41 protein-coding genes (2 of these 41 only partly in view) are annotated in these 57,671 nt (G+C 63.3%); 26 read left to right on the plus strand and 15 right to left on the minus strand.

Annotated features, from left to right (window positions below; translation table 11 throughout):
- Positions 1-4,252, minus strand: the 5' portion of a protein-coding gene (locus tag ACN0X7_RS10840; protein ID WP_417517035.1) for a calcium-binding protein. Its footprint begins 1,277 nt before the window's first position; only the first 4,252 of its 5,529 coding nucleotides appear in the window; its start codon is at positions 4,250-4,252; the stop codon falls past the left edge of the window.
- A gap of 395 nt (positions 4,253-4,647) precedes the next feature.
- Between ACN0X7_RS10840 and ACN0X7_RS10845 the strand changes: the two genes are divergently transcribed.
- A complete protein-coding gene (locus ACN0X7_RS10845; RefSeq protein WP_417517037.1) occupies positions 4,648-5,640 on the plus strand; it encodes a phosphotransferase family protein in 993 nt (330 codons plus the stop codon).
- Positions 5,633-6,073 carry an MmcB family DNA repair protein gene (locus tag ACN0X7_RS10850; RefSeq protein ID WP_417517039.1) on the plus strand — a complete coding sequence of 147 codons (441 nt, stop codon included), beginning with the start codon at positions 5,633-5,635 and terminating at the stop codon, positions 6,071-6,073. The genes ACN0X7_RS10845 and ACN0X7_RS10850 overlap by 8 nt, the downstream gene beginning before the upstream one ends.
- Before the next feature lie 5 nt (positions 6,074-6,078).
- On the opposite strand, the gene metH is transcribed toward ACN0X7_RS10850, so the two are convergent.
- The 3 genes from metH to ACN0X7_RS10865 are packed head-to-tail and all read right to left on the minus strand — an operon-like array spanning position 6,079 to position 11,463.
- On the minus strand, positions 6,079-9,561 hold the full coding sequence (gene metH / locus ACN0X7_RS10855; protein WP_417517041.1) for a methionine synthase: 3,483 nt from the start codon (positions 9,559-9,561) through the stop codon (positions 6,079-6,081).
- A 19-nt stretch (positions 9,562-9,580) separates the two neighbouring features.
- Positions 9,581-10,489, minus strand: a complete 909-nt coding sequence (locus tag ACN0X7_RS10860; RefSeq protein ID WP_417517043.1) for a methylenetetrahydrofolate reductase — start codon at positions 10,487-10,489, stop codon at positions 9,581-9,583.
- Between the two features lie 2 nt (positions 10,490-10,491).
- On the minus strand, positions 10,492-11,463 hold the full coding sequence (locus ACN0X7_RS10865) for an ArsR/SmtB family transcription factor (RefSeq protein ID WP_417517045.1): 972 nt from the start codon (positions 11,461-11,463) through the stop codon (positions 10,492-10,494).
- Positions 11,464-11,651: 188 nt separating this feature from the next.
- Here ACN0X7_RS10865 and ACN0X7_RS10870 point away from each other — a divergent pair, with 188 nt between their 5' ends.
- Genes ACN0X7_RS10870 through ACN0X7_RS10885 form a run of 4 tightly spaced genes read left to right on the plus strand, consistent with a single transcriptional unit; the run spans position 11,652 to position 14,287 of the window.
- A complete protein-coding gene (locus tag ACN0X7_RS10870) occupies positions 11,652-12,401 on the plus strand; it encodes a VacJ family lipoprotein (RefSeq protein ID WP_417517047.1) in 750 nt (249 codons plus the stop codon).
- Positions 12,402-12,445: 44 nt separating this feature from the next.
- Positions 12,446-13,045 carry an MlaC/ttg2D family ABC transporter substrate-binding protein gene (locus ACN0X7_RS10875; RefSeq protein WP_417517050.1) on the plus strand — a complete coding sequence of 200 codons (600 nt, stop codon included), beginning with the start codon at positions 12,446-12,448 and terminating at the stop codon, positions 13,043-13,045.
- Positions 13,045-13,812, plus strand: a complete 768-nt coding sequence (locus ACN0X7_RS10880) for an SIR2 family NAD-dependent protein deacylase (RefSeq protein WP_417517052.1) — start codon at positions 13,045-13,047, stop codon at positions 13,810-13,812. The genes ACN0X7_RS10875 and ACN0X7_RS10880 overlap by 1 nt, the downstream gene beginning before the upstream one ends.
- Before the next feature lie 7 nt (positions 13,813-13,819).
- Positions 13,820-14,287, plus strand: coding sequence for a GNAT family acetyltransferase (locus ACN0X7_RS10885; RefSeq protein ID WP_417517054.1), 468 nt, complete (start codon positions 13,820-13,822; stop codon positions 14,285-14,287).
- Here ACN0X7_RS10885 and phoB read toward each other — a convergent pair.
- The 7 genes from phoB to ACN0X7_RS10920 form a co-directional block, all read right to left on the minus strand.
- Positions 14,247-14,939: a phosphate regulon transcriptional regulator PhoB gene (gene phoB, locus ACN0X7_RS10890; RefSeq protein ID WP_417517056.1), complete on the minus strand. Its 693-nt coding sequence runs from the start codon at positions 14,937-14,939 to the stop codon at positions 14,247-14,249. The genes ACN0X7_RS10885 and phoB overlap by 41 nt on opposite strands.
- The gene (gene phoU, locus ACN0X7_RS10895) at positions 14,939-15,685 is read right to left on the minus strand and encodes a phosphate signaling complex protein PhoU (protein ID WP_417517058.1); all 747 of its coding nucleotides are present in this window, start codon (positions 15,683-15,685) and stop codon (positions 14,939-14,941) included. Before phoU ends, phoB begins: the two co-directional genes overlap by 1 nt.
- A gap of 35 nt (positions 15,686-15,720) precedes the next feature.
- Positions 15,721-16,518, minus strand: coding sequence for a phosphate ABC transporter ATP-binding protein PstB (gene pstB, locus ACN0X7_RS10900; RefSeq protein ID WP_417517060.1), 798 nt, complete (start codon positions 16,516-16,518; stop codon positions 15,721-15,723).
- Positions 16,519-16,530: 12 nt separating this feature from the next.
- A complete protein-coding gene (gene pstA / locus ACN0X7_RS10905; protein ID WP_417517062.1) occupies positions 16,531-17,844 on the minus strand; it encodes a phosphate ABC transporter permease PstA in 1,314 nt (437 codons plus the stop codon).
- A 1-nt stretch (position 17,845) separates the two neighbouring features.
- Positions 17,846-19,222, minus strand: a complete 1,377-nt coding sequence (pstC, locus tag ACN0X7_RS10910) for a phosphate ABC transporter permease subunit PstC (protein WP_417517064.1) — start codon at positions 19,220-19,222, stop codon at positions 17,846-17,848.
- 130 nt (positions 19,223-19,352) lie between these two features.
- Entirely contained in the window at positions 19,353-20,381 is a 1,029-nt protein-coding gene (locus ACN0X7_RS10915) for a PstS family phosphate ABC transporter substrate-binding protein (RefSeq protein WP_417517066.1), read from the minus strand.
- A gap of 104 nt (positions 20,382-20,485) precedes the next feature.
- Entirely contained in the window at positions 20,486-21,793 is a 1,308-nt protein-coding gene (locus tag ACN0X7_RS10920; RefSeq protein WP_417517068.1) for an ATP-binding protein, read from the minus strand.
- A gap of 134 nt (positions 21,794-21,927) precedes the next feature.
- Between ACN0X7_RS10920 and ACN0X7_RS10925 the strand changes: the two genes are divergently transcribed.
- The 4 genes from ACN0X7_RS10925 (at position 21,928) to ACN0X7_RS10940 (ending at position 28,348) form a co-directional block, all read left to right on the plus strand.
- Positions 21,928-22,734 carry an enoyl-CoA hydratase/isomerase family protein gene (locus ACN0X7_RS10925; protein ID WP_417517070.1) on the plus strand — a complete coding sequence of 269 codons (807 nt, stop codon included), beginning with the start codon at positions 21,928-21,930 and terminating at the stop codon, positions 22,732-22,734.
- Positions 22,735-22,736: 2 nt separating this feature from the next.
- A complete protein-coding gene (locus ACN0X7_RS10930) occupies positions 22,737-23,903 on the plus strand; it encodes an iron-containing alcohol dehydrogenase (protein WP_417517072.1) in 1,167 nt (388 codons plus the stop codon).
- Positions 23,897-24,739: a class I SAM-dependent methyltransferase gene (locus tag ACN0X7_RS10935; RefSeq protein ID WP_417517074.1), complete on the plus strand. Its 843-nt coding sequence runs from the start codon at positions 23,897-23,899 to the stop codon at positions 24,737-24,739. The genes ACN0X7_RS10930 and ACN0X7_RS10935 overlap by 7 nt, the downstream gene beginning before the upstream one ends.
- 93 nt (positions 24,740-24,832) lie before the next feature.
- Positions 24,833-28,348, plus strand: coding sequence for an indolepyruvate ferredoxin oxidoreductase family protein (locus tag ACN0X7_RS10940; protein WP_417517076.1), 3,516 nt, complete (start codon positions 24,833-24,835; stop codon positions 28,346-28,348).
- A gap of 230 nt (positions 28,349-28,578) precedes the next feature.
- Here ACN0X7_RS10940 and clpA read toward each other — a convergent pair whose 3' ends face one another.
- Entirely contained in the window at positions 28,579-30,945 is a 2,367-nt protein-coding gene (clpA, locus tag ACN0X7_RS10945; RefSeq protein ID WP_417517078.1) for an ATP-dependent Clp protease ATP-binding subunit ClpA, read from the minus strand.
- 8 nt (positions 30,946-30,953) lie between these two features.
- Positions 30,954-31,277, minus strand: coding sequence for an ATP-dependent Clp protease adapter ClpS (gene clpS, locus ACN0X7_RS10950; protein ID WP_417517080.1), 324 nt, complete (start codon positions 31,275-31,277; stop codon positions 30,954-30,956).
- Between the two features lie 213 nt (positions 31,278-31,490).
- Here clpS and ACN0X7_RS10955 point away from each other — a divergent pair, with 213 nt between their 5' ends.
- The 6 genes from ACN0X7_RS10955 (at position 31,491) to truA (ending at position 37,326) form a co-directional block, all read left to right on the plus strand.
- The gene (locus tag ACN0X7_RS10955; RefSeq protein ID WP_417517216.1) at positions 31,491-32,717 is read left to right on the plus strand and encodes a serine hydrolase; all 1,227 of its coding nucleotides are present in this window, start codon (positions 31,491-31,493) and stop codon (positions 32,715-32,717) included.
- A gap of 296 nt (positions 32,718-33,013) precedes the next feature.
- Positions 33,014-34,279, plus strand: a complete 1,266-nt coding sequence (locus ACN0X7_RS10960; protein ID WP_417517082.1) for an MFS transporter — start codon at positions 33,014-33,016, stop codon at positions 34,277-34,279.
- A complete protein-coding gene (locus ACN0X7_RS10965; protein WP_417517084.1) occupies positions 34,272-35,060 on the plus strand; it encodes an SDR family NAD(P)-dependent oxidoreductase in 789 nt (262 codons plus the stop codon). Before ACN0X7_RS10960 ends, ACN0X7_RS10965 begins: the two co-directional genes overlap by 8 nt.
- Positions 35,061-35,141: 81 nt before the next feature.
- Complete coding sequence (gene def / locus ACN0X7_RS10970; RefSeq protein WP_417517086.1) at positions 35,142-35,660, plus strand: peptide deformylase; 519 nt, start codon at positions 35,142-35,144, stop codon at positions 35,658-35,660.
- A 23-nt stretch (positions 35,661-35,683) separates the two neighbouring features.
- Positions 35,684-36,586, plus strand: coding sequence for a methionyl-tRNA formyltransferase (fmt, locus tag ACN0X7_RS10975; protein ID WP_417517218.1), 903 nt, complete (start codon positions 35,684-35,686; stop codon positions 36,584-36,586).
- Entirely contained in the window at positions 36,586-37,326 is a 741-nt protein-coding gene (gene truA / locus ACN0X7_RS10980; protein WP_417517088.1) for a tRNA pseudouridine(38-40) synthase TruA, read from the plus strand. Before fmt ends, truA begins: the two co-directional genes overlap by 1 nt.
- A gap of 46 nt (positions 37,327-37,372) precedes the next feature.
- Here the strand turns inward: truA and ACN0X7_RS10985 are convergent, their stop codons facing one another.
- Entirely contained in the window at positions 37,373-38,896 is a 1,524-nt protein-coding gene (locus ACN0X7_RS10985) for a UxaA family hydrolase (RefSeq protein WP_417517090.1), read from the minus strand.
- A gap of 171 nt (positions 38,897-39,067) precedes the next feature.
- Here ACN0X7_RS10985 and ACN0X7_RS10990 point away from each other — a divergent pair, with 171 nt between their 5' ends.
- A complete protein-coding gene (locus tag ACN0X7_RS10990; protein ID WP_417517220.1) occupies positions 39,068-39,283 on the plus strand; it encodes a helix-turn-helix transcriptional regulator in 216 nt (71 codons plus the stop codon).
- A 289-nt stretch (positions 39,284-39,572) separates the two neighbouring features.
- Positions 39,573-40,778 (plus strand): acyl-CoA dehydrogenase family protein, encoded by a 1,206-nt coding sequence (locus ACN0X7_RS10995; RefSeq protein WP_417517092.1) that lies wholly within the window; start codon positions 39,573-39,575, stop codon positions 40,776-40,778.
- A gap of 72 nt (positions 40,779-40,850) precedes the next feature.
- On the opposite strand, the gene ACN0X7_RS11000 is transcribed toward ACN0X7_RS10995, so the two are convergent.
- Positions 40,851-46,502: a hypothetical protein gene (locus tag ACN0X7_RS11000; protein ID WP_417517094.1), complete on the minus strand. Its 5,652-nt coding sequence runs from the start codon at positions 46,500-46,502 to the stop codon at positions 40,851-40,853.
- Between the two features lie 369 nt (positions 46,503-46,871).
- On the opposite strand from ACN0X7_RS11000, the gene lspA reads away from it, so the two are divergent.
- The 8 genes from lspA to ACN0X7_RS11040 all read left to right on the plus strand — a co-directional run.
- Entirely contained in the window at positions 46,872-47,450 is a 579-nt protein-coding gene (gene lspA, locus ACN0X7_RS11005; protein WP_417517096.1) for a signal peptidase II, read from the plus strand.
- The gene (locus ACN0X7_RS11010) at positions 47,447-47,968 is read left to right on the plus strand and encodes a DUF3035 domain-containing protein (RefSeq protein WP_417517098.1); all 522 of its coding nucleotides are present in this window, start codon (positions 47,447-47,449) and stop codon (positions 47,966-47,968) included. The genes lspA and ACN0X7_RS11010 overlap by 4 nt, the downstream gene beginning before the upstream one ends.
- 129 nt (positions 47,969-48,097) lie before the next feature.
- Positions 48,098-49,438: a M16 family metallopeptidase gene (locus ACN0X7_RS11015; RefSeq protein WP_417517100.1), complete on the plus strand. Its 1,341-nt coding sequence runs from the start codon at positions 48,098-48,100 to the stop codon at positions 49,436-49,438.
- Positions 49,435-50,793 (plus strand): M16 family metallopeptidase, encoded by a 1,359-nt coding sequence (locus ACN0X7_RS11020; protein ID WP_417517102.1) that lies wholly within the window; start codon positions 49,435-49,437, stop codon positions 50,791-50,793. Before ACN0X7_RS11015 ends, ACN0X7_RS11020 begins: the two co-directional genes overlap by 4 nt.
- Positions 50,794-50,869: 76 nt before the next feature.
- Complete coding sequence (locus ACN0X7_RS11025) at positions 50,870-52,156, plus strand: glucose-6-phosphate isomerase (RefSeq protein WP_417517104.1); 1,287 nt, start codon at positions 50,870-50,872, stop codon at positions 52,154-52,156.
- Complete coding sequence (mutL, locus tag ACN0X7_RS11030; RefSeq protein ID WP_417517106.1) at positions 52,153-53,964, plus strand: DNA mismatch repair endonuclease MutL; 1,812 nt, start codon at positions 52,153-52,155, stop codon at positions 53,962-53,964. The genes ACN0X7_RS11025 and mutL overlap by 4 nt, the downstream gene beginning before the upstream one ends.
- A gap of 387 nt (positions 53,965-54,351) precedes the next feature.
- Positions 54,352-57,015: a beta strand repeat-containing protein gene (locus ACN0X7_RS11035; RefSeq protein WP_417517108.1), complete on the plus strand. Its 2,664-nt coding sequence runs from the start codon at positions 54,352-54,354 to the stop codon at positions 57,013-57,015.
- Positions 57,016-57,116: 101 nt separating this feature from the next.
- On the plus strand, positions 57,117-57,671 hold the 5' portion of the coding sequence (locus ACN0X7_RS11040) for an alpha/beta hydrolase (protein WP_417517110.1). The gene runs 552 nt beyond the window's last position; the window shows 555 of its 1,107 coding nt (coding positions 1-555); it begins with the start codon at positions 57,117-57,119; its stop codon lies off the right edge, out of view.

Genomic DNA, 57,671 nt, shown 5'->3' on the forward strand with positions numbered 1-57,671 from the left:
CGCCTTCGACCGTGTCATTGCCGGCATCGCCCTTGACCACATCGTTGTCTTCGCCGCCGAACAGGGCGTCGGAACCTTCACCGCCGCGCAGGGTATCAACGCCCGATCCGCCGATCAGCGTGTCATCGCCCGCGTCACCGGACAGGAAGTCGTTGCCGTCATCGCCGGCTACGATGTCATTGCCATCGCCGCCCTTCAGCGTGTCACGACCGTCACCGCCGAACAGGGTGTCGTCACCGTCCTCACCCAGCAGCGAGTCGTTGCCGTTGCCGCCGAACATGAAGTCGTTGCCCTGGTTGCCGCGCAGGCTGTCGTCACCGTCCTCGCCTTCGACAAGGTCATTGCCCTCGCCGCCTTCCATCGAGTCGTTGCCGACGCCGCCATAGGCCGTGTCGTCACCCGCCCCGCCGTTGACGGTGTCGTTGCCTTCGCCGCCGAACAGCAGATCCTCGCCGTCGTTGCCCGCGACGCGGTCATTGCCCTGATCGCCGTGGACGGTGTCATTGCCCGCGTTGCCTTCAACGAAGTCGTCGCCCCAGCCGCCAAACACCGTGTCGTCATCATCGAACGCGCAGACCGTATCATTGTCCGCGCCGCCGAACAGCAGGTCGTAGCCGTCGCCGCCGAAGACCGTGTCGCTTCCGACGCCGCCGAACTGGGTGTCGTCGCCCGCACCGCCGCCCAGGAAATCATCGTTGGTCAGCCCGTCACCGATGAACACCGGCAGCCCGGCGAAAATCACCGCGCCGTTGTAGACGTTGCCGCCGTTCGGACGATCGCCGCCCTCGTTGTTGATTTCCTTCTTGATGTCCTGAACCGCAAAGTTCGCGGCACCGCTCTGGTATCCCAGGAACCGGGCCGGATCGAAGGTCAGTTCCCCTTCCGAGGCATCGGTCACGGCACCGCCGAACTCGATCGATTCGACGAACAGGTTGCGGTCTTCATCATATGCCGGACCGAAGGAATTCTCCGGGGTAACGCCGTCCCATGCATCATTCAGGAAATCGATGCGCACCTCGCCTGCGCGCTGTGCGTCGGTGAGCCCGGATACATCGAAGCTGTAGGCCGTCAGCGACTGCGTAACGGTGGCTGTGCCGACAACCACGCCGCCGACCGAGACCTGCATCTCGGGGAAGACACCGTCCAGCGGCGAACCGTGCGCATTGACGATCAGCGTGTCTGCGCCGCCATAGCCCGCGGCCGTGCCGTCGCCGAACAGCAGATCGTTGCCGTCGAGTCCGCGGACGTCGTCGTTTCCGCCGCCGCCGACCAGCGTGTTGTCAGCCTCGTTACCGGTGATTTCATCATCGAAGTCCGACCCGAACACGGCCTGGAAACCATCCAGCGACATTTCGTTGCCGTCCGCATCCACACCACGGTCGTTCTGAAGCGCCGCGACGATCCCGCCGCCAGCGCTCTGGAAGCTGATGGTGTTGGTGCCGCCGCCGCCGTTCAGCGTATCGGCCCCGCCGAACCCGTCTATCGTGTCGTCGCCGTCGCCGCCGTTGATGACATTCGCATTCGCGTCGCCCAGCAGGACATCCGCGTGAGCAGAACCCAGCAGGTTCTCGATATTCGAGAGCGCATCGATCCCACCATCACCGTCCTTTTCGGCGATGCCGTCATTCAGGCTGACCAGTACCGTGCCCTGGGCGTCGGAATAGTCGGCTGTATCGTTGCCCGCGCCACCGTCCAGCACATCCGCGCCGCGACCGCCGCTCAGAATGTCGTCGCCGTCGCCGCCCTGGACCGTGTCGCAACCGTCCTCACCATGCAGTTCGTCGTCGCCCTGTTCGCCGTCGATCTGGTCATCGCCGCCGCCGCCATTGATGGTGTCGTCGAAAGTCTTCGGTGCCAGCGTGGTGATGTCGATCTGCCAGTTGACGTCGTCGAAATCATGGTCGCCGCCGTTTTCCAGATCTTCCCAGTTGGAATTCCCCTTGAAGGCATTGTCGGTCTCGTGATCGACACCGTCGCCATTCAGGTCCTGGCCCGAGAAGAAGACCGGACCGTGGGGCGACTGCGCCAGGATCGGGTTGCCGTCCGCCAGTGCCTGCAGTTCGCCATTGCCGTCGTCGGCAAAGGTCACGACGGCGCCGTCGACCAGATCCGGGTTCAGGCTGCCGCCGTTCGGTACCAGGAAGAAGCCGAGTTGAGCCGCGCCCGCGAGGGCGGCGCTGTCCAGCGAAAAGGAAATGACATCGACGCCTTCACCGGCATCCGACGTCTTCACGTTGGCCTTGACGATTTCACCCGAGATCGGGTTGCCGTTGGCATCGGCCAGGTAGAAGCCGAAGCTGCTGTTGAAGTTCGCTTCGCCGCCGAGGAAATCCATCGTGACGTTGATGCTGTCGAGCCCCACAACGTCATAGGTGCCGTTCGCACCCTGAACCACGGCCGTCTCGACGACACCCGGCTGCACGCCGCCGTCGCCTGAAATCGTGTCGTTGCCCGCGCCACCTTCCAGCAGGTCATTGCCGAAGCCGCCGTCAACCAGGTCATTGCCCAGACCGCCGAAGACCTCATCGTCCCCGCCGCCGGCTGCGATGTCGTCATCGCCTTCGCCGCCGATGATCGTGTCGTTGTGGCCCGGCTCGCAGTTCTCGTCGGCGACCGGCTGGCCCTTGATCTTGTAGAGATAATAATCGCTGGAATCCGGGGATCCGTCCGGCGTGCCGTTCGTGTAGGGCAGCGCCGAAAATTCGATCGCGGAGAAGGCACCGATGCCTTCGATGGTGAAGATGCCGACACCGGGCACGTTGCCCAGATCATGGTCGGTGGTCACAATATCGGAATTGAATGTGCCGGAGCCGACCTCGTTGCCGTTCGCATCAAGTGCGCGCCACTGGCCGACCTCGCCGCCCGCTTCATTCGGGATCAGCCGGGTGACCGTGATCTCGGCGCTTTCGATGGGCGCATCAAATTCGGCCAACAGCTTCTCGGACGATCCGGATTCATTGTGGTTGATCTGACCGGACACGGGCGAACTGCCGCTGACGCCAATGCCATCAGCATCTTCCGAAACCGTCGCGGGCGAGCCGTCCAGCGCCGTCGCCGTCAGGGTCACACCGTTGTCGTTGAAGTTCTGCACGGTCGCTTCGGCACAGAATTCTTCGGCCGGCACGTGACGCGCATTGTCGTCACCGTCAATCGTGTCGTTGCCCGCACCGCCGTCGATCAGATCGTCGCCCGCGCCGCCTGCGATCACGTCGTCGCCGGGGATATCATCAACCACGACGGTGGCCGGACCCACCAGCGAAACGCTGTCAATGAAGATGGCATGTTCGTCGTAGGTGTGAATCCTGAATTCCAGCCGGTCGGAGCCGTCTCCCTGGCCCCCTTCGACGGTGAAGTTGTATTCTTCGTAAGTGTTGTGAAGCTGCTCGATGACCGCGACCTCTTCGCCGCCGAAATAGACCTTCACGATATCACCCGGATCGCATTCGCGGTTCAGCAGGTGGAAGGTCAGTTCGTAGTCTTCGCCGTCCAGCAAGCCGTCGACGTCCTGGCGGATGTTCGCGTTGTTGAAGAACGGATCGGTGCCGCCGCCGTCGATCTCCAGCTTGAAGTTGCCGTCATGCGCTGCGCCAGAGTTCGAGATTCCGGTCTTGTCGCCATGGATCTCGATATTGTCTCCGTCGGTCTCCCAGCCGGGAATAACCTCGTAGAAGCCGACCTCGGAGCGATCGTGAACGTCGTCCTGGTTGGAGTTGAACGTCGAGACCATGGTCGGATCGCCGGAACCGTCGGCTACCTGCTCGAACGAGCCATTCACGATGAAGTCGCGGATTTCGATCTCGCCACCGCCGGTGACGCCGTCACCCTGAATGACGTCATTCCCGGCTCCACCGAAAATCGTATCGTTGTCGCCCCCACCGATGACCGTGTCATCGCCGGGACCGCCGAACAGTTCGTCTTGACCAGGTCCACCCTGCAGCATGTCTTCGCCCTCTAGTCCCTTGATGGTGTCGTTCCCGAGTCCCCCGAAGATCTCGTCGTCACCCTGACCACCGGTCAGATATTCATCGAAGCCAATCGAGCCGCCACTCCCCCCGGAGGTGCCCGTTGTGCCATTTGTACCCTTCGATCCGTCAGAGCTCTTCGAGCCCTCGGATCCGTCTGAACCCTTCGACCCCTTCGAGCCGTCTGAACCCTTGGACGCCTTGGATGCCTTGCTGCCACTGGAGGCGGACGAGCCCCGCGAACCCGTCTCATCCGTGTCGTATTTTTCGTTCTTCTTTTCGTCAGCCATCAGTCACGCCTGTATTTTTCCAGTATCCGGCGGGGCCGGGATCAGGTCTCTAACAGCAAGGGATATGCCAGATGCAGCAGGGCCTGAAACGACCCCTGGTCAGGCATTCTGTCTCAGGCTGGGACGGCGGTTCCGGGTACGGACTCAATTCCCGGTAGAAATCGAACGCCACCAGCCCAACAGACGCACCTCTAAATTATTGAAAACAATGATGTTATTCAAAGTTCTCGGCCGACCTCATTTCGTGACACCCTTGCACAGCCGAAACGGACGCTTTCCAAATTGCAACACAGGCCCGGCACGGGGAAACCGCGAGGAATGTCTCATTTCGTGGCAAACCGGACACCGGCAAATGAGGGATTGCGCTGGACGGTAGCGAGAACGTAAATGAAACAATGAACAGCAGGGTGGATGAGGCGACCGCGCTGGCGGCGGAAATATTCGGAAAGCCGGTGGATCGCATCGATCGCCTGGTCCAGTCGTCCGTGCGCGCCGTGCGGCTGCATATCGGCGCGGACAGCATGATCGCCACCCGCCGTCCTTCTGTCGACCGCGCCCGACTGGAAGCGCACGTTCTGAAGGCCCTTCACGGCGCGGGCGGTGCCGTGCCCGCGCTGATCGGGCAACGCGATCGCTGGGTCATTCAACAGGACCTCGAAGGCAAGCGCATGACGATCGCGCTATGGGCAGAGAACCCGATCAATCGGGAGAAGCTGGTCAACAGCGGTTTGCGATCGCTGCGGACGCTTCACGAAGCCGGACGCCGAAGCGGCCTGTCCGAAAAGATACCCGGCCTGGGACTGACGTTCGAATGGCGCCGCCGTCTCTGCGCACTGCCCGAGCGCATGTCCGAGCGAACCGGCATCGCAGCGCCCGCTCTCGATATCGACGCGACGGCGGAGCGGCTGATGCCAAGGACGCTCGACCTGCTGAAGTGGGACGCCCGACCGGCGAATGCCATGGTCGGTCCGGACGGAAAGGTCAGTTGGTTCGACTGGGAACACTGTGGCGTGCGCGATCCGCTCGACGATGCCGGCTGGTTTCTGGGCGACGAGTACATGCCCGACCTGAACGGTCTGGATCCGGATGCCGTCGCCATCCTTCAGCCCGATGCGAATGGCATGAGCCGTCAGGAAGCCGCGCAGTACCAGCTCCGCTTCGGCGTGCTGCACATGACCGTCCGGCTGGCGCTGATCCTGAACAAGTACGACGAATACGAAGGCTGGCGGGACTGGGATTTCGTGCTCAACAACGACAAGGTCGGCAGCACGGCAGAAGCCTTCCGGCGGACGGCGGGCCGGGCAGCGCGATGGTCCGACGACTGCGACGACCTTCGCCCGCTGGCCCGCTGGTTCAGGGAACTGTCCGACTGGTGCCCGAATGAGTGATACGACCGCAGACCGGCTCTACGGCGTCGAGATCGCCCGCGGCGTGGTGCGTCTGCTGGCGGAACACGACCGTCCATCGATCACCGAAGTCCGGCTGAAGAACGGACGGCGCGCCGACGTCATGGCACTGGCGAAAGACGGCGAGATCTGGATCATCGAGGTGAAATCTTCCATCGCGGACTTCCGGTCGGACAGCAAATGGGGCGATTACCTCGACTTCTGCGATCGCTATTTCTTCGCCGTACCGCTCGACTTTCCGAAAGAGCTGATTCCCGAGGAATGCGGCCTGATCGTCGCCGACGGGTTCGGGGGCGAATTCGTGCGACATGCGCCGCTGTCCAAACTCAGCGCCGCGCGGCGCAAGGCGGTGACCCTCCGTTTCGCACGGATGGCCGCGTCCCGACTGCTGCCCGCGCCGTCGCAGAGCCTATGAAAGCCTTACACCGAGAAGTATTTCGCCTGTGGATGAAGCACCACGATCGCCGAGGTCGACTGTTCGGGGTGCAACTGCCCCTCCTCAGCCATTTCGACGCCGATCCGTCCGGCATCCAGCAGGTTCAGGATCTGCGCCTGATCTTCCAGATTCGGACAGGCCGGGTAGCCGAACGAATAGCGTGAACCACGGTAGCCCTGCTTCAGCAGCTTGACCGGATCCGGGTCGTCTTCCGCCGCGAATCCGAGTTCGCCGCGAATGCGGGTGTGGACGTATTCCGCCATTGCCTCCGCCATCTCGACCGACAGGCCGTGCAGATAGAGGTAGTCCTGGTAGCGGTCCGCCGCGAACCATTCCCGCGCCACATCCGATGCGTTCGAGCCCATCGTCACAAGCTGCAGACCGATGACATCCCGCCTGCCGGTATCCGCTTCCGGGTAGAAGTCGGCGATGCACAGCCCGCCTTCCCGGCGTTGACGGGGCAATGAGAACCGGGCGGCCTCGCTCCCGCTCTCGGGGTCGTAGAGCACCAGATCATCCCGCTCGCTCGCCGCCGGCCAGTATCCGTAGACCGCGCGCGGCTGCAGAATATCCTCGTCTTCCACCTTTTCCAGCATGCGATGCAGGATCGGGCGCACCTCCCTGGCGGCCCATTCCAGATAATCCCCGCGGTCGCGCCCGGCCTTGCGGAAGCCCCACTGGAACTGGAACAGCATGGTCTCGTTCAGGAACGGCAACAGCGTCTTCGGCGACACGTTCTGCAGTGTCCGCGCACCCCAGAACGGGGGCTCCGGGGGCGTAAGGCCCTCATGCAGTTCGCTGCGGCGCAGGCTGATCTCGTCGAAATCGATCGGCCGCTCGGGTGCCTCCGACGGTCGCCCGACGGCCTTGCGCGACGAAGGCCGCTTCGACCGCGTTTCAGCCGCTTCGGCGACATGATCGGCAAACCTGTTCTCGCGCACCAGATTCATCAGGTTGAGGCCATCGAAGGCGTCCCGCGCATAGGCGACACCCTGTCCGGCGTAGGCCGCGACGCAGTCCTCCTCGACATATTTCCGGGTCAGCGCGGCACCGCCCAGGATGACCGGCATGTTCAGACCGCGCCGGGCCATCTCTTCCAGGTTCTCGCGCATGATGACGGTCGATTTCACCAGCAGGCCGGACATGCCGACCGCATCGGCCTTCTCCGCCTCGGCCGCGTCCAGGATGGCGTCCAGCGGCTGTTTGATACCCAGGTTGACCACGCGATAGCCGTTGTTGGTGAGAATGATATCGACCAGATTCTTGCCGATGTCGTGCACGTCGCCCTTCACGGTGGCGAGCACGATCGTGCCTTTCTGCTGGCCGTCGACCTTCTCCATATGCGGCTCCAGATGCGCCACGGCGCGCTTCATCACCTCGGCGGAGCGCAGCACGAAGGGCAACTGCATCTTGCCCGCTCCGAACAGTTCGCCGACGACCTTCATACCGTCCAGCAGGTGCTTGTTGATGATGTCCAGCGGCGGCATCTTCTGCATCGCCTCGTCAAGATCATCGGTCAGCCCCTCGCCATCGCCATCGACAATGCGCAGCTTCAGGCGCTCCTCGACCTCGGCGGGGCGCTCGCGCACCACCTTCTTGACCTTGCGGTCCTGGAACAGCTCCATGAAGGCTTCCAGCGGGTCGTGCCCGTCGCGGCGGCGGTCATAGATCAGGTCCTCGGCGGCCTTGACCTCGGCTTCCGGGATCAGGTGCAGCGGCATGATCTTGGACGTGTGCACGATGGCCGCCGTCATGCCGCGCTTCTGCGCGTGGTCCATGAAGACCGAGTTCAGGACATGGCGCGCCGCAGCGTTCAGACCGAACGAGATGTTCGAAAGCCCCAGCAGGATCTGGCACTCGGGCAGTTCGCGCGCGATGGCCTCGATGGCGTCCAGCGTCCAGACGCCCAGCTTGCGGTCATCCTCGTTGCCCGTGCAGATGGTGAAGGTCAGCGGATCGATCATCAGGTCAGAAGCGGGCAGCCCGTGCCGGTTGACGGCGAAGTCGTACAGGCGGTGCGCAATCCGCAGCTTCTCGTCCGCCGTCTTGGCCATGCCGTCTTCATCGATCGTCAGCGCAATGATCGAACAACCGAAGCGCCGTGCCAGTTCCAGCCGCGCTGCCGCCGGCTCCTCGCCGTCCTCGAAGTTGAACGAATTGATGACCGGCTTGCCGCCATACAGCTTCAGCGCGCTTTCCAGCACGTTGAGTTCCGTGGAATCGACCACCAGCGGGGCTGACACCGCGCCCCGCATCCGGGTCAGAACCTCGGACATGTCACGGGTCTCGTCGCGTCCGACATAGGCCGTGCACAGGTCGATGGCGTGGCTGCCCTCGCTTTCCTGTTCCCGGCCCATGGCGACACAGGCTTCATAGTTCTCGGCGGCCTGCAATTCCCTGAACTTCTTCGATCCGTTGGCGTTGCATCGCTCACCCACGGACAGAACAGCATTTTCCTGGCGCATCGAAGTCTGCTGGAACAGAGACGCCAGGGATGGCGTCCACTCGGTCTGGCGCGACAGGGGCGCGGGCCGCCGTCCCGGACCGACCTCCTTCAGCATGGCGTCCAGCGCGGAAATGTGCTCCGGCGTCGTACCGCAGCATCCGCCGATCATGTTGACACCGTTCTCGGTCACGAAGCGCTTCAGCCAGAGCGCCAGATCGTCGGGCCGCAGTGGATAATGCGTCTGACCATCGACCAATTCCGGCAAGCCCGCGTTCGGCTGGATCGAAATCGGCCGGCTGACATTGCCCGTCAGCCACTTGACGTGTTCCGCCATTTCCTTCGGTCCGGTGGCGCAGTTCAGCCCCATCGCGTCGACTTCCAGGGCGTCCAGCACCGTCGCCGCCGCCGCAATGTCAGCCCCGACAAGCATCGTGCCCGTGGTCTCTACCGTCACCTGCACGAAGATCGGCACATCCTTCCCCGATGCCTTGCGGGCCGCCTTCGCGCCATTCACGGCGGCCTTCACCTGCAACGGATCCTGACATGTCTCGATCAGAAGGCCGTCCACGCCGCCCGCGATCAGTGCTGCGGCCTGCAGTTCCAGCGCCGCCTCCATGTCGTCATAGGTGGCGTGCCCCAGGCTGGGCAGCTTGGTGCCGGGACCGATGGACCCGAGCACGTAGCGCTGCCATTCCGGCGTGGAGAGTTCGTCGGCGACCTCGCGCGCCAGTTCGGCGGCACGGCGGTTGATTTCCTCGGCCCTGTCCTGCAGGTCGAACTCGGCCAGCGTGATCGGCGATCCCCCGAACGAATTGGTCTGGACGATATCCGACCCGGCCTCGAAATAGCCGCGGTGAATTTCACGTACGACGTCGGGCCGCGTGAGGTTCAGCACTTCGGTGCAGTTCTCGCAACCCGCGTAATCGGTCTCGATATCCAGGTCCATCACCTGCACGCGGCTGCCCATGGCACCGTCGCACAGAAGCACTTCGCGCTTCAGCGCGTCCATCAGTCCGGTCATTGAAATACTCTGTCTGTGATCAGTTTGCGGCGAACGCGGCGCGGGTCGCTGCGGACTTGTCGGTGTCGGCGGAGTTCATCAGCCGCGCGCAGACGGCTTCCGTCAGATCGGCCTTGTTCAGCGTGTAGAAGTGGAATTCACGCACGCCGTGGCGCAACAGGCGCTCGCACATGCGATGCGCCAGGTCGATGGCGACCTGCTTGCGGTCCGCCGCCGATGTGCACGCATCGAAGGCTGCAACGACATGGCCGGGCACGGCCGCACCGCAGCGTTCGGCAAATCCGACGACCTGCTCGATGTTCCGGATCGGCAGGATGCCCGGCACGATGGGCTGCCAGACACCGCGCGCCGCCGCCCTGTCGCGGAACCTCAGAAAGGCTTCCGGATCGAAAAAGAACTGGGTGATGCCGCGATCGGCACCGGCTGCGAACTTGGCCTTCAGATTGTCGATATCCGCATCGACTGTCGCGGACTCGGGGTGCTTCTCGGGGTAGGCCGCCACCGAGATGTCGAAATCGTGCAGCCGCCGCAGACCCGCGACCAGATCGGCGGCGTTCTGATATCCGTCAGGATGGGCTTCATACCGGCTCGCATTCCCCTGCGGATCGCCGCGCAGGGCCACGATCCGGCGGATCCCCGACCGCCAGAACCCATCGGCCACGGCATCGACGTCCGAACGCGATGCCCCCACAGCGGTCAGATGACCGGCGGGTTCGGAACCGGCGGCGTGCGCCACGGCAAGGGCGGTGTCCTGAGTGCCGGTCTGATTGGTGCCGCCCGCACCGTAGGTGACCGAACAGAAACTGAGTCCGAGGGGCTTCATGTCCGCCGCGGCCGCGACGGTCGAGACCCGCCCTTTCTCCGACTTGGGCGGAAAGAATTCGGCGGAAAGTTCCAGCGTGCTGTCGCCGGAGGGCACGATACTCATTCTCATGTCTGCTTTTCCTGTTTCGAAAAAGGTTTGCCTGCGGACCAGACTCCGACGGGCAAGGGGCGCCCGGTCAGCTTGATGCATGTCGCCGGGACCAGCCCTGCCGCGCTCATCCAGTCGTTGATCTCGGCGTCACTGAAACCCAGCCTGCGATGCGCCTGCTCTGTCTTCAGATGTTCAAACCCGTGCGGCAGCAGGTCGGCGACGATCATCCGCCCGCCCGGCCTCAGTACGCGGGCAGCCTCGCGAATCACCTGATCCGGATCGTCCAGAAAATGCAGGACCTGATGCGCCGTGATCAGGTCGAAGGACTCGCGGCTGAAAGGCAGATTGTGGATGTCGGCCTGCCGGACATGGACGTGACGGAAGTCGGGCCGGTCGATGGCCTGGCGGGCGACGGCAAGCATCTCGCCGTTCACATCGACGCCGATCGCCCGGCTGGCTTTCGCACCCAGTATGGCCAGCATCCGGCCGGTCCCCGTGCCCAGATCCAGATAGTCTCCGACGGGGGCCGATCCCAGAATGCCATGCAGAACGGTCTCGACCTGTCGTTCGGAGACCTGGAGGCGGCTGATCTCGGACCACTCCCCCGCATGCAGGGAGAAGAAGTCCTGGACCCTGGCATTTCGCTTCAACCGGATCTGGTCGAGCCGGTCGAGATAGGAGATCGTCGGTTCGGACCGGGTGTCAATCAGATCGTCGATCAGATTGCCGAGCCGGCCCATGCCCGTCGCCAGCGAATGGCGGTACATGACCCAGTTGCCCTCGGAATAACGTTCCAGAAGGCCCGCATCGCAAAGCAGTTTCAGATGGCGTGATATTCTGGGCTGGCTCTGCCCCAGTATCCAGGTGAGCTCCGAAACCGACAGGTCGCAGCGCCGACAGAGCAGAAGCAGATGCAGGCGCGTGGGCTCGCCCGCCGCCTTGAGCATCTCCACGAGATCCTCGGCGTGAAATTCAGCGTCCGTCATGTCGATTGCCGCACTCATTTGAAGACCAATATAACAATATCTTTATATAGTCAAATGTACCAAGTTCGCGACAACGCCCTTGTGTGATGTTGGTGATATTTCCGGAAGCGTGCTAACGCTTTAGGCTGATTCGATCAGCGTTCGGTGGACGGGCAATCATGAACACAGGTTCAATATACAACAGGGCCATGCAACTTCTGAGTGCCGCCGCGCTCATGACGATGGCCGCGTGTGCCAGCCTGCCCTCGGATCCGGACGCCCGGGCCGAGCGGGTTGAGGTCAATGATCCGCTGGAGCCTTTCAACCGGACGATGTTCGGCTTCAACAATGCGCTGGACGCGGCAGTTCTCAAACCGGTCGCGCAGGCCTATGACGCGATACTGCCCACCCCGGCCAAGGGTGCCGTGCGCAACGCGCTGAACAACATGGGCGAGCCGATCACCTTCATGAATGCCGTGCTGCAGGGTGAGTTCGTGCGCGCCCGCGAAACCCTGACCCGGTTTGTCTTCAACTCAACCTTCGGGCTGGGCGGCCTTGTGGATTTCATGGGCGACCTCGGCATGAAGCGCCACGATGAGGATTTCGGTCAGACCCTCGCGGTATGGGGTGTGCCCGACGGCCCCTATCTGGTGCTGCCGTTTCTCGGACCCAGCCAGGTGCGGGATCTGACAGGCTTTGCCGTCGACAGTTTCGCGGATCCGGTGAACCGGACCTTCCGCGGCCACGACATCGACTGGGCCCCCTACGCCCGTACGGGCACCGACATTGTTTCGCGGCGCGCGCAGCTGCTCGGCAAGCTGGAGGAACTGGAACGGAACTCGATCGATTTCTATGCCACGATCCGCAGCGGATACCGCCAGCGGCGGCAGGCGGAGATCACAAACGGTGCCGCGCAGGCCCCTGCAGACTTGTATAGCGAGAGCTTGCCAACCAACTGATACAATGGCACATCCTGCGGGCCATTAATTCGGAGCACTCACGAATGACGTATTTTGTTTCCAGGCACATTCTGGCCCCGATGGCCATTGTTCTTGGTCTGGTTGCCTCGGCACTGGCTGCGGAAGATCCGAAACAGATGATCGAGCGGCTGGGCGGCGAGGCGATCGGTATCGCCGCCGACAGTGACGCCGAGCTTGCCGAGAAACAGGAGAAGTTCGAGCGGCTGTTCCAGGAAGGCTTCGATGTGCCACTGGTCGCCCGTATCGTGCTCGGTCGCTACTGGCGCGTCGCAACCCCGGCGCAGCAGGAGGAATATTCCTCGCTGTTCCACCGCTACATCGTGGCGACCTACGCATCGCGGCTGAACGCCTACTCCGGGCAGACCTTCGAAATCACCGGCGACCAGCGCCTGAACGATCAGGAAGTGATGGTCAAATCCGTCATCAAGGAACCGGGCGGGCCCAGCCTGAAGGTTGACTGGCGCGTGCTGGAACGCAACGGCGAGAACCGCATCGTGGACGTCATCGTCGAGGGTGTCAGCATGGTCATCACGCACCGGTCCGAATTTGCCTCGGTGATCGGGCAGACCGGCAATGTCGAGAGCCTGCTGGAACGTCTGAGGGCCCAGGCCGGTCAGGGCTGATGGCTGACGGACTGCCCGATCAGCAAGCGGTCGGCGAACTGCGCGCCCTGATCGAGGCGGCCCGGCGTATCGTCTTCTTCACCGGTGCCGGCATTTCCACGGAATCGGGCATTCCGGATTTCCGGTCGCCAGGCGGCCTCTGGACCAAATACCAGCCCATCGACTTCCGCGACTTCATGCGATCCGAGGACATGCGCCGCGAGTCCTGGCGGCGCAAGTTCGCCATGGAAGGCACCTTCGCCGCGGCCGAACCCAATCGCGGACACCGCGCCGTGGAGAAGCTGATCCGCGACGGCAAGGGCCGTGCGGTCATCACCCAGAACGTCGACGGCCTGCACCAGGCCTCCGGGGTTCCCGACGACAAGGTGATCGAACTGCACGGCAACTCGACCTATGCCAAGTGCCTCGACTGCGGGACACGCAAGGAACTGGATGCGATCCGCGAGGATTTCGAGACCCGGGACCTGCTGCCGACCTGCATCTACTGCGGCGGCATCGTCAAGACGGCGACCATTTCCTTCGGCCAGAGCATGCCTGTCGATGAAATGCGGCGGGCCGAGGAAGCCACCCTTCAGGCCGACCTGTTCATCGTGCTTGGCTCGTCGCTGGTGGTCTATCCGGCGGCAGGTTTTCCACGGATTGCCAAGGAAAACGGTGCCGACCTCGTGATCCTGAACCGGGACCCGACGGATCAGGATGCCTTCGCCGATCTGGTGCTCAACATGGAAATCGGTCCCGTTCTCGGCGACGCCGTCGGCGTCAACTGAACCGGCGATGGAGATCGTCGAATACCGGGACATCCACCAGACACGGCTGATCGAGCTCTGGCGGGCCTGCGACCTCACCCGTCCCTGGAACCCGCCGGAAGCGGACATCGAACGCGCCATCGCCAACCCGTCGTCGACCATTCTTCTGGCCGTCGAGGATGAGCAGGTGACCGGATCGGTGGTGTGCGGCTACGACGGCCACCGTGGATGGGTCTACTACCTGGCCACCGATCCGGCCCGACGCGGCAGCGGCACCGGGCGCAGACTGATGCGGGAAGCCGAAAACTGGCTTCGCGACAAGGGGTGTCCGAAGATCGAACTGATGGTGCGCGATACCAACGAGGCTGCGCTGGGCTTCTACGACAGCCTCGGCTATGAACATCAGCCGGTCGTCGTCCGGGCGAAGTGGCTGATCGAACCCGAGGGTGGCAGCCCTACGGCGACGGTGCCTCGAAGGCGTAACCCGCCGACCTGACCGTGCGGATGATGTCCGGCGCATCGCCGTCGTTCATCGCCTTGCGCAAACGCCGGATGTGAACATCTACAGTCCGCTCCTCGACTTCGGCATCCCGCCCCCAGACCGCATCCAGAAGCTGTCCCCGCGACTGAACCCGGCCGGCGTGCTCCATGAAATGCTGCAACAGGCGGAACTCGGTGGGCCCCAGATGCACTTCCTCGCCATTGCGGGTGACCTTGTGGGTGCCCAGATCGAGCTCGATCGCCCCCCGCACGATGCGCTGCTCGGCCAGGATCGGACGGGTGCGCCGCAGAACCGCCCTGAGCCGCGCCATCAGTTCGTTCACCGAGAACGGCTTCGGCACATAATCGTCGGCCCCGGCGTCCAGTCCCCTGATCCGGTCATCTTCCGCGCCGCGCGCCGTCAGCATCACCACGGGCAGATTCCGGAAATCCGTCTTGCGTCGGATCTGGCGGCAGATTTCGATACCCGACAAGTTCGGCAGCATCCAATCGAGCAGCAGCAGGTCGGGCAGTTCCTCGTCCAGCCGCGCCATCACCTCACTGCCGTCCATCACCGCGTCGACACGGAATCCCTCGGCTTCGAGATTGTAGGAAAGCAGTTCGACCAGGCTGTGCTCATCCTCTGCGATCAGGACGAAGGGCTGCATCATATTCCTCCACCATCCACCGTCTCGCCCTCGGCGTCCGTGATGCTGGTGACATCCTTCTTGGGGCGTTCATCCTCGATCTGGGATCCCTTGGCCGTGAAATAGATGCGCTCGGCAATGTTAGTGGCCAGATCGCCCATGCGCTCGACGTTCTTCGCGACGAACAGCAGGTGCGTCGCCGCGGTTATGTTGCGCGGATCTTCCATCATGTAGGTCAGCAGTTCGCGAAACAGGCTGTTGTAGAGCTCGTCAACCTCCTGATCGGCCTCCCAGACGTCGCGCGCGCGCTCGGGATCAAGGGCGACATAGGCGGCCAGAACCTCGCTCAACATCTTCTGCACCAGCACCGTGATCCGCGGGACCGAACGGATCGAACTGATGGGCGGCGACTGGTTGATCACCAGCGTCCGCTTGGCGATGTTCTTGGCATAGTCGCCGACACGCTCCAGGTCGCCGGCGATCTTGATGGCCGAGACGATCACACGCAGATCGCTGCCCATCGGTTGCCGCCGGGCCAGGATCAGCACCGACATGTCGTTGATTTCCTCTTCCAGTTCGTCGATCCGCCGGTCCTGACGGATCACCGATTCCGCGACATCGCTGTCACGCTTGGCGATGGCGCGCACCGCGTCGTCGATCTGCGCCTCGACCAGCCCGCCCAGCTCCAGGATCCGGCTGTTGAGTTGCGCCAGTTCCTCCTCGTAGGCGGAAACCGTGTGGCGTGTGATGTTTTCCTGACTGGCCATGATCGGGCTCCTTCTCATGTGACCGTGCGAACGGATCAGCCGAACCTGCCTGTGATGTAATCCTCGGTACGCTTGTCGGTCGGTGACGTGAATATCGCGTCCGTGGTCCCGTATTCGACCAGATTGCCGAGGTGGAAGAAGGCGGTTTTCTGGGAAACGCGGGCCGCCTGCTGCATCGAGTGCGTCACGATGACGATCGTGTAGTTCTGGCGCAGATCGTCGATCAGTTCCTCGATCCGGGCGGTCGCGATGGGGTCCAGCGCCGAGCAGGGTTCGTCCATCAGGATCAGTTCCGGCCGCACGGCGATGGCGCGGGCGATGCACAGCCGCTGCTGCTGACCGCCGGACAGTCCGGTGCCGGGTTCAGCCAGACGGTCGGCCACCTCGTTCCACAGACCCGCGCGCTTCAGCGAGTCTTCGACAAGGTCCTGAAGCTCGGTCTTGTTGCGGGCGATGCCGTGGATCTTCGGGCCGTAGGCGACATTGTCGAAGATCGACTTCGGAAACGGGTTCGGCTTCTGGAAGACCATGCCGATCCGCGCGCGCAACTGCACCACATCGACATCGCGATGGTAGATATCCTGGCCGTCCAGTTCGATCGAGCCCTCGACGCGGCATCCCTCAATCACGTCGTTCATCCGGTTGATACAGCGCAGAAACGTCGACTTGCCGCAGCCGGAAGGTCCGATCAGCGCCGTGACCTCGTTCTGGACGATATCCAGATCAACATCGAACAGCGCCTGCTTCACGCCATAGAAGACGTTGACGTCGCGCGCGACGATGGCCAGCGCGGCATCTTCGGGGGCCGGTATCGCTTCCTGGGCCTGTGACATGCGAAGGGTCTCCTACCAGCGTTTTTCGAACCGCTTGCGCAGCATCACCGCGCTGAGGTTCATGAGGACAAGGAAGATAAGCAGCACGATGATGCCCGCAGACGTGCGTTCCACAAAGGCGCGCTCGGGGCTGTCGGCCCAGATGTAGATCTGCACCGGCAGCACCGTTGACGGGTCAAAGGGTGACGACGGCAGATCGACGATGAACGCGACCATGCCGATCATGATCAGCGGCGCAGTCTCTCCAAGGGCCTGTGCCATGCCGATGATCGACCCGGTCAGCATGCCCGGCATGGCGAGCGGCAACACATGGTGCGTCACGGTCTGCAGACGGCTGGCACCCACGCCCAGCGCCGCCTCCCGGATGGACGGAGGAACCGATTTCAGTGCGGCACGGCTGGCGATGATGATGGTGGGCAGGGTCATCAGCGCCAGCACCACGCCGCCGGCGATGGGTGCGGATCGGGGCAGCCCGAAGACCTGCAGGAAAACCGCGAGGCCGAGCAGCCCGAAGATGATCGATGGGACCGCCGCCAGATTGTTGATGTTGACCTCGATCAGATCGGTCCAGCGGTTCTTGGGCGCGAATTCTTCCAGATAGACCGCGGTCGTCACGCCCAGCGGAAACGCCAGGACCAGCGTCACCATCAGCGTGAAGAACGATCCCAATGCCGCGCCCCAGATGCCCGCCATTTCCGGCTCCCGGCTGTCGCCCGCGGTGAAGAAACGCGTGTTGAAATGCGTCTCGATGCTCTCCGAAGCCTCCAGATCCTCGATCCAGGTCAGCTGGTTGTTCTTCACGATCCGCTGTTCCTCGGGGACGTCGCGGTCGATGGCACCCTTGATCAGCTGGTCGACATCGTCGCTCGCGGTCAGCCAGACATCGACGGTACGTCCCACCAGCGACGGATCTTCCATGACCATGTCGCGCAGTTCGAACGACGCGCCCTGGCTGATCAGATCATAGAGCGCGCGTTTTTCCTTGCGGTTGGTGACCTCGGGAAAGCGGTCCCGCAGCGCCTGCTTGATGATGCCGTTGTAATCCGTGCCGCGCAGTTCGTCTTCGGTCAGATTGCCGGAGGGCGAGACCTTCTCGACCGGCAGCGGGATCGTGAGGTTGATCTTGGTCTGCAGCACCGCGCTCCAGCCCTGTGCGACCACCGAAACGATCAGCACGATCAGGAACATCAGCGCCACCGCGATGGCGGCCCTGCCGTACCAGATGAAACGGCGCTCGGCTGCATAGCGCCTGGCCAGACCGGACCGGACCAGTTCGGCGGTGTTCTGGCGCTCGATGCCTTCGGCGTTGGGGGTCTGCGCGGTCATGTCAGTCATACTTCTCTCGGTATTTCCGAACGATCCTGAGCGCGATGACGTTCAGGGCCAGAGTGACGAAGAACAGCATCAGGCCCAGCGCGAATGCGGCGAGGGTCTTGGGGCTGTCGAACTCGGAATCGCCCGTGAGCAGCGTGACGATCTGGACCGTGACCGTGGTGACCGCCTCGAATGGGTTGACCGTCAGCTTGGCGCTCAGGCCGGCCGCCATCACCACGATCATGGTTTCGCCGATCGCCCGGGATGCCGCCAGCAGAAGCGCCCCGACGATGCCGGGCAGCGCCGCTGGCACGATGACGTTGCGGATCGTCTCGGAGCGGGTGGCACCCAGCCCGTACGATCCTTCCCGCAGCGACCGCGGCACGGCCGTGATCACATCGTCCGACAGCGAACTGACGAACGGAATGATCATGACGCCCATGACCAGGCCTGCCGCCAGCGCGCTTTCGGAATCGATGCCGATGCCCAGGGTGGCACCCCCGTCCCGCAGCATCGGCGCCACGATCAGGGCGGCGAAGAAGCCATAGACCACGGTCGGAACGCCGGCCAGAATCTCCAGTGCGGGCTTGATGAAACCGCGCATGCGGGGCGATGCGTATTCGGCCATGTAGATCGCCGACATCAGCCCGACCGGCGCGGCAATGATGAGGGCGATGACACTGATCAGCAGCGTGCCGGCAAATACCGGGATCGCACCGAAAGACCCGGTCTGTCCCACCTGATCGGCGCGGATCGCGGTCTGGGGGCTCCACTGCAGACCGAACAGGAATTCGTAGAAGGGCACCTTCTGGAAGAACGCGATCGATTCGTAGAACAGCGACAGCACGATGCCGACCGTGGTGAAGATCGCGATGGTGGACGAAACGATCAGCAGGCCCATGACGAAGCGCTCAACGCGGTTGCGGGCGCGCATGGACGGCGTGATTTTCAGGCGGGCCACCGCAAAGCCGAGGATGGCAGCGGCGGTCAGCGATACGATCATCAGGATCCGGGATGCTGTCAGCCATCCGGCGTAACTGTCGGAGATGCGCCGGACATCGGGATCGTCTGGATTGACCGCGCGATCGCCCACGGCCAGGTTGTGGACGTCGCTGATCAGCGACTGCATGCCCAGATCCGCCATCGACTGCCGGGCCTCGGGCAGGGAAGCGACGATCATGCCCTCAAGCACGACCGGCTGCAGTACCGCCCAGACCACCAGCACGACCAGCGCCGGAACGATGGTCCAGATGACGGCATAGGCGCCGTAGTGACCGGGCAGGGAGTGAAGCTGCTGTTGTCCGCCGACCGCCAGCGCGCGGCTGCGCCCGGCCCGATAGGAGAAAGCCCAGAAAAGGGCCAGCGCGGCGAACGCGATCCAGTAGATCATATCGGGTCCCAGGCGTGATTGCGGCCCGTTCGGTCAGGCCCTGCAGGTGGAAGTCGTCTTGCGTCGAAAATGGTTCGACAGAGATCGGGCTGACCCCGTGGCCAGCCCGAAACCTGTATCAGCGTCCGTCCTACATGGACAGATTGACGTTGTTGGTCGCCTTGTTCCGCCATTCCTCGCGCTCGGCGTCGGTCATCGGAATCAGACCCTTGTCGGCAAGATAGCCCTCCGGACCGAAGGCCGCCTCGCTGGTGAACTCGGTGACGAATTCCTTCACGCCCGGCACGACGCCGATGTGGGCCTGCTTGACGTAGAAGAACAGCGCACGGCTGATCGGATAGGAGCCGTCGGCGATCAGTTCAAACTCGGGCGGCGTGCCGTCAACGGTCGAGCCCTGAACCTTGTCACCGTTCTGGTCCAGGAAGGAGAAGCCGAAGATGCCCAGGGCATCCGGGTTGGCAACCAGTTTCTGGACGATCAGGTTGTCGTTCTCACCGGCATCAACAAAGGCACCATCTTCGCGGATCGCGTGGCAGCGCGCCTTGTAGGTGCTCTTGTCGGACTTCTTCAGCGCCTTGACCCAGTCGAAGGTCTTGCAGCCGCCTTCCATCGCCAGTTCGACGAACGCATCGCGCGTGCCGGATGTCGGCGGCGGGCCCAGAACCTCGATCTGCGTGTCCGGCAGGGCCGGGTTCACATCCTTCCAGGTCTTGTTCGGGTTCGGCATCCACTTGCCTTCGCCGTTCGGAATGTCGGCGGCCAGCGCCAGATAGATGTCCTTCAGCGACAGGTCGTACTGCGTGGCACCCTTGGCGTTCGCCAGCACAATGCCGTCATAGCCGACCTTCACTTCGGTGATGTCGGTGACGCCGTTGCCGGCGCACAGTTCGACCTCGGACGACTTGATACGACGCGAGGCGTTGGTGATGTCGGGATGGTCGGTACCGACGCCCGAGCAGAACAGCTTCATGCCGCCGCCGGAACCGGTCGATTCGACGACCGGCGTCTTGAACCCGGTCTTCTGGCCGAAGGTCTCGGCGACCGCAGTGGAGAACGGAAAGACCGTCGAGGAACCGACAATCTGGATCTGGTCCCGCGCTTCGGCGGCACCTGCGAAAACGACAGCCGCACTGGCTGCGATGACGATTTTCTTGAGCACTGTAATCCTCCTGGAGTGCGAAAAGCCCGTGTGGACTACCGATTCCTTATGACAGCAATATTACAGTTTGCTGCATTGCAGCGAAGAGCTTCAGATTCAGTCGGTTAGCCGGGTGCGAGGGGCAGTTCGACCGTGAAGCGGGACCCCTTCCCTTCATCGGATTCGATTCTCAGACGGCCCCGATGGCGGCTGACCACGTGCTTGACGATGGCCAGCCCCAGACCGGTCCCGCCTGCGGCCCGGCTGCGCCCCTTGTCGACCCGGTAGAAGCGCTCGGTCAGCCGTGGAATATGCTCACGCGGAATGCCGGCCCCGCGATCCTGCACGGTCACGTGAACGGTATCGTCAACAAACCTTCCGAACACCGAGACCGCTGTGCCGGCCTCACCATATTTGACGGCATTGTCGATCAGGTTCTGGAACAGGCGGCTGAGTTCAAGGGAATCGCCCGCGACCTCGCAGGGCGACGGCATATCGACCGTGATCGTCATGTCCCGTTCCCCGGCGATCAGACGACTGGATTCCACGATGCCGCCAATCACCTCGTTCAGTTCGGCAATGCCTTCCGGCGGCCGGTGTTCATTCATCTCTATCCGGCTGAGCGACAACAGATCGTCGACGATCCGCGCCATCCGCTTCGCCTGTTCGTCCAGGATCACCATGAAGCGTTTCTGCGCGTCCGGATCATTGCGCGCCGCGCCGTTCAGCGTTTCGACGATGCTGAGTACCGACGCCAGCGGCGTGCGGAGTTCGTGGCTGACGTCGGCGACGAAATCCGACCGGACTTCGCGCATGCGCTCGGAATCGGTCATGTCGTCCAGCATGACGATGAAACTGCGCGTCCCGTCCCCCGGATCGGGCAGGCTTTCGATTCGCGCCCGCAGCAGGCGGCTGACCGGCTGCTGTCGCCTGAACTCGACGGTTTCACTGCTTCCGCTGCGGATCACCCGATCGATGGCGGCGAGAATTTCCGGATTGCGGATCGCGGTTGCGAAGTCCTTTCCCGGCGACACCGGCCCCAGAAGATCGCGCGCCGGCAGGTTGAGGAAACGGATGCGCCGCTGGTCATCGAACAGCAGGACCGGCAACTGAAGACCGTCGAGCACCGTCCGCAGCGCCGCATCATCGGCTGCCGCCCGTGCGTTGGCCGTGTCGCGCACGGCGGCGACCGTACCGGAATGCGCCCGCCATTGTGCAGCCAGCAGGCTGCGGATCACGAAGGCCGACAGGGCGGCCAGTCCGGCGAAGCACAACAGCGCGGTCCGGGGCGATACATCCGTGTTGGCTGCGAAGCCGCCGAAGATGGCCGCGCAGGGAACGACGAAAAGTGACCAGCAGGTCAGAAAACGAGCCGGGAACGGCAGCAGCGGTGCGTGCTCTCCGGCAGGATTCTTTCGGGAGATATCGCTCATTCACTCCGTCCCTCGATCGGATCTGTCTGCGCCTGCACAGGCGTGCCGAAAAATCATCCGGCGGATTCGGGTGCGTCTACGCGCAACATGTTTCACAATGATGCCAGATTCTGACCGCAACCGGGGAAAAGCGGATGAAACAACTGAAAACCGAGCGTCACGGACCGATCCTTCTGGTCAAGTTCGACAACCCGCCCAAGGGCTATATGACCGACGACACGCTGGCCGATCTCGACGAACTGTGTGTCGAGATTGACCGGGATCCCGATATCCGGGCTGCCGTCTACACCGGCGCCGATCCGGAAACCTTCATCTATCACTTCGATACGGATGTGCTTTCCGGCATGGCCGATGCCGTGCGCAGGAAGAACCTGAGCTTCAGTGCAGACCGGATCCTGCCCGAGCGCAACATCGACATCGTGTTCAACCGGATCGCCAACAGCCCGAAGCCGCACATCGCCGCGATCAACGGCAACTGCATGGGCGGCGGGCTGGAATTCGCGCTGGCCTGCGACATGCGGTTCGCGAAGGCCGGCGACTACCGCATGGGCCAGATCGAGATCGCCCTGGGCATCCTGCCGGGTGCGGGCGGCGTGGTTCGGACAGCAAAGATGATCGGTGCATCGCGGGCCATGGAACTCTGCCTGCTGGGCGAAGCGTTCGGCCCGGCGCAGGCGAAGGAACTGGGCCTCGTCAATGACGTGATCGACGGCGATGTCGTCGCGCACGCAATGGACGTGGCAGAGCGGATTGCCGCCCACGCGCCGCTGGCCGTCCAGCACATCAAACGCATCGCACGCGCTGCGAACGAGCCCGGCGACGCCGATGCGCTCGGACTGGAACGCACGCTGTTCCTCGACCTGCTGGTCCAGGACGAGGCTGTCGAGAACCTGGCCGCCTACAATGCAGGCACGCTGAAGCTGAAGGACCGGAAGGGCTGATCGTGGAGGCATACAGTCACGAGTTCCTGGCGCAGGACCGGGTCATCTGGGGCCGTCCAGCCGCCGAGGCGATCTCTGACGAGGCGGAGAAGCGGGGTGCACGCAAGGTCTTCATCGTCTCCTCGAAGACCCTCAGCCGCAAGACCGACGTGGTCACGAGGATCAAGACGGCGCTGGGCGACCGGTTCGCGGGCCTGTTCGACGATGTGGCCGAGCATACGCCGCGCGCATCGGTGATCGCCGCCCTGACGGCGGTGCGCAAGGCCGAACCGGACATGATCGTGTCGGTTGGCGGAGGCACCCCCATCGACGCGGTGAAGGTGCTGCTGGTCTGCTGGGCCATGGGTGTCGAAACGGCAGACGACATGGACCGCTGCCACATGCGCGTGCTGGAAGACGGCAGCCGCTTCATTCCCGACGTCGGTGCGCCGCCTGCGGTCCATGTGTCCGTGCCGACAACCCTGTCGGGCGCAGAGTTCAGCAACCTGGGCGGCAGCACCGACCCGAAGCGCAAGATCAAGGACGGCTACACCGCACGCGGCATCAATCCGGCGACGGTCATACTCGACCCGGAAACGACGTTGCACACCCCCGACTGGCTCTGGCTTTCCACAGGCATCCGTGGCGTGGACCACGCTGCGGAAGGCATCTGCGCCATTCAGAGTTCGCCGATGGTCGATGGCTGCAGCCTTCAGGCGCTGCGCCTGTTCTGCGAGGCCCTGCCCGCTACCAAGCGCCAGCCTTCGGATCTGGGCGCGCGGCTGGCCTGCCAGCAGGCGGCGTGGCTTGCGGGATCGAACATTCTGCGCGTGCAGTTCGGGGCGAGCCACGGCATCGGACACAGCCTCGGCGCGGTCACGGGCATGAGCCACGGCCACACGTCCTGCGTGATGCTGGCGCCCGTCATGAAATACAACCGCAGCCACACCGAGGCCCGTCAGGCCTGGATCGCCGAAGCCATGGGCCGCGATGATGGGGACGCGTCAGCAGCGATCGGCGATCTGGTCCGGTCGCTGAACATGCCTGACAGCCTGAGTTCGATGGACGTCCGCACCGACCAGATCGACGATATCGTTGCCGGCGCGATGCAGAACATCTGGGTCCGCACAAACCCCCGCCCGATCGACAAACCCGCTCAGATCAGGGAAATTCTGGAGATGGCGTGGTGAATTCTGCCGAGAACGTCGATCTGTATGACCGGCATCCGATCAACGCCGCCCAGATCCTGGATGCGGTGGCTGCCGCGGGAAAGAACCCCGACAATCTGAAGCCCGCCGATCTGCGGCCTCACGATCAGGATCATTATGGCGGCGAGGCTGTCGTGCATGCACTGGCGCAGGCTGCCGGCATCGGGCCGGGCGATGTCATCGCGGACATATGCGCGGGCATGTCCGGCCCTGCCCGGCTGATCGCCGAGACCTATGAGGGATCGCGGGTCATCGCGCTGGACTTCAATTTCGGCCGTTGTCAGGGGGCGGCGAAGCTGAACGCTCTGGTCGGCATGGCCGAACGGGTGAAGGTCCTGCGCTGCGACGTTCAGTCGATCCCCCTGGCGACGTCCTGCATCGATGCCGCCGTGAGTCAGGAAGCCTTGCTGCATGTCCCCGACAAGACCGCTGTGCTGAAAGAAGCATTCCGGATCCTGAAACCCGGTGGACGGTTTGCCTTCACCGACCTGGTTGCCCGAGACGGGTTGACCGATGCGGATCGGGACCGGCTGGCCAATGACGGCATGCAGATGGTCACGCTGAACAGCGTTCAGGACTATCTGCATGCCGCAGAAACCAGCGGTTTCGATATCGTCAGCATCGACGACCTGTCGCACGACTGGATCGGCATCCTGACCGAGCGCCTGGAGATGTACCGGCAGATGCGCGCCACGACCGAGAAGACGTTCGGCGAAGAGGCACACACGCAGTACATCGGACCCTACGATTTCTTCGTGGGTCTGGTGCAGCGCGGGCATCTGGGCGGACTGAGGCTGGCCCTGCGCAAACCGGGCTGATAAGTCAACAATACTGACCTTTTATTGACTTTGCGGAAGTCTTGAAATAGCTTCCAATAGAATGAGTGGTTTTGGAATGATTGGGAGATGGGGATGAGCCTTGCCGAAGTGTCGCTGGACGACAAGTACGAGCTCGAGGAAGGCCGCGTCTTCATCACCGGAACGCAGGCGCTGATCCGCCTACCCATGATGCAGCGGCAGCGCGATGTCGAGGCCGGGCTCAACACCGGCTGTTTCATCTCCGGTTATCGCGGTTCGCCCCTGGGCACCTACGATCAGCAGCTCTGGCAGGCCGAGAAGTTCCTGAAAAAGAACCACATCCACTTCCAGCCCGGCGTGAACGAGGACCTTGCGGCGACGGCGGTCTGGGGATCCCAGCAGACCAACCTGTATCCCTCGGCAAAGTACGACGGGGTCTTTTCCATCTGGTATGCCAAGGGCCCCGGCGTTGACCGCTCCCTCGACGTGCTGAAACACATGAATTCCGCCGGCATGTCGAAACATGGCGGCGTATTGCTGCTGGCCGGCGACGATCACGGTGGCGTCTCCTCCACCCTGCTGCATCAGTCCGAACATGTCTTCGCGTCCGCCATGATCCCGGTCCTGAATCCGGCCAACGTGCAGGAGTATCTGGACTTTGGCCTGCTGGGCTGGGCCATGAGCCGCTACGCCAGCGTCGCCGTCGGCTTCAAGTGCGTCTCCGAAACCGTCGAGAGCGCCGCCAGCGTCTATATCGATCCGCATCGCGTACAGATACAGACCCCCGATTTCGAGATGCCGCCGGGCGGCCTGTCGATCCGCTGGCCCGATGACCGCCACGAGGAAGAACGGCGGCTGCATCGCTCCAAGGTCTATGCCGCCCTCGCCTTCGCACGCGCGAACGGCATCGACAGGACCGTGATCGACAGCCCGAAACCCCGCATCGGCATCATGACGACCGGCAAGTCCTATCTGGACGTGATGCAGGCCCTTGAGGATCTGGGGATCACCGATGAAGTCGCGGCGGAGATCGGCCTGCGCGTCTACAAGGTCGGCATGCCCTGGCCGCTGGAACCCGAGGGCGCACGTCACTTCGCCGAAGGCCTGGAAGAGGTCATCGTCATCGAAGAGAAGCGCGCACTGATGGAGAACCAGCTCAAGGAGCAGCTCTACAACTGGCGCGAGGATGTCCGCCCGCGCGTCGTCGGCAAGTTCGACGAGGACCGCAACTGGATGTTCCCCAGCCACGGCGAACTGAAACCGTCGGAGATCGCGCTTCACATCGCGGACCGGCTGAAGCCCTTCTTCACCTCGCCCGAGATCGAGGAACGCGTCGCGTTCTTCACCCGCAAGCAGCGCGTCCGCGAAGTGGTCACGACCGGGAAAGAAGGCGAACAGAAACTGGAGCGGACGCCGTATTTCTGTTCCGGCTGTCCGCACAACACCTCGACGCGCGTGCCGGAGGGCAGCCGCGCCACGGCAGGCATCGGCTGTCACTTCATGTCTGTCTGGATGAACCGCGACACCTCGACCTATACGCAGATGGGCGGTGAGGGTACCCCGTGGATCGGCCAGGCCCCCTTCACCGAGGACAAGCATATCTTCGCGAACCTGGGCGATGGGACCTATTTCCATTCCGGGCTGCTGGCGATCCGCGCCTCTGTGTCCGCCAAGGTGAACATCACCTACAAGATCCTGTTCAACGACGCGGTCGCCATGACCGGCGGACAGCGCCACGACGGCACGCTGACCCCCATGCAGATTGCCGAACAGGTGGCTGCCGAGGGCGTGACCAGGCTGGTGGTCGTGACCGACGAGCCGGACAAGTACCCGGCGGGCGCGTTCCCGGCGGGTACCGACGTCTACCACCGCTCGGAACTGGACGAAGTGCAGAAGATGCTGCGCGAGGTCGAAGGCTGTTCGGCGATGATCTACGATCAGACCTGCGCCGCCGAGAAACGCCGCCGCCGCAAACGCGGCACCTATCCGGACCCCGCCAAGCGTGCCTTCATCAACACCGATGTCTGCGAAGGCTGTGGCGACTGTTCCGTGAAATCGAATTGCGTGTCCGTGGAACCCCACGAGACCGAACTGGGTCGCAAGCGCAAGATCAACCAGTCCAGCTGCAACAAGGACTTCTCCTGCGTCAACGGCTTCTGCCCCAGTTTCGTGACCGTCCATGGCGGCGGACTGCGCAAGCCCAAGGCAGCCTCGGCGCAGCGCAAGCAGCCGGACGAGAAGGATCCCTTCGCGGATCTGCCGACGCCCGAAACCGCGTCGGTGAACGAGGAACCCTTCGGCGTTCTGGTCACCGGCATCGGCGGCACCGGCGTGCTGACGGTCGGTGCCCTGCTCGGCATGGCGGCCCATCTCGAAGGCAAGGGCGCGACGGTGCTCGATTACACCGGACTGGCGCAGAAGAACGGCGCGGTCATGAGCAGCGTGCGCATTGCCCGACGGCCTGAAGACATCAAGGCCGTTCAGATCGCAACCGGCGGCGCGGACCTGGTGCTGGGCTGTGACATGGTCGTGGCCGCGTCGGAAAAGGCGCTCGGTACCATGGAGAACGGCGGTACCCGCGCCATCGTGAACAGCCATCTCGCGCCGACCGCCGCCTTCACGCTGAATCCGGATCTGCAGTACGGGCCGACGGCCATGCAGGACGCGATCAAGGAGGCCGCGGGCGGCAACCAGACCGAATTCATCAATGCGACACGGCTCGCAACCGCCCTGATGGGCGACAGCATCGCCACCAACCTGTTCATGCTCGGTCTCGCCTATCAGCGCGGACAATTGCCTGTCAGCGAGGAAGCGCTGATGAAGGCCATCGAGCTCAACGGCGTCGCTGTCGCGATGAACAAGGAGAGCTTCAACTGGGGCCGGCTGGCCGCCTACGATATCGACAAGGTCGAACAGGCCGCACGGCCCGCCGCACCGGTTCTGCCGTTCGTGAAGCCGCTGACCGATCTGGACGACATCATCGACCATCGCCGCGAGCTGCTGACGAAGTATCAGGACAAGGCCTACGCCGACCGCTATGAGGCCCTGGTCCGCAAGGTGCAGAAGGCCGCCCGCGAGAAGGGCGGCGGTTTCACCGGCCTCGCCGAGGCTGTGGCGAAGAATTATGCCAAGCTGCTGGCCTACAAGGATGAATATGAAGTTGCCCGGATGTACACCGACGGCACCTTCATGCGGAACATCCGCCAGACGTTCGACGGCGACTACAAGCTGAAGTTCCATCTGGCGCCTCCCGGCCTGACCCGGCCCGATCCGGAAACCGGCAAGATCGAGAAGATGGAGTTCAATGGCCGCTGGATCATGCCGGTCTTCCACGTCCTGGCGAAACTGAAAGGCCTGCGCGGCGGCCGCTTCGACATCTTCGGCCGGACCGAGGAGCGAAAGATGGAGCGGCGGCTGATCTCCGACTATGAAGCGATCATCGAGGAGATCATCGCCAAACTGGACGGCCGGAACTACATGCATGCCGTCGAACTGGCCATGCTGCCGGAACAGATGCGCGGCTATGGCCACATCAAGGACCGCAACGTCGAGGTCGCCAAACGGCGCGAGAAGGAAATGCTGGAAGCATTCCGCAATCCCGGGGATCCCGCGGCGCAGGCCGCCGAGTAGAGCGCACCGGGCGTCACCCCCGCCTCCGTGCGGGGGCAACCGACGATCCGGCAAACGCAGCGCGTGCCCGGGTATGCGGAAAGACCCCCGGATGAACCGGGGATGAAACTCCGGGAGTCGGCGGTCCAGTCGAACACGGGACTGCGCCAGGCACGGAACCGCCCGCAACGAAAAAGCCCCGGCTCGACACCGGGGCTTTTCCGTTCAGCGATCCGTCCGGGTGAGGTCGCTCACTTCACCGAGGCGGGCGTTGCCTTTTTCCGGCCCTTGCCGGAGCCTTTCGGCTTTCTCGGCGCGGGTTCCGGTGCACTTTCCAGATCGAAGGTCAGCGCGCCCTCGGACAGGCGGACCTTCACGTGTCCGCCCTTCTTCAGCTTGCCGAACAGAAGTTCCTCGGCCAGCGGCTGCTTGATCTTCTCCTGAATGACGCGGGCCAGCGGTCGCGCGCCGAATTCCGGCGTATAGCCACGCTCGGCCAGCCATGTCCGGGCCGCATCGGTCAGCGAGATCGTGACATTCCGGTCGATCAGTTGCCCTTCAAGCTGCAGCACGAACTTGTCCACAACCATCGCCACCACTTCCGGCCCCAGCGCCGTGAACGGGATCACCGCGTCCAGACGGTTGCGGAATTCCGGCGTGAACAGCTTCTTGATCGCTTCCTGGTCCTCGTCCTCCTTGAGGCCGCGTCCGAAGCCGATCGACTGCTTCTGCATCTCGGCCGCGCCCGCATTGGTGGTCATGATCAGGATGACATTGCGGAAATCGATCTTCTTGCCGTTGTGATCGGTCAGCTTGCCATGGTCCATGACCTGCAGCAGCAGATTGAAGACATCCGGATGCGCCTTCTCGATCTCGTCGAGCAGCAGAATCGAGTGCGGATGCTGGTCGACGGCGTCGGTCAGCAGGCCGCCCTGGTCGAACCCGACATAGCCCGGAGGCGCGCCGATCAGACGACTGACCGTGTGACGCTCCATGTATTCGGACATGTCGAAACGGTGCAGTTCCAGGCCCATCGTGTCCGCCAGTTGACGTGCGGCCTCGGTCTTGCCGACGCCCGTGGGCCCCGAGAACAGGTAGGAACCGATGGGTTTCTCGGGCTCGCGCAACCCCGCACGCGCCAGCTTCACCGCCGACGCCAGCGCCTCAATGGCCGTGTCCTGTCCGAAGACCGCGCGTTTCAGGTCGGTCTCCAGATTGGCCAGCTGCGATTCGTCCTTCTTGGTCACCGATTTCGGCGGAATGCGCGCGATCTTGGCGACCACGGCCTCCACGTCCTTCACGCCCAGCAGCTTCTTGCGCCGATGGCTCGGCTTCAGCATCTCGGCCGCGCCGACTTCATCAATCACATCGATTGCCTTGTCCGGCAGCTTGCGGTCGTTGATGTAGCGCGCCGACAGTTCCACGGCGGTCTTCAGCGCCTCGGACGAATAGCGCACGTTGTGGTGCTCTTCGTAATAGGGCTTCAGACCGTTCAGGATCTTGACGGCATCCTCGATCGTCGGCTCGTTCACGTCGATCTTCTGGAAACGCCGCAGCAGGGCGCGATCCTTCTCGAAGTAGCCCCGGTATTCCTTGTAGGTGGTCGAGCCGACGCAACGGATCGAACCGGACGCCAGCGCCGGTTTCAGAAGGTTGGACGCATCCATCGCGCCGCCCGACGTGGCGCCCGCGCCGATGATCGTGTGGATCTCGTCGATGAACAGGATGGCACCGTCATGCTCCTCGACCTCGCGGATCACGGCTTTCAGCCGCTCCTCGAAATCGCCGCGGTAGCGGGTGCCCGCCAGCAGCGCACCCATATCCAGCGCGAAGATCGTCGCGTCCAGCAGCACGTCCGGCACGTCGCCTTCGACGATCCGGCGCGCCAGCCCTTCGGCGATCGCGGTCTTGCCGACGCCGGGTTCCCCGACATAAAGCGGGTTGTTCTTGGAACGGCGGCAAAGGATCTGGATCGTGCGTTCGATTTCCAGCGCCCGCCCGATCAGCGGGTCGATCTTGCCCGCGCGGGCTTTCTCGTTCAGGTCCACGCAGTACTGGGACAGGGCTTCGTTCTCTGCCGCGCCTTCCTCGTCGGAAGTGCCGTCTTCGCCGGCGGCCTCGTCCTCCTCCTCGCCGCCGTCACCGGCACCGCGGATCGGCTTGGCATCGCTCATGCCAGGCGCCTTGGCGATGCCGTGGCTGATGTAGCTGACGGCATCCAGACGGGTCATGTCCTGACGCTGCAGGAAATAGGCGGCGTGGCTTTCGCGCTCGGCGAAGATGGCGACCAGGATGTTGGCGCCGGTGACCTCTTCCCGTCCCGAGGACTGGACATGGATCAGGGCCCGCTGCACCACCCGCTGGAAGCTGAGCGTCGGTTTCGCGTCCTCATCGTGATCCTGGATCAGATCATCGAGTTCACTGTCGACGAATTTGGTCAGTTCCGATGACAGGGCTTCGAGATCGACATTGCAGGCGCGCATCACCGCGACCGCGTCCGGATCCTCGATCAGGCTGAGCAGCAGGTGCTCAAGCGTTGCATATTCATGATGCCGTTCGCCCGCATAGCTGAGGGCACGACGCAGGGAGTCTTCTAAGTGCTTGGAAAGCGAGGGCACGATGTCTCCTATTCCGCCTTTTCCAGAGTGCATTGCAGGGGATGCTGGTTTTCCCGCGCAAGATTCATGACCTGGGTTACCTTCGTTTCAGCCACCTCGTAGGGATAGACCCCGCACACACCCACACCGCGCTGGTGCACGTGCAGCATGATCTGTGTGGCTGCATCCTGATCCTTGTTGAAATAGCGCTGCAGGACGTAGACGACAAATTCCATCGGTGTGTAGTCGTCGTTCAGCATCAGCACGCGCCACAGGGACGGCTTCTTCGTCCGTGGACGTGTCTTGGTGACGACGCCTGTTTCATTGTCAGAATCGCTGCGTTTGTCCGTCATGGTATCCAGTGTGTAGCAGAAGGCTCAGGTGGAAAGATTAATGAAATCCCGGTCAGGTACAATTGGTGTTTCCGGGTCCGGGTTTGAAGGTCTCATCTTTTATTCATCCAAGTGCGTCACAGATCACATGGACCGCGAATCGATTCGCGGTTAAATTGTTGACGAATCAGTTTGAATCGCGGGTCATCGAAATGAGGTCCAGTCATCTTGACCATGCTGCACGGAAATAGATTCCTCGCCACGCTGGCCATTTCAATGATGGTGCTTGCCGTGGCCATGTCAAACGGCGCCGAAGCCGCCAAGCGGGTGAAGGCGGCCATCGTGGTCGATGCGGGCACCGGCACGGTCCTGTACAGCCGCCGCGCCGATACGCCGATCTATCCGGCATCGCTGACCAAGATGATGACGCTGTATCTGGCGTTCGAGGCGATCGAGAAAGGCGTGCTGAAGATGGAGCAGCGCCTGCCCGTCTCGCGCCACGCCGCCCGTCAGCCGCGCGTCAAGCTCGGCTTGCGCTCCGGCAGCACCATCAAGCTGCGCGAGGCGATCATGTCGATGATCGTCCGCTCCTCGAACGATTCCGCCGTGGTCATCGCCGAGGCCATTGGCCGGACCGAATCCGGATTCGCCCGCAAGATGAACGCGAAAGCGATCGAACTGGGAATGATCAACACGACCTTCCGGAACGCCAACGGCCTGCCGGACAGGCGCCAGAAATCGACCGCGCGGGATGTATCGACGCTGGCGCTGGCCATCATCCGCGACTTCCCCAAATACTATCGACTGTTCAGCGCCGAGACCTTCGTCTGGAACGGGCGGCGGATGACGTCCACCAACAAGCTGCTGACCAATTATCCAGGCGTAGACGGCCTGAAGACGGGCTACATCAACGATTCCGGATACAATCTCGCCGCTTCGGCGGTGCGCTACAATCGCAGGCTGGTCGCGGTCGTGATCGGCGGCAGTACGGGCGCCCGCCGCGATGCGGAAGTCCAGCGCGTGCTCAGCGCCGGCTTCAAGAGCGCCATCGCCAAACAGAAAACCGGACAGTTGGCGCGTGCTACCATGCCCCCGCCCCGCCCCGGCACCCCCGGCGCGGACTCCGGCAGCACACTGGCATCGCTGGCGCGGGGCGTGGTCAGTTCCGCTCATGCCGCCCCGCCCCCCAGGCCGCTGGATCTGAAGATCTCAAGCGGGGACTACGGCGTGCAGGTCGGGGCATACAGCACCAGGGATCGCGCCCACAGCGGCGCGCGCCTGGCCGTCGGCGCAGCCCCGCAGACGCTGCAGAACCGTCCGGTCTCGATCGACCGCATCCCCAACAAGGTTTCGTCGATCTATCGCGCCCGCGTGCTGGATCTGAGTCTGAACGAGGCCCGCCAGACCTGTCGCGAACTGCGGCAGAAATCCCTCGACTGCATGATCGTCCGCACCCAGTAGGACTCCGCCCCTACAGACAGGAGCCATTCCCCCGGTCTCGCCGGATTGCCGGACAGGTGCGCTACGACATGCATTGCGGCATTGAGATCGTTGCACTGCTGCAAACGTGCACCGCCCGCTACACATCCTGACTGGAAACGTCGCAAGGCTGAACAGCGACCGGAACTGTCGGGCGCAGCAGATGCCGCCGGCGCGATCGGGTGTCCTGACAGCTGAGCGACAATGCCGGACAAACAGGAAGCGGTTGCGGTTTTCTCGCTGGCAGCCGAAAGTTCCGGCGGGGGAGGAACAACAACGTGACCGACAAGAGCATCGCCTCGAACGAACAGCATTCCGCTTCCCACTGGATGCGGCTGGTGCTGCTGGTCTTCATGCCGTTCGCCAGCGGCTATTTCCTGTCCTACCTCTATCGGGCGCTGCCGTCCCTGATCGGCGACCGGATCCGCGACGAACTGGCACTGGATGCCAGCGTCCTGGGACTGGTCGGCGCGGCCTATTTCCTCGCCTTCGGCATTGCGCAACTGCCGGTCGGCGCGGCCCTGGATCGCTACGGACCGCGGCGGGTACAGGCCTGCCTGCTGCTGATCGCGGCGGGTGGGGCGGTGATCTTCGGGCTGGGCACCAACCCCACCACACTGATCATCGGACGGGCGCTGATCGGTCTGGGTTGTGCGGGTGGCCTGATGGGCTCGCTGAAGGCCATCACCATCTGGTTCCCGCAGAGCCGCTGGCCGCTGGTCAACGGGTGCCTGCTCGGCATGGGCGGCCTTGGCGCGCTGTTCGCCACGACGCCGGTCGAATACCTGCTGACCACGATCACCTGGCATGACCTGTTCCTCTATATCGCGGGACTGACCGTTCTGGCGTCCCTGCTGATCTTTCTGGTGGTGCCCGAGAAGGCCGGCACCAGCAATCCGATCTCGGTTGCCGAACTGGCCGGCAGCCTGAAGCAGATCTATTCCAGCCGCTCCTACTGGCGGATCGCGCCCATGGCGGTCATGACGATGGCCACGGGAATGGCGATCCACAATCAGTGGTCGGGCCTGTGGCTGAAGGATGTGGCCGGTCTGGACCAGACGACGGTGGCCGTCTACCTGCAGACATTGAGCATCGCCCTGACGGCGGGCTTCGTGCTGGGCGGGGTGACGGCGGACATCCTGACCCGCTTCGGAGTACCGCTGCACGCGATCATGGCGGGCGGCGTCTCCATCCTGCTGTTCAGCCAGATCGCCATCGCGACCGGCATGGACCTGCAGGGCCACTGGCCCTGGATTCTGCTGGGGCTGTCGTCGAACATGTCCGCGCTCGCGTTCCCGTGGCTGTGCGGACAGTTTCCGCTGAACCTCGCGGGCCGGGTGAATTCGGCCCTGAACGTCTTCGTGTTCCTGGGCGTCTTCGTCATCGCCTCCACGCTCGGCTGGATCATCAAGCAGTTCCCGGAGACCGCAATCGGTGGCTACGCGCCCGAAGGCTACGAGACGGGCCTGCTCATCATCATCGCCATCGAACTGGCGGCATTTCTGTGGTTCCTGATACCTGAGGGGAAAAAGAAGAATGATTGATCTGAAAGGCAAGGCCGCCATCGTGACCGGGTCGGCCACCGGCGTCGGCTCGGCGACGGCGAAGCTGCTGGCCGAATACGGCTGCAACGTGGTGATCAACTACACGAAATCGGTCGACGACGCCGAGGCGACCGCCAAGGCCTGCCGCAACGTCGGCGCGCAGGCGATCACCGTTCAGGCCAATGTCGCCAACGACGACGACTGCAAGAAGCTGGTCGATGCCTGCGTTGCCGAATACGGACGGCTGGACCATCTGGTCAACAACGCCGGCACGACGAAGTTCAACGCCCATGGCAACATGGCCGGGCTGGACGCGGACGATTTCCAGTGGATCTATTCGGTTAATGTGGTCGGTCCCTACCAGATGGCCAAGCACGCCGAACCGCACCTGCGCAAGGCGGGCAGCGCCTCGATCACCAATGTCTCGTCCATCGCGGGCGTGACCGGCATGGGCTCCTGCGTGGCCTACGCGGCATCCAAGGGCGCGCTGAACACCATGACCCTTTCGCTCGCCCGCGTGCTGGGTCCGGAGATCCGGGTGAACGCGATCTGTCCCGGCATGATCCAGGGCAAGTGGCTGCGCGAAGGCATGGGCCAGGAACTCTATGACGCCACCCTGAACCATCAGCTGAAAACCAACCCGCTGCAGCGGGTCTCGACGCCGGAAGACAATGCACGGGCGATCCTGATGTTCATCGCCGGATCCGACCTGATCACCGGCGAGACGATGCTGGTGGACGGCGGCATGCATCTGGGCTTCGCACCGACCGTCGCGCGATAGCCGCCAGAACCGGCAACGGACTTGACGGGAGGGGGCGTCGGAATTACCTCCCCCCTGTTCCGTTAACGTCAGGCGAGACCCATGGCCCTGCTGCCCATCATCACCGCGCCCGATCCGCGCCTTCGCGTGAAGTCCGAACCCGTCGAGACCGTCGATGACGATCTGCGCACGCTGATGGATGACATGCTGCAGACGATGTACGACGCGCCGGGCGTCGGCCTGTCAGCCATTCAGGTGGGCGTGGCGAAGCGGGTGATGGTGGTGGACTGCGCCGACGACCGCGAAGATCCCCAGCCGATCTATCTGGTCAACCCGGTGATCCGCGAGGCTTCGGACGATCTGCGCGCCTACGAGGAAGGCTGCCTCTCGCTGCCCGAACAATATGCGGAAGTCGATCGCCACGACCGCATCACGGTCGACTACCTGGACCGCGACGGCGCCCCGCAAAGCCTGGAAGCCGACGGGCTGCTCTCGACCTGCATCCAGCACGAGATGGATCACTTCGAAGGCATCCTGTTCGTCGACCACATCTCCGCCCTGAAACGCGCCATGATCATGAAACGCCTGAAGAAAGCGAAGAAGCTGAAGGCGACGGGGTGACTGCCCCACTTCGCATCATCTTCATGGGTACGCCCGACTTTGCCGTGCCCGCGCTGAAGGCCGTCCATGCGGCAGGGCATCGGATCGTGGCCGTCTATTCACAGCCGCCGCGGGCCGCCGGACGTGGAAAGAAACCGCGCCCCGGGCCCGTGCACAAGGCGGCCGAGGAACTGGACCTGCCGGTCTTCACGCCGAAGTCGTTACGCAACGCCGAGGCCCAGGCCGAGTTTGCGCGCCATGAGGCCGACGTCGCCGTCGTCGCGGCCTACGGCCTGATCCTGCCGCAGGCCATTCTGGACGCGCCCCGGCTGGGCTGTTTCAACATCCACGCGTCGCTGCTGCCGCGCTGGCGCGGGGCGGCACCGATCCACCGCGCCGTACTGGCTGGCGACACGAAGACCGGCGTCACCATCATGAAGATGGATGCGGGACTGGATACCGGCGACATGGCGCTGACCGTCGAGACGCCGATCGGCGCGCGCGACACGACCGAGACCCTGCATGACCGTCTGGCGCAGATGGGCGCGGACCTGATGGTCGAAGCGCTGGAAAAGCTGGCGAAGGGCAGGCTGGCCCTCACGCCGCAGCCGGAAGATAGCATCACCTATGCCGCCAAGATCGACAAGGCCGAAGCTCGCATCGACTGGACCCGCCCGGCCGTCGAGATCGAACGAAAGATACGCGGGCTGTCACCTTTTCCCGGCGCCTGGTTCGAGGCAGACGGCGAGCGCGTGAAGGCGCACATGGCGATGCTGATCCCCCCTGCGGACGCCGCGCCCGGCACGGTGCTGGATCACGCCCTGACCGTGCAGTGCGGCGACGGGGCGATCCGGTTTCTCAGCCTGCAGCGCGCGGGCAAGAAGACGATGGACGCCACCGAGTTCCAGCGCGGCAGGCCCATCGCGCCCGGCACAGTCCTGCGCTGATGGCCCGCTATCGCCTGACTCTGGAATATGATGGCGGCGGCTTTGTCGGCTGGCAGCGCCAGACCAACGGGCTGGCCGTGCAGCAGGTGCTGGAAGAGGCGATCACCGGCTTTTCGGGCGAGACCCGGACGGTCATCGGGGCCGGTCGCACCGATTCCGGGGTCCATGCGCTGGGCATGGTGGCGAGCGTCGATATCGACAGGGACATGTCACCCCGCAAGATCCGGGACGCACTGAATTTCCACGTCCGCCCGCATCCCGTCGGAGTGCTGTCGGTCGAACCCGCCCCGGACGATTTCAGCGCCCGGTTCGACTGCACGGGGCGGCATTACCTCTATCGCGTGCTGAACCGGGATACCGTGCCGGTGCTGGACCGGGGCCGCGTGTGGCATGTGTCCTACGATCTTGATCTCGACGCGATGCGCGAAGCCGCACGCCTGCTGATCGGCAAGCATGACTTCGAAAGCTTCCGGTCGACGCACTGCCAGTCGGAGACCGCACTGAAAACGCTGGACGTTCTGACCATCGAACGCGCGGGCCCGGAATATCACCTGCGCTGCTCGGCACGATCGTTCCTGCACAATCAGGTCCGCATTTTCGCAGGCACCCTGATCGAGGTCGGCAAGGGCCGCTTCACCCCCGGCGACGTCCAGAAGATGCTGGATGCGAAAGATCGCGCCGCCGCCGGACCGACCGCGCCCGCGCATGGCCTGTACTTCGTGAAGGCGGACTACCCCTGAACCGCTGCGACGCGAATCCAATCCGTCACCGCGGTCCGGTGCCGGATCACATCACCGCGCCGACCTGCCAGGGCAGGAACTCGTCATCGCCGAAACCGAGACGCTCCGAGCAGGTTTGCTCACCGGACGCCGTCGCGATGATCTTGTCAAAGATCACCTGCCCCAGTTCCTGCACCGACTTCTCGCCATCCACGACCTGGCCGCAGTTGATGTCCATGTCGTCGGACATGCGGTTGTACATCACCGAGTTGGTCGCCAGTTTCAGCGACGGCACGGGCTTGCATCCGAACACCGAGCCACGACCGGTGGTGAAGCACACCACGTTCGCACCACCGGCCACGAAGCCGGTCACCGACACGGGATCGTATCCCGGCGTGTCCATGAAGACGAAGCCCTTCGACGTGATCTTCTCGCCGTATGAATACACGTCGCAAAGATTCGTCGTGCCCCCCTTCGCCGCCGCGCCGAGCGATTTTTCAAGGATCGTGGTCAGGCCACCGGCCTTGTTGCCGGGGCTGGGATTGTTGTCCAGCGACCCGTTGTTCTTGGCAACATAATCTTCCCACCAGTGGATCTTGGTGATCAGCTTCTGCGCGACGTCGTCGGAAACGGCACGACGGGTGAGCAGATGTTCGGCACCGTAGATCTCTGGCGTTTCGCCCAGACAGGCCGTCCCGCCATGCCGCACCAGCAGGTCCGCCGCCGCGCCGAGCCCCGGATTGGCCGAGATGCCCGAATAGGCGTCGGAGCCGCCGCACTCCAGGCCCAGCACCAGTTCGGACGCCGGGATCGGTTCGCGCCTGAAGCTGTTGGCGTGAGGGAGCATCTCCTTCACCAGATCGACGCCCTTCTTCACGGTCGCCGTGGTGCCGCCGGAATCCTGAATGGTGAACATGTGCAGCAGGGGTCCGGGTTTCAGGCCCTCGACATCCATCATCATGCCGAGCTGGGCCGCCTCGCAGCCCAGTCCGATGAACAGGATGCCCGCAAAATTCGGATGCCGCGCATAGCCCGCGAAGGTACGCGACAGCATCCGCATGCCCTCGCCGTCCGAGGCCATGCCGCAGCCCGTGCCGTGGGTCAGCGCGACGACGCCATCCACATTCGGATAGTCGGCCAGCGCGTCCGAATGGCGAAATTGGTCGGCGATGTATCGCGCGACCGTCGCCGAGCAGTTCACCGACGTCAGGATGCCGATGAAGTTGCGCGTCGCGGCCTTACCGTTCTCGCGACGGTATCCGTTGAACGTCGCGCGCTCGGCTTCGGGGAAATAGTCGGTCGGTTTCACGTCCTGCCCGATGGCGTAATCGCGCTCGAACATCGCGAACTTGCAATTGTGGGTGTGGACGTGATCGCCGGGTGCGACATCGCCTTCGGCAAAGCCGATGATCTGGTCGTACTTGCGGACAGGTGCGCCTGCGCCGATCGCCGACAGCGCGATCTTGTGGCCCGCCGGGATGTGGTGCACCGCGCTCACGCCTTCGCCGATGTCGGTACCGGGCAGGATATCGACCCGGGCGACCGCGACATTGTCCTTCGGGTTCAGTTGCAGCGTCAGCGAATTTTTCATGGCGTCCTCCCAGATTGAAGAACATCAGCATAGGGCAGCAATACGCAGACAGACAGTCTTCATCCTTCGTATCGATTTGCACTATTGTCCGATCGAACGCACTGTTTAAATGGAATCGAGGCAGTCTAATTCCCATCGCAGAAATGGAGGCGGTTTGTGAGCCAGTATCCGATGAACAGGGCGTTCGGAGACCGGCTTAAAGCCGCCCGGGAAGCTATGGGTTTTGATACCGCCTCAGATTTCGCTAGGAAGATCGGCGTTGAACGCCTGACGTATTACCGTTGGGAAAGGGGTGAAACGAAGCCAGCCGATCTCGAACATCTTGCTCGAATTCGTAATGTAACAGGCAAAAGTTTAGACTGGCTACTGCTAGGCATTAGGGACTGAGACTATCAATCCTCCAAGTCTTGATCCTCCAAGTCTTGCCGACATCGATGACAAGCAGAAGCGACAGACGAGACTAACGAAATTCTGAGCCAAAGCGTGTGCGTCGGAAACTTGATCCCGATCAAACGGAGGGCGTGCGGGCCTGCTACAAATGCCTGACGCGGCAGGAAACGGGTCGGCGCTCGCGGCAACCTGACCTGTGACATGCCGAAACCGGCAGGTTATGATCCGGCCGCACATCGAAGCCGCAGTGACAGCGCGGCCCACCGCCTTTCAGGGGAGACAGGCAATGGAATTCACACAGACCGAACGCAGTCTGGAGATGCAGGAACGCATCAGCGCGTTCATGGACAAGCACATCTATCCGAACGAACAGAAGATGATGGACGAGATCGACGAAGGCGACCGCTGGCAGCCGATCCCCACCCTGGAAGACCTGAAGGAAGAAGCCAAGAAGGAAGGCCTGTGGAACTTCTTCCTGCCCGAGCATGAAGGCGGACCGGGCTTCACCAACCTGGAATATGCGCCGCTGTGCGAACTGATGGGCCGCTCCACCTTCGCGGGCGAGGCCTTCAACTGCTCCGCACCCGACACCGGCAACATGGAAGTTCTGGCACGCTACGGCACCAAGGAACACCAGGAGAAGTGGCTGAAGCCGCTGCTGAACGGTGAAATCCGCTCGGCCTTCGCGATGACCGAACCGGAAGTCGCCTCGTCGGACGCCACCAACATCCAGACCCGGATCGAGCGCGACGGCGATGAATATGTCATCAACGGGCGCAAGTGGTGGACATCCGGGATCGGCGATCCGCGCTGCAAGATCCTGGTGCTGATGGGCAAGTCCGACCCCGACAACCCCGACCGCCACAAGCAGCAGTCGATGATCCTGGTGCCGCGCGACGCCAAGGGCATCACGGTGAAGAGGATGCTGCCGGTCTTCGGCTACGACGATGCGCCGCACGGCCACGGCGAGGTCCTGTTCGAGGATGTGCGCGTGCCCGCCGACCATATCCTGCTGGGCGAAGGCCGCGGTTTCGAAATCGCACAGGGGCGTCTCGGCCCGGGCCGCATCCATCACTGCATGCGCTCCATCGGCGTGGCCGAACGCGCGCTGGAGAAGATGATCAAGCGCCTGAAGTCCCGCGTGGCCTTCGGCAAGCCCGTGATCGAGCAGTCGGTCTGGCGGGAGCGCATCGCCGAAAGCCGCATCATGATCGACCAGAACCGGTTGTACGTGCTGTACGCCGCCTGGCGCATGGACACGGTCGGCAACAAGGAAGCCCGCCGCGAGATCGCCGGCATCAAGGTCTCGGTGCCGAACATCGCCTGCAAGATCACCGACTGGGCCATCCAGGCCCACGGCGGCGGCGGCGTCACCACCGACTTCGGCACCGCCTTCGCCTACGCCCACCAGCGCACCCTGCGCCTGGCCGACGGCCCCGACGAGGTGCACCGCGACCAACTCGCCCGCCTGGAAATCCGCCGCTGGAACTGAGGCCCGTACGTCGCTTCCTCCCCCATGTGAAGGGGGAGGAAGCGTCAACGCGCGGCGATGAACCCTTCCTGATCAGAAGATGAAGTCGTCCTCGACCAGCGTGTCTGACGCAACGTTGTAGAGCAGCAGGCTGTCGCCGCTGCCCATGTCGATGAAGGCGTGGGGACCGCTGGCCTGAAGGTTCAGGTCGTCAAAGGTCGCGTCCAGATCAAACGCGCTGAGGTCGATCCGGTCCTCGCCGGTCGTGAAGTCGCGGATGATGTCCGCGCCGTCGCCCGGATTGAAGGCGAACAGATCGCTGCCAGCACCGCCGGTCAGCTTGTCATGGCGGCCCGTGCCGCCATTCAGCGTGTCATCGTCGGCCCCGCCATAGACCAGATCCGTGCCGGCGCCACCCGACAGCAGATCGTTGCCGTCCCCGCCATAGAGCCGATCATCACCGCCCAGCCCATCGAGCGTGTCCGCTCCGGCAAGCCCGCTCACGTTATCCGCTCCGTTCGACAGTTCGTCCGGATCGGCTCCCGAAAGCGCGTCATCGCCCGCCGTCCCGATGATCGGTTCCGGCGGTTCCGAAGACAGCAGCCCGAGGAAATTGTCAGCGCCGATCTGCCCGACGTTCAGTTGCGTCAGGCGCAGGGTGCCTTCATCGAAGGTGATCAGGATGTCGCCATCCGTGTCGGTGATCGCGAGATCCTCGAAACGCGCATCGAGATCGAGCGCCGTGAGATCGATCCTGTCGCCGAGCGGATCGAAGGCCTCGATGACATCATCGCCGAAGTCTTCGCCCAGCTTGACGGTAAAGCCCCGTTCGAAGCCGATGATCGTGTCGTCGCCCCGTCCGCCATCGATGGTGTCGCCGCTGCCGGGGGTTTCAAATCGGTCATTGCCATCGCCGCCAAAGGCTGTGTCGATGCCGCTGCGCAGGTGCAGCGTGTCGTCGCCCGCACCGGCATCGAAGAATGCGCCGCCGCCCTCGTCGAACAGCACGTCATTGCCGTCGCCACCGAACATCTCGTCGTCGCTGCCGCCGGCGACGAGCAGGGTGTCGTTGCCCGCCCCGCCGATCAGCGTGGTATTGCCCGAACCGAAGCCGGTTATGTCGCGAAGGATCAGGTCGTCCCCGTCGTCGCCCGCCGCCAGAACGTTTCGCCCGTCGCCGGACATGTCGATCCGGATCTCATCGTCACCCGCGCCGCCGAACAGGCTGTCATCGCCGAAGAGGGAGCGGATCGTATCGTTGCCGGCCAGGGCAAAGATGAACTCGTCGCCCGCCGTGTCGGTCAGCAGATCGTCGCCGTCCGTCGCCGTCGAGCCCGGGTCTTCCACCAGGCCGAGGAAATCGTCGGCAGAAAGGTCATCCGGATCGATTCCCGACAGGGTCAGCCGGTTTCCGTCACCGAGATCGATACGGGCGCTGCTCCCGACCCGGGCGATCTCGAGTTCGTTGAAACGACTGTCGAGGTCCAGTGCCGTCAGATCGATGACATCCTCACCGCTGGTGAAATCAAAGATGATATCGTCGCCGCTGTCGGCACCAAACACAAAGCGGTCGGCACCGGCCCCACCGTAGAGACTGTCGTCATCCGCGCCGCCGTCCAGAATATCGTCGCCCGACTGACCGCTGATCGTGTCCTGACCGGCACCGCCGGACAGTGTATCCGATGTGCCCAGGCCAAAGTCGCGACTGCTCTCGCCCATGACGAGATCGTTGCCGGCCCCGCCATCGATCAGATCGCCGCCGGAGTTGCTGCCCACGACCACATCGTCCCCGGCCCCCATCGAAATGGAGAGATCGCCGCCGAAATTATGGGCCCTGAAAGTTTCCGCGAAATCGGAACCCCGGAACTCGATCGCTTCGATACTGGCCGTCGAGACGCGGTCGCCACCGCTGCCGGTCTGGTCCGGTCCCGTCGCAACGATATCGTTGTTGCGCGTGATCACGATCTGGTCGCCGCCCTGCCCCGGCTGCCTGACCAGCAGAAGGGTATCGCGGCCCGCACCGCCGTTGATCGTGTCGTCGCCCGTGCCGACATCGACGCCGAACAGGTCGTCGCCGTCCCGTCCCTCCATGATGTCGTCGCCACCGGCACCCGCGATCACATTGTCCGCGTTGTCGCCCTGCAGGGTATCATCGAAGTCGCCGCCTTCCAGACGCTCGATACCGACCAGCGTGTCGCTGCCCGCGCCGGCCGCCGTTCCGGCAGCCAGATCGGCATGAATGCCGCCCTGGGCATCGAAGAAGTCGGCGACATCGAAGTCACCTTCCCCGCCATCCAGCAGGTCGTTGCCGTCACCGCCGCGCAGGCGGTCCGTGCCGATGCCGCCGAACAGGCTGTCGTCGCCTGCACCGCCGGTCAGCGTATCCGCGCCCTTGCCGCCGCTCAGGCTGTCATCGCCGCCCCTGCCGTCAACCGCGTCCGGCCCGCCGCGTGCGTCGATCGTGTCATCGCCGTCCGTTCCGGCGATCACGTCCGCCGCCTCCGTGCCGATGATCGGCTCGGGGTCCGGCGGCGGCGTTCCGTCCGAAATGATCAGCCGGACGTTGTCGAGACCGGTGCCACAATTGTCGGGATGGCCGACTTCATGGAACTCAAGCCGGTTCGAACCGTCGCCACTGCCGGCGACGACATTGAGAACCTGCGTCTCGGGTGAAAGCGGCGGATCGTCGAAACGGGCGACCCGTTCACCGTTCCAGAAGACCTCCAGGATCGCGCTGTCCGGATTGCCGGCCGTATGCGATGTGTTGGCAGCCTTGTTCTGGATATCGAAACTGAGCTGCAGCGCCGTCCCCGCCGACAGACCGGCGACATCCTGCCCGATCGCCAGATTGACATCGCCGGGCAGCGTTTCACCCATATCCAGCACGAAATGACCGTCCGTGGCGGCGACACCGTTTCCGTCACCATGCAGATCGACCCCATCGCCCGATATCACGTCCCAGCCGAACAGGTCGGCGCTGCTGCGGAAACCGGCCGCACTCAGCACGCTGCCGTCGCTGTCCAGTTCGAAGCTGCCGTTGGCCAGCAGATTCTGGCCCGGGATGACCGGCACGTTCAGACCGATGAAATCGTCGGCGGACAGGTCATCAGGTGCGGTGTGATAGAGCAGCAGGCTGTCGCCGTTGCCGAAGTCGACATGGGTGTTACCGCCGATCGCCTGTATCTGCAGATCGGAAAAGGCGAGATCCAGCGCGAGATCCGAGACATCGATCCGGTCTTCGCCTGAGGTGAAGTCGCGGATGATGTCGTCGCCATTCCCCGCCCGGACAACGAACGTGTCAGCACCATCGCCGCCGGTCAGCTTGTCGTGCTGGCCCGCACCGCCATCCAGCGTGTCGTCCCCGTTGCCGCCGAAAATCAGATCACGACCGCCGCCGCCAGCGGCCAGATCGGCACCGTCGGCCCCGATCACCGTGCTCGACCCCGTCACATCGCCGGAGATCGAAAGCGTGTCGTCCCCGGCATCACCGGCGATCAGCAGTTCCCGTTCACTGGTTCCCGCGACCGAGATGGAATCGTTCCCGTTCCCGCCGAAGACGAGGTCATTGCCCGAATGGCTGACCAGCGTGTCATCGCCATCCAGCAGGAAGATCAGGTCGTCGCCCGGCTTGTCGGTCAGATCGTCGTCACCGTTCGTCGGGATCCGCTCAGGGGCCAGGCCGACGAAATCGGCGGCCGAAAGGGCGGTGGCATCGACACCGTCCAGTCGCAGGACATCGCCATTGCCAAAATCGATGATCGCATTGCCGGCGCTGTCCGAGATGTTCAGCGCTGAGAAATCCAGGGCAGGAGAGAAGGCGGTGACGTCGATCCTGTCCTGGCCGACGGTAAAGGAGATGACGCGATCCTGGTCCATCGCAGCTTCGGCCACGACCGTGTCCGCGCGGCTTCCCAGCCGGATCAGATCGTCGCCGGCACCGCCCCTGACGGTCGAATTCGCCCCGATCAACTGCAGATTATCGGCGCCCGCGCCGCCGTCCACGAGATTGTTGACGCCTGATTGCACGATCTCGTCGTCACCATCCCCGCCGTAATTGGTCGAGTTGGACGCACTTGACCGGATGAAGTCATTGCCACTCCCCGCGGAGACAATGTCTCCATCACCGGATGCGGTGATGTGGTCGTCACCCTCTCCAGCATCCACGAGGTCCGTTCCGGTGCCGGTGGTGATCGTATCGTTGCCTGCACCGCCGAAGAATGACTGGGAATCGCTCCCGCCACCTAGAATGTCGTCACCGTTGCCGCCGAACAGCTGATCGCCGTCACCCGACGATGCTATCAGCGTGTCATTGCCAGCCCCGCCGAGCAGAGTGTCGCGACCTGAGGAGGCGTTCAGAACATCATCGCCATCGCCGCCATCCAGACTGTCGTCGCCAGAAGACGTGCGAATCTGATCATCGCCCAGCCCACCGCTCACCGTATGGCCGCTGCCATTCCCGCCTGCATAGACGTCGTCCCCGACGCCGAGACTGATTTCCAGAATTGAGGGGCTGTTGCTGTTGATCGTGGTCGCACCCTCATTGCGGATTTCCAGCGTTTCGAGATCATCCAGGCTGATGACCTGGGTCCCGTTCAGAGTCAGACTGCTACCCAGGAACCGCACCTGCAACGCACCGCCGTCCTGATTGACGATCAGCAGACGGTCGTCGCCTTCGCCACCGATGACCGTATCGTCGCCGGTACCGACATCGATACCGAACAGATCATCGCCGCCGCGACCGTCCATGATGTCGTCACCCCCGGCACCCGCGATGACGTTGTCCCGTACATCGCCACGCAACGTGTCGTCGAAATCGCCGCCTTCCAGCCGCTCGATACCGACCAGCGTGTCGTTGCCTGCGCCGGTCGCTGTGCCCGCGGCCAGATCGGCGGAGATGCCTTGCTGCGCGTTGAAATAATCGGCGACATCGAAGGTGCCTTCACCGCCGTCCAGCAGGTCGTCACCCAGGTCGCCGCGCAGGCGGTCGGTACCGATCCCGCCGAACAGGCTGTCATCGCCCTTGCCGCCGCGCAGTTGATCCGCGCCCGCACCGCCGATGATGCTGTCGTCACCCTGCTGCCCGCCGATCGTGTCCGGGCCGGCCTGACCGTCGATCACGTCAGCACCGTCCGTGCCGAGAATATCGTCCGCGTCGTTGGTACCGGTGCTGACAGTCGGCTCATCCGGCGACTGTGCCAGCCCGATAAAGTGCGCTTCTGACAGGTCGGACAGATTGACATCCTGAAGCCGCAGGAAGGCCGATGTGTTGATCGAAGGCGCAAATCGCAGAATGCCGTTCTGCAGAAACGAGAAGTCGGGCGCGGTCAGTTCCGCAAATGTCAGAGTCAGGTCGAGGCGCGAAAGATCGATCCGGTCATTGCCGATATCGAAATCGACGATGCGGGTTTCGCGTCCATCGAGGATGAACAGATCGCGACCGTCGCCGCCGACAAGCGCTGCACCGCCATTGCCGGCAATCAACGTGTCATCGCCTGCGCCGCCGAACAGCGTGTCCTGCCTGATGAACGTCGAAGTCACCGCGACCAGCAGATCATTGCCGCCATCGCCATTCAGAATGACCGTGGACCCGCTTCCGCGAAGCGTATCGTCGCCATCGCCGCCAAATGCGCGGTCGCGAAAACTGTTTGTCGTAATATGATCGTCGCCCGCGAGGCCGGAAATCGTATCGCGGTCAGCTGTCCCGGTCAGAACGTCGTCGCCAGCGGTGCCGAAAATATCAGTCATTGTGTCCACCCTCCGACGGGAAAGTCGTGCAATGCCTGCGCCGTAGGTTAACAGCCGGGTAACTTTGCGCGCTTTCTACGACAGCACGACAAATCATTCCGATTTAATTTAATTAAATCAATAGTTTATAAGAATGGAACAGAATATTGACCTGGCAATAACTATGGGTCGGAATTGAGTGCCCGGTGATATGTAGTATTCAGAGAATACGATAACGGCAGAGACTGTCATGAATCAGAACAGCAGCCAGTCCGGCTGATGTGACATGCGTCACAATGGGACAGGCGCTCCCCGGTTCCGCCGGGCCTTCGGGACAGAAGCGGCATTTGCGGCTTTTCAGCCTTGCCGGGACCACTTATGAGATGCGCCATGTCCATCGAAACGGGATCGCCACGCCCCATGCCGCTCCGGCCGCTCGCCCTTGCCCTGCTGATCATCATTGCCGACCAGGTCTCCAAACTGATGCTGATCGACCTGATGGCCGACCGGTCCTGCCGTGAAATCGGCGGGCTGCCGCATCTGTGCGAACCCGTCGTTCTCACCTCATGGTTCAACCTGGTGATGGTCTGGAACACCGGCGTCAGCTTCGGGCTGTTCTCCAATGGCGGAGACAGTTCCAGATACATTCTCGGCGTCATCAATCTGGTCGTGGCCACGGGACTGACGATCTGGCTCTGGCGCACGCCGGAGACCCGGCTGCGTCTCGGCCTGGCTTTCGTCATCGGGGGCGCGGTCGGCAATGCCATCGACCGGTTCAACTACGGTGCCGTCGCCGATTTCTTCGATGTTTTCCTGTCCGGTGCCGCCGGAGAATGGGCGTTCCGGACGTTGGGCAGCAATCACTGGCCCGCGTTCAACATCGCCGACATGGCGATTTCGCTGGGTGTGATCATTCTCGTTTTCGATTCCTTGTTCGGCGGCGGCGAAAGTTCTAAAAGGGCGTCATGAAAAGTCTAAACCTGCGTTGTGTTTCACGTCTTGCAGCAGTCGCCGGGCTCGGGATTGTCCTGGTCGGCTGCGACTCGGCGCGCGATATTCTGGGACTGTCCAAGACGTCACCGGACGAAAGCCGCGTGACCGTCTTCTCGCCGCTGGTGGTCCCGCCCGATTTCAGCCTGCGTCCGCCTGGACCGGGCGGCGTGGATCGCGCGGGCGTGCCGCAGGTACCCAGACGCCCCCGTTCGGGTGCGGTGATCACGGCAGACGGTCGGGTTGTAGGCGGCATCACGGGCGAGGAGTCGATTCCGGAAGACGCGAGTCCCGGTGAGCTCGCCCTGCTGCGCCAGGCCGGCGCGCTGACGCCGCCGAAGGGGGTTCGCGGCCTGGCCGCCCAGCAGGAAACCGCCGTCACGCGGCTGAACAGCCTGCTGACCGAACTGATCCTGTTCAACAACAGCCCCGGCAAGCAGCGTGAACCCAGCCCGCAGGAGAAGACCCTGATCAAGCGGCAGGGACTGTTCTTCTAGACACGGTCCGGCACCGGTTTCCGACCGTCGTTCATCACGAAAGCGGCAATGACGGGTTGCAGTCGCCTTCCGGGACGTCCAGATGCACGTCTGTCATTTGTGTCTGTTGCGATGCACAGGGAGTTGCTGGTGCGCCTACTGATCACCGGAGTCATTTCACTCATCCTTCTCGGCAGTCTTTCCGCCCGCGCGGAAGCCGGTCTCTTCAATCCTGAAAGCTTCACGCTGGACAACGGCATGCAAGTCGTTGTGGTGCCCGATCACCGCGCGCCCGTCGTGGTTCACATGGTCTGGTACAAGGTCGGCGCGGCTGACGAGCCACCCGGCAAGTCAGGAATCGCGCATTTCCTGGAGCATCTGATGTTCAAGGGAACGGCGAAACTCGCACCCGGTGAGTTTTCCAAGACCGTCGCGGCCAACGGCGGCCGTGACAACGCCTTCACATCCCAGGACTACACCGGCTACTTCCAGAGCATTGCCCGCGACCGGCTGGAACTGGTCATGAGCATGGAGGCCGACCGCATGGTGAACCTGCAGTTCGGCGAGCAGGACATGATCACCGAACGCCAGGTCGTGCTGGAAGAGCGCCGCCAGCGCACCGATTCGACACCCCAGGGCCAGTTTTACGAACAGGTCGCCGCCGCGCTTTACCTCGCACATCCCTACGGCACCCCGATCATCGGCTGGGAAGATGAGATCATCCGGCTCGATCTGGAGGATGCGCTGGCCTTCTATCGGAAATTCTATGCGCCCAACAATGCCATCCTGGTGGTGGCGGGAGACATCACGGCGGCGGAACTGAAACCGCTCGCCGAGAAATACTATGGCGTCATCCCCGCCAACCCCGAGGTCATCCAGCGCGAGCTGCCGCATGAACCCCCGCATCGCGCGGCACGGCGTCTGACGCACAGCGACCCGCGTGTGGCCGAACCGAGCTGGCAGCGGATGTACATCGCCGACAGTGTCAACTGGGGCAATCCCGATCACACACTGGGCCTGCAGCTGCTTTCGGACATCCTGGGTGCCGGCAGCACCAGCCGCCTCTACAGCGAACTTGCGGTCAATCAGAACAAGGCACTGTCGATCGGTGCCTGGTATTCCGGCGTCAATCGCGGACCGGGCAACTTCGGGATCTACGCATCGCCCGCCCCCGGAGTCTCGCTGGAGGAACTCGAAGCCGCTATCGATGCCGAGATCGACCGTGTCCTGACCGACGGCGTCACCGCCGAGGAACTGGAACGCGCCCGCACGGGACTGCTGGCCGACGCCATCTACATGCGCGACAGCCTGAGCCAGGGTGCCCGGGTGTTCGGCAGCGCCCTGTCCGCCGGCGTGAGCATCGAGGAGGTGGAGAGCTGGCCGGACCGGGTCCGCGCCGCGACACTCGAAGATGTTAGACGAGCGGCTGAGGCTGTGTTCCGGCCGGAACGCTCGGTCACCGCAACACTTCTGCCCGAGGAGCGTTCATGATGATCCGCCTACCCGTTCTTCTCACCAGGGCGCTGGCGATCCTGATGATCGCGGGCGCCGTGCACCTCACCGCGCGCTCGGCACAGGCCGCCGATATTGTTGAGGTCACGTCCGACAGCGGGGTTGTCGCCTGGCTGAAGTCCGAGCCTTCCATTCCCATCATTGCCGTCAACGCGATGTGGAAAGGAGCCGGAGCGGTCGCGGAACCGGCCTCGAAGTCCGGACGGTCCAATCTGCTGGCCGCGCTGCTGGACGAAGGCGCTGGCGAGATGGATGCGCAGACCTTCCAGCGCAGACTGGATGACAGCGCCATCCGGTTGAATTTCGAGACCGGCCGCGACGATTTCACCATGACCTTGCAGACGCTGACGGCAAACGCAGACGAGGCGTTCGCGCTGGCCGGACTGGCGCTGTCCAAGCCGCGATTCGACACGGACGCGCTGGAGCGGATGCGCGCGCGCATCCTGAACGGCATTTCACGTGATACACAGAACCCCAACGCCATCGCCGGACGGGTCTTCTCGGAGATCGCTTTCGGTTCGGACCGCTACAGCCAGCAGGTCGACGGCACGATTGAAACGGTATCCAGCCTGACCCGCGCGGATGTTCAGGCGCACATGATAAAGACCTTCGGCAAGGACAACCTGATCATCGGGGTCGTCGGCGACATCACGCCGGAACAACTCAAACCGCTGCTCGACAAGACCTTCGGCGACCTGCCGGAGATCGGCGATGTCTCCGAGCTTGGCCCCGCAACGGTGCAGGCGGGCGGTGCGCAGCGCGTCATCGGCTATGACAGCCCGCAGACGGTGATCGTCTTCGGCACGCCCGGAATCCGGCGCAATGATCCGGACTTCGATACCGCGCGCGTCATGAACCACATTCTGGGCGGCGGCGGCTTCTCCAGCCTGCTGACCGAGGAGATCCGCGAAAAACGCGGCCTGACCTACGGCGTCTACAGTTACATGCGTCCGATGGCACGCGGCGGGATGTGGCTCGGCGGTCTGTCGACCAGCAACGAGAAGGCCGCGGAAGCACTCACCATTCTGAAGACCACGATCGCGACATTCCGCGATGAAGGCGTGTCGGAAGAACAGCTTCGGAAGGCGAAGGCCAACATCAACGGCGCATTCCCGCTGCGGTTCACGTCCAACAGCGCCATCGCAGGTCTGCTGGTTGCCATGCAGCGCTATGATCTGGGCAAGAATTACGTCTCGCGACGGCCCGAACGGATCAACGCCGTGACCGCCGAGGACGTCAAGCGAGTCGCCAGCCGCATCCTGAAGCTTGAGGACATGATCGTCGTCGGCGTCGGGCGGCCGGACGGCATCGCCGTGGACGAGGCCACGCAATAGCCACCGGGGCTGCCTTGCCGTTCAACGGCCGATTTGAGACTGTCACGGGCGGTCAGACTGGGATTCGCCGATCATCATGCCTCTGCAGCAATACATCGATGCCTGCCTGGAAGAAACCCTCGGCGAGAACGGGCTGAGCAGATCCCTGCTGGCGGATCTGCGGGGCCGGGCCCGGCCGTGCATCCAGATCCTGCGGGAGCGTCTGGCCGAGGGACAGGCACCGCAGTTCGGACTGGCATCCCGGCGCGATGACCTTCGCGGTCTCTCGCAGACGGCGCTCGAAATCCGGGACCGCTTCGCCCACACCATCGTGCTGGGCACCGGCGGATCGAGCCTGGGCGCGCAGGCGATCACCGCGCTGGCGTCGCGGGCCAGTCGGGATCGGCTGATCTTCGCCGACAATCTGGATGGACGGGACTTCGCGGATCTGCTGGACAGGCTGGAACCGCGGGAGACCCACCTGCTGGTGGTCTCCAAATCAGGCGGCACGACAGAGACCGTCGCACAGACACTCGCCGCCCTGCAGTGGTTGCGCCGTCAGGTCCGTCCCAGCCAGATCAGCCGGCACGTGCTGATGATCACCGAGCCCGGCACGAACGCCCTGCGCCATATCGCGGACCGGATCGGCTGCGGCGTGCTGGATCACGACCCGCTGATCGGTGGCCGCTTCTCGGCCTTTTCCAACGTCGGACTGCTGCCCGCCCTGATTGCCGGGTTGGATGCGCAGGCCCTGAGGACCGGCGGATCGCAGGCCTTCGAGGCGGCGATCGCCGAGCCGGAATCGGCGCCCCTGACCGGCGGCGCGATCACCGTCGGTCTGGCGGCGGAACGACGGCGTTCGATCCAGGTGATGCTGCCCTATGTCGGCGGGCTGGAACGGTTCGCCCACTGGCAGCGGCAACTGTGGGCTGAAAGCCTGGGCAAGGACGGGCGCGGTCTGACCCCGTATGCCGCGCTCGGCCCCGTGGACCAGCACAGCCAATTGCAACTCTGGCTCGACGGACCGCCGGACAAGATGTTCACGGTGATCACCGTCGCCGAGGCGTTCTCGGGTCCGGTCATCTCGACCGGCGGCCTGGATCATCCCGACATCAACTACCTGCATGACCGTTCCATCGGTATGATCGTCCAGACACAGGCGCGCGCGACCATCGAAACGCTGGTGGCGCGGCAACAGCCCGTACGCCTGATCCGGATACCAAGGCTGGACGAAAGGTCGATGGGAGGCCTGCTGATGCACTTCATGCTGGAGACACTGTTCGCCGCCTACCTGCTGGGACTGGATCCCTATGGCCAGCCCGCCGTCGAGACCGGCAAACGTCTGACCCGCCGCTATCTGGCGGGCAGCGAGGCTCAGCGATGAACATCCGGAAGCTGCCGGAGACGACCGTCAATCGCATCGCCGCCGGTGAGGTGATCGAGCGCCCGGCCAGCGCCGTCAAGGAACTGGTGGAGAACAGCATCGATGCCGGAGCCCGGCGCATCGACGTCGTCCTGCGCGAGGGCGGACGGACGCTCATCTCGGTCGATGACGACGGTCGCGGCATGACCGACGCGGATCTGGCGCTGTCCATCGAACGTCACGCCACATCGAAACTGCCCGATGACGATCTGCTGGCGATCTCGCAGCTCGGCTTCCGCGGTGAGGCGCTGCCCTCGATCGGGTCCGTCTCGCGCCTGTCCATCGAAAGCCGGGCAGACGGCGATGACACCGCCTGGGCCCTGCAGGTCGAGGGCGGACGCGCAGGCCCCGTTCAGCCTTCCTCGCGCGCGGCCGGCACCCGTGTCGAGGTCCGCGATCTGTTCTTCGCCACCCCTGCCCGCCTGAAATTCCTGAAGACCGACCGCGCGGAATTCGGAGCCGCCCTCGACCAGATCAAGCGCCTTGCCATGGCCCACCCCCAGATCGGTTTCAGCCTGAAGGATGGCGACCGTGTCGCCTTCAGCAGCCAGTCCGAACAGGGCGAACTGCTGGACCGCCGTGCCGCGCGGCTGTCCCGGATCATGGGCCGCGATTTCATCGAGAACGCGCTGCCGGTGGAGGCCGAACGCGAAGGCATCCGTCTGACCGGTTTCGCCGCGGTGCCGACCTACAATCGCGGCAACTCGGTGCAGCAGTACATGTTCGTCAACGGACGCCCGGTGCGCGACAAGCTGTTCACCGGAGCCGTCCGAGGTGCCTACCACGATTTCCTTTCCGGTGGCCGCCATCCGGTCGTCGCCCTGTTCCTGGAGATCGAACAGACAGAAGTCGACGTCAATGTCCATCCGGGCAAGGCCGAAGTCCGGTTCCGTCAGCCCGGTCTGGTCCGCGGCCTGATCGTCGGTGCACTGCGATCGGTGCTTCAGGCCGCCGGCCATCGTGCCTCCACCACCGTCGCCCAGGCCGCGCTCGGCGCGTTCCGCCCCGTTGAACGGCCCGCCCAGGGTTACCTTTCCAGCCACCCCTGGCAGGGCACGTCTGCACAACATGCGTCCGCCAGCGTCATGGAGGCCGCCGCGCGCTTCCAGGCCCCGACGGCGCCGGACGGCTTCGATCTGCCCTCGGCCCCTGCTGAACCTCAGGACGACATGCCCGAGGATGCACGCGACTATCCGCTGGGAGTCGCCCGGGCTCAGATGCACGAGACCTATATCGTCGCCCAGACCCGCGACGGTGTGGTGATCGTGGACCAGCATGCCGCCCACGAACGGCTGGTCTATGAACGCATGAAGGCCGAAATGGCCGCAAACGGCGTCGCCCGTCAGGGCCTGCTGCTGCCCGAGGTGGTTGAACTGGACGAGGTCTCTGCCGACCGCATCGAAAGCCGGGCCGACGAACTCGCCTCGATCGGCCTCGTGCTCGAACGGTTCGGAGCAGGTGCAGTTGTGGTGCGGGAGACTCCCGCGATGCTGGGCGCGTGCGACGTGACCGGCCTGATCCGAGATCTGGCCGATGAACTCGCCGAGATGGACAGCGCATCGGGTGTGGCCGACCGGCTGGACGACATCTGTTCCACCATGGCGTGTCATGGATCGGTCCGCGCCGGGCGGCGACTCACCGGCGTCGAGATGAACGCCCTGCTGCGCGAGATGGAGCGGACGCCGCACTCAGGCCAGTGCAACCACGGCCGCCCGACATATGTCGAACTCCGGCTCGCCGATATCGAACGCCTGTTCGGACGGCGTTGAAAAGTCGAAAAAAATACATCCATTGCGTGCAGAACAGATTTTCATCCAGTCTTTCGCCATCGGCGAAAATGCCCGGCACACCCGAGCGAAACAACCTATCCGAGCACCCCGCCCACCTAAATCCAAAGAAACCATCAGGTTCATAAATTGAGCTGAATTTTTAAAATCTCATCACAAGCCTTCACATTGCCCTCACGCAACCTCCTATTCATTTGAATTATCAGATACACAATTTCTTCTATATTTGAATGTTAACATGGAAAACACATGAAAAAATCACACCATGGACGTTGAAATGGCCAGGTAATTCATTTTTTACAGAAAATTAGAGAATTTAAAAAATACTTGCCCTGACAATAATTTTCTGTTGGCAAGGGGGCCGCGCTTATGGCCATCGTCGTCGGTACAATTGGTAATGACTCACTTTCAGGTTCCAGCCTAATCGACACAATCTCCGGCCTGGGCGGCGATGACACGATCACACCATTGGGCGGCGCTGATCTGATTGATGGCGGTTCCGGGGACGACCTGCTGGTCCTCGACAACGCCGGCGACACACTCACCGGCGTAATCATGACCGACGGTCTTGATCCCGTTCTGACACTCGCAGGCGTTGCAGTCGTCCTGTCGTCGGGCACAAAGACCATTTCGAACATCGAACGTGTGAACATACAGGGCTCACAAACCATCGACCACCTGGTTGGTGGCGATCTCAGCGACACGCTGATTGGAAACGGCGGCAACGACCGACTGATTGACGGTTCCGGCTCAGGTGACAGTCTCGACGGCGGTGCCGGCAACGATACCATCACCGGCGGGCTGGGAGATACAATTTCAGGTGGCAGCGACGATGACATTCTGATCGGCGATTTCTCCGCATCAGGCGAAGCGTTCGTGCTTTCTTCGGGCAGTTCCCTGACGCTGTCCGACGGCACCGACATCTCGGGTTTTGAAGGCGTCCAGATCCAGACCGGCAGCGGCAACGACAGCTTCAACTTCGACAACAATCTGGACGACAGTATTTCCGCGGGTGCCGGCGACGATACAATCCTTGCGGGAGGCGGCAATGACACGCTGGACGGCGGCAGTGGCACTGACACGCTGATCATGGATTTTTCGGGATTCGGCAGCGCGATCAGCATGCTCATTGATCTGCTCGTCGGAGAAACACTGGATGTGGTGACCGCGCTCATCACTCCGCTGGGGAACACCGTAATCAGCGGGTTCGAACAAGCTCAGATCAACGGAAGCGTATTTGGCGACACCTTGCGTGGCGGTACCGGATCGGACTCTCTGGTTGGCAATGCCGGAAACGACAGCCTGATGTCATTCGGTGGAGACGATACCGTGATCGGCGGGGCCGGCGACGACGTGATCTCCGGTCTGGGCGGCGAAGATGAGTTTTTCGGCGGATCGGGGAACGACAGGATCAATGCGGACGCACTCGATACTGCCGTGTTCGGCGGGACCGGCACCGATACCCTGAATGTTTGGGCGGGCGAAGCCGTCGACCTGGTTCTGAATGATTTCGAGATGATCATTGCCGCCGATCAGGATGATGCGATTGACGCCTCCGCAACCAACGCCAGCGTCACGATCTCGGGACGCGAAGGATCCGATACGCTGACCGGATCAGGCTTCAATGACCGGATTTCCGGCAACGCGGATTCGGACTCGCTGCAGGGTGGCAACGGCAACGACACGCTGATCGGCGGCAACGGCACAGACAGCATGTTCGGCGGCAACGGAAATGATCTTCTGATCGCCGATGCGGCCGACGTTTCGCTTCAGGGCGGCGCAGGCGTGGACCGCGTGATCATCTCCGGTACCGACGCGGCCAATTTCTCTTTCACGGATATCGAGATCGCTGCTGGCGGCGGAGGTGCCGACACGCTGTCCGGTTCGGGCAGCGCGACTGCGCTGCGTATTCTCGGCCTTGACGGCAACGACCAGATTACCGGCAGCGATCAAGACGACACCCTTTCGGGCGAAGTCGGAAACGACCTGATTGTCGGCGGCAACGGGGACGACAAGCTGATCGGTGGCGACGGTGCCGACACACTGCGGGGCCAGAATGGCGCCGATCTGCTGTTCGGCGAAGCAGGTGCTGATTCGCTCGACGGCGGCGAAGGCGCAGACCGGCTGCTCTATCGGGAAGGCGGCGACGACACGCTTGACGGCGGCGCAGGTACAGACACGGCGGACTTCCGCTTTCACGACGCGGCTGTATCGATCGATCTTCAGGCCGGATCCGGATCTTCGGCCGGGGCGACACTGACCTTTATCGGCATCGAGGATGCGATCGGCAGCGACAGCGCGGACGTGCTCGCAGGTGATGCAGGGGCCAATCGGCTCACAGGCGGCGCAGGCAGCGATACAATGGACGGCGGAGATGGAACCGATACGCTGACCGGTGGCAGTGGCAATGACAGTCTGACCGGCGGTGCCGGCGCTGACCGCCTCTTCGGAAATGCGGGCTCGGACAGCTTGGATGGTGGTGATGGGAACGATCGTGTGGTCATTGATGGTGGCGGCAACGACACCGTCTCAGGCGGCGAAGGCATCGATACGATCATCTTCAGCAGCAACACGCAGGCTGTGAATGTCAATCTGGCGACCGAGACAGGTCAGTCGGGGATCAACACGCTGACCATCAACGGGGTCGAGAACATCGTCGGTTCAAGCCTGGCGGATACGCTGGCCGGTGACAGCGGAACAAACGGCATCTCCGGGGGTGCCGGCGATGACACGATCAGCGCGGGTAACGGCAACGACCGTCTGGACGGCGGAGCCGGGGATGACGAAATGACAGGTGGTCTGGGGGGCGACCGATTCATCTTCCGCAGCAGCGATGGTGCAGACAGCAACGACCGGATTACCGATTTCAATGTTGTCACCGATCATTTCATGCTGATCGGACTGACGGTTGCCGACATGTCGGAACAGGATGTTAATTCGGATACCGTGTCCGACACGCGGGTCACGTTCGACAATGGTGCAACGGTCGATCTGCTGGGTGTCAGCGGCATCGTCGAGGCTGACCTCTTCTAGCCCGGTCGATACTGGCCGTCCGCGCGCATCTCCGCTAAACCCTTGGGAGGTGGCAGACACGGCTTGTACCCTGCCCGTTTCTGAAGGACACGCATTCGACCATGTACCCGCTGCTGCCGGATGGCATTCGATCGAACCGGACCGACAATCTGAACGGCCTGGACATGCACTGGCTTGAGGCGGGCGAGACGGATCGACCGGTCGTGCTTCTGCTGCACGGCTTTCCGGAACTGAGTTTTTCGTGGCGCAAGGTGATGTTGCCGCTGGCCGAGGCGGGCTATCGCGTGATCGCACCGGACCAGCGCGGGTACGGCTTCACCACCGGCTGGGACGGCGATTACGATGGCGACGTCGCCGCCTGCAGCATGTTCAACCTGACCACGGATATCGTCGGCCTGCTGTCCGTGCTGCAGATCGACCGGGTGGATGCCGTCGTCGGACATGATTTCGGCTCTGCCGTCGCCGGACACTGTGCTCTGATCCGGCCCGACATGTTCGCCTCTGTCGCCCTGATGAGCGCGCCGTTCGGCGGCCCGCCGGCCATGCGTCCCCAGCAGGCCGCCGGAAATATTCACGACGATCTCGCGAACCTTCCGCGGCCCCGCAAGCATTACCAGTGGTACTATTCAACGCGCGACGCCGCCGCTGACATGCTG

This window comes from Minwuia sp. (assembly GCF_048263705.1).
Classification (GTDB): Bacteria; Pseudomonadota; Alphaproteobacteria; order Minwuiales; family Minwuiaceae; genus Minwuia.

Bases quoted from the DNA above. Each gene is read 5' to 3' on its own strand.
- ACN0X7_RS10870 (WP_417517047.1), top strand. From the start codon at position 11,652: ATGCAACTTCTGAGTGCCGCCGCGCTCATGACGATGGCCGCGTGTGCC.
- ACN0X7_RS10995 (WP_417517092.1), top strand. From the start codon at position 39,573: ATGGAATTCACACAGACCGAACGCAGTCTGGAGATGCAGGAACGCATC.
- ACN0X7_RS10990 (WP_417517220.1), top strand. From the start codon at position 39,068: ATGAACAGGGCGTTCGGAGACCGGCTTAAAGCCGCCCGGGAAGCTATG.
- ACN0X7_RS10885 (WP_417517054.1), top strand. From the start codon at position 13,820: ATGGAGATCGTCGAATACCGGGACATCCACCAGACACGGCTGATCGAG.
- metH (WP_417517041.1), bottom strand. From the start codon at position 9,561: ATGACCGGACTGATGGACGCGCTGAAGCGCGAAGTGCTTCTGTGCGAC.
- phoB (WP_417517056.1), bottom strand. From the start codon at position 14,939: ATGCAGCCCTTCGTCCTGATCGCAGAGGATGAGCACAGCCTGGTCGAA.
- mutL (WP_417517106.1), top strand. From the start codon at position 52,153: ATGAACATCCGGAAGCTGCCGGAGACGACCGTCAATCGCATCGCCGCC.
- ACN0X7_RS10985 (WP_417517090.1), bottom strand. From the start codon at position 38,896: ATGAAAAATTCGCTGACGCTGCAACTGAACCCGAAGGACAATGTCGCG.
- ACN0X7_RS11010 (WP_417517098.1), top strand. From the start codon at position 47,447: ATGAAAAGTCTAAACCTGCGTTGTGTTTCACGTCTTGCAGCAGTCGCC.
- ACN0X7_RS11020 (WP_417517102.1), top strand. From the start codon at position 49,435: ATGATGATCCGCCTACCCGTTCTTCTCACCAGGGCGCTGGCGATCCTG.
- ACN0X7_RS10850 (WP_417517039.1), top strand. From the start codon at position 5,633: ATGAGTGATACGACCGCAGACCGGCTCTACGGCGTCGAGATCGCCCGC.
- ACN0X7_RS10860 (WP_417517043.1), bottom strand. From the start codon at position 10,489: ATGAGTATCGTGCCCTCCGGCGACAGCACGCTGGAACTTTCCGCCGAA.
- clpS (WP_417517080.1), bottom strand. From the start codon at position 31,277: ATGACGGACAAACGCAGCGATTCTGACAATGAAACAGGCGTCGTCACC.
- ACN0X7_RS10955 (WP_417517216.1), top strand. From the start codon at position 31,491: ATGCTGCACGGAAATAGATTCCTCGCCACGCTGGCCATTTCAATGATG.
- pstA (WP_417517062.1), bottom strand. From the start codon at position 17,844: ATGACCGCGCAGACCCCCAACGCCGAAGGCATCGAGCGCCAGAACACC.
- lspA (WP_417517096.1), top strand. From the start codon at position 46,872: ATGTCCATCGAAACGGGATCGCCACGCCCCATGCCGCTCCGGCCGCTC.
- ACN0X7_RS11000 (WP_417517094.1), bottom strand. From the start codon at position 46,502: ATGACTGATATTTTCGGCACCGCTGGCGACGACGTTCTGACCGGGACA.
- ACN0X7_RS10880 (WP_417517052.1), top strand. From the start codon at position 13,045: ATGGCTGACGGACTGCCCGATCAGCAAGCGGTCGGCGAACTGCGCGCC.
- pstC (WP_417517064.1), bottom strand. From the start codon at position 19,222: ATGATCTACTGGATCGCGTTCGCCGCGCTGGCCCTTTTCTGGGCTTTC.
- phoU (WP_417517058.1), bottom strand. From the start codon at position 15,685: ATGGCCAGTCAGGAAAACATCACACGCCACACGGTTTCCGCCTACGAG.
- ACN0X7_RS10965 (WP_417517084.1), top strand. From the start codon at position 34,272: ATGATTGATCTGAAAGGCAAGGCCGCCATCGTGACCGGGTCGGCCACC.
- truA (WP_417517088.1), top strand. From the start codon at position 36,586: ATGGCCCGCTATCGCCTGACTCTGGAATATGATGGCGGCGGCTTTGTC.
- ACN0X7_RS11035 (WP_417517108.1), top strand. From the start codon at position 54,352: ATGGCCATCGTCGTCGGTACAATTGGTAATGACTCACTTTCAGGTTCC.
- ACN0X7_RS10865 (WP_417517045.1), bottom strand. From the start codon at position 11,463: ATGACGGACGCTGAATTTCACGCCGAGGATCTCGTGGAGATGCTCAAG.
- fmt (WP_417517218.1), top strand. From the start codon at position 35,684: ATGGGTACGCCCGACTTTGCCGTGCCCGCGCTGAAGGCCGTCCATGCG.
- ACN0X7_RS10845 (WP_417517037.1), top strand. From the start codon at position 4,648: ATGAACAGCAGGGTGGATGAGGCGACCGCGCTGGCGGCGGAAATATTC.
- ACN0X7_RS11025 (WP_417517104.1), top strand. From the start codon at position 50,870: ATGCCTCTGCAGCAATACATCGATGCCTGCCTGGAAGAAACCCTCGGC.
- ACN0X7_RS10920 (WP_417517068.1), bottom strand. From the start codon at position 21,793: ATGAGCGATATCTCCCGAAAGAATCCTGCCGGAGAGCACGCACCGCTG.
- ACN0X7_RS10875 (WP_417517050.1), top strand. From the start codon at position 12,446: ATGACGTATTTTGTTTCCAGGCACATTCTGGCCCCGATGGCCATTGTT.
- pstB (WP_417517060.1), bottom strand. From the start codon at position 16,518: ATGTCACAGGCCCAGGAAGCGATACCGGCCCCCGAAGATGCCGCGCTG.
- def (WP_417517086.1), top strand. From the start codon at position 35,142: ATGGCCCTGCTGCCCATCATCACCGCGCCCGATCCGCGCCTTCGCGTG.
- ACN0X7_RS10940 (WP_417517076.1), top strand. From the start codon at position 24,833: ATGAGCCTTGCCGAAGTGTCGCTGGACGACAAGTACGAGCTCGAGGAA.
- ACN0X7_RS10925 (WP_417517070.1), top strand. From the start codon at position 21,928: ATGAAACAACTGAAAACCGAGCGTCACGGACCGATCCTTCTGGTCAAG.